35 protein-coding genes and 1 pseudogene (1 of these 36 only partly in view) are annotated in these 57,671 nt (G+C 40.5%); 3 read left to right on the forward strand and 33 right to left on the reverse strand.

Annotation, left to right across the window (positions count from 1 at the left end):
• Positions 1 to 264 precede the first annotated feature (264 nt).
• Positions 265 to 1,269 (forward strand): hypothetical protein, encoded by a 1,005-nt coding sequence (locus M3193_RS08015; protein ID WP_251625928.1) that lies wholly within the window; start codon positions 265 to 267, stop codon positions 1,267 to 1,269.
• 195 nt (positions 1,270 to 1,464) lie between these two features.
• On the opposite strand, the gene M3193_RS08020 is transcribed toward M3193_RS08015, so the two are convergent.
• Positions 1,465 to 2,130 (reverse strand): restriction endonuclease, encoded by a 666-nt coding sequence (locus M3193_RS08020; RefSeq protein WP_251625930.1) that lies wholly within the window; start codon positions 2,128 to 2,130, stop codon positions 1,465 to 1,467.
• Between the two features lie 276 nt (positions 2,131 to 2,406).
• On the opposite strand from M3193_RS08020, the gene M3193_RS08025 reads away from it, so the two are divergent.
• Positions 2,407 to 3,093 carry a nuclease-related domain-containing protein gene (locus tag M3193_RS08025; protein ID WP_435372035.1) on the forward strand — a complete coding sequence of 229 codons (687 nt, stop codon included), beginning with the start codon at positions 2,407 to 2,409 and terminating at the stop codon, positions 3,091 to 3,093.
• A gap of 322 nt (positions 3,094 to 3,415) precedes the next feature.
• Here M3193_RS08025 and M3193_RS08030 read toward each other — a convergent pair whose 3' ends face one another.
• From M3193_RS08030 to M3193_RS08195, 32 genes and pseudogenes are all read right to left on the reverse strand, one after another.
• Positions 3,416 to 3,775, reverse strand: a complete 360-nt coding sequence (locus M3193_RS08030; RefSeq protein WP_251625982.1) for a hypothetical protein — start codon at positions 3,773 to 3,775, stop codon at positions 3,416 to 3,418.
• Between the two features lie 843 nt (positions 3,776 to 4,618).
• Positions 4,619 to 8,101: a right-handed parallel beta-helix repeat-containing protein gene (locus M3193_RS08035; protein WP_251625985.1), complete on the reverse strand. Its 3,483-nt coding sequence runs from the start codon at positions 8,099 to 8,101 to the stop codon at positions 4,619 to 4,621.
• A 1,431-nt stretch (positions 8,102 to 9,532) separates the two neighbouring features.
• Positions 9,533 to 10,123, reverse strand: coding sequence for a transposase (locus tag M3193_RS08040; protein ID WP_251625988.1), 591 nt, complete (start codon positions 10,121 to 10,123; stop codon positions 9,533 to 9,535).
• Positions 10,116 to 10,346, reverse strand: a complete 231-nt coding sequence (locus M3193_RS08045; RefSeq protein ID WP_251625991.1) for a hypothetical protein — start codon at positions 10,344 to 10,346, stop codon at positions 10,116 to 10,118. Before M3193_RS08045 ends, M3193_RS08040 begins: the two co-directional genes overlap by 8 nt.
• Positions 10,321 to 11,034, reverse strand: a pseudogene (locus M3193_RS08050) (ATP-binding protein). Before M3193_RS08050 ends, M3193_RS08045 begins: the two are co-directional and overlap by 26 nt.
• Before the next feature lie 691 nt (positions 11,035 to 11,725).
• The gene (gene galE, locus M3193_RS08055; RefSeq protein WP_251625994.1) at positions 11,726 to 12,721 is read right to left on the reverse strand and encodes a UDP-glucose 4-epimerase GalE; all 996 of its coding nucleotides are present in this window, start codon (positions 12,719 to 12,721) and stop codon (positions 11,726 to 11,728) included.
• Between the two features lie 156 nt (positions 12,722 to 12,877).
• Entirely contained in the window at positions 12,878 to 14,164 is a 1,287-nt protein-coding gene (locus M3193_RS08060; protein ID WP_251625996.1) for a hypothetical protein, read from the reverse strand.
• A gap of 23 nt (positions 14,165 to 14,187) precedes the next feature.
• Positions 14,188 to 15,453 carry a lipopolysaccharide biosynthesis protein gene (locus M3193_RS08065; protein WP_251625999.1) on the reverse strand — a complete coding sequence of 422 codons (1,266 nt, stop codon included), beginning with the start codon at positions 15,451 to 15,453 and terminating at the stop codon, positions 14,188 to 14,190.
• A gap of 180 nt (positions 15,454 to 15,633) precedes the next feature.
• A complete protein-coding gene (locus M3193_RS08070) occupies positions 15,634 to 16,932 on the reverse strand; it encodes a polysaccharide pyruvyl transferase family protein (protein ID WP_251626014.1) in 1,299 nt (432 codons plus the stop codon).
• Between the two features lie 85 nt (positions 16,933 to 17,017).
• The gene (locus M3193_RS08075; protein ID WP_251626017.1) at positions 17,018 to 18,118 is read right to left on the reverse strand and encodes a glycosyltransferase family 4 protein; all 1,101 of its coding nucleotides are present in this window, start codon (positions 18,116 to 18,118) and stop codon (positions 17,018 to 17,020) included.
• 26 nt (positions 18,119 to 18,144) lie between these two features.
• The gene (locus M3193_RS08080; protein WP_251626020.1) at positions 18,145 to 19,473 is read right to left on the reverse strand and encodes a hypothetical protein; all 1,329 of its coding nucleotides are present in this window, start codon (positions 19,471 to 19,473) and stop codon (positions 18,145 to 18,147) included.
• Positions 19,474 to 19,506: 33 nt separating this feature from the next.
• Positions 19,507 to 20,481, reverse strand: a complete 975-nt coding sequence (locus M3193_RS08085; protein WP_251626023.1) for an ATP-grasp domain-containing protein — start codon at positions 20,479 to 20,481, stop codon at positions 19,507 to 19,509.
• Positions 20,482 to 20,546: 65 nt separating this feature from the next.
• The gene (locus tag M3193_RS08090; RefSeq protein WP_251626026.1) at positions 20,547 to 21,059 is read right to left on the reverse strand and encodes a GNAT family N-acetyltransferase; all 513 of its coding nucleotides are present in this window, start codon (positions 21,057 to 21,059) and stop codon (positions 20,547 to 20,549) included.
• Positions 21,060 to 21,093: 34 nt separating this feature from the next.
• On the reverse strand, positions 21,094 to 21,711 hold the full coding sequence (locus M3193_RS08095; RefSeq protein ID WP_251626029.1) for a sugar transferase: 618 nt from the start codon (positions 21,709 to 21,711) through the stop codon (positions 21,094 to 21,096).
• Positions 21,712 to 21,714: 3 nt separating this feature from the next.
• The gene (locus M3193_RS08100; protein WP_251626033.1) at positions 21,715 to 22,842 is read right to left on the reverse strand and encodes a DegT/DnrJ/EryC1/StrS family aminotransferase; all 1,128 of its coding nucleotides are present in this window, start codon (positions 22,840 to 22,842) and stop codon (positions 21,715 to 21,717) included.
• A gap of 120 nt (positions 22,843 to 22,962) precedes the next feature.
• Entirely contained in the window at positions 22,963 to 24,795 is a 1,833-nt protein-coding gene (locus M3193_RS08105) for a polysaccharide biosynthesis protein (protein ID WP_251627251.1), read from the reverse strand.
• A 200-nt stretch (positions 24,796 to 24,995) separates the two neighbouring features.
• Complete coding sequence (locus tag M3193_RS08110) at positions 24,996 to 25,766, reverse strand: tyrosine-protein phosphatase (RefSeq protein ID WP_251626036.1); 771 nt, start codon at positions 25,764 to 25,766, stop codon at positions 24,996 to 24,998.
• Positions 25,767 to 25,812: 46 nt separating this feature from the next.
• Positions 25,813 to 26,517 carry a CpsD/CapB family tyrosine-protein kinase gene (locus M3193_RS08115; RefSeq protein ID WP_251626039.1) on the reverse strand — a complete coding sequence of 235 codons (705 nt, stop codon included), beginning with the start codon at positions 26,515 to 26,517 and terminating at the stop codon, positions 25,813 to 25,815.
• 6 nt (positions 26,518 to 26,523) lie between these two features.
• On the reverse strand, positions 26,524 to 27,252 hold the full coding sequence (locus M3193_RS08120) for a YveK family protein (RefSeq protein ID WP_251626042.1): 729 nt from the start codon (positions 27,250 to 27,252) through the stop codon (positions 26,524 to 26,526).
• A 143-nt stretch (positions 27,253 to 27,395) separates the two neighbouring features.
• The gene (locus M3193_RS08125; RefSeq protein ID WP_251626045.1) at positions 27,396 to 28,211 is read right to left on the reverse strand and encodes a hypothetical protein; all 816 of its coding nucleotides are present in this window, start codon (positions 28,209 to 28,211) and stop codon (positions 27,396 to 27,398) included.
• A gap of 267 nt (positions 28,212 to 28,478) precedes the next feature.
• Positions 28,479 to 31,229 carry a phosphodiester glycosidase family protein gene (locus M3193_RS08130; protein ID WP_251626060.1) on the reverse strand — a complete coding sequence of 917 codons (2,751 nt, stop codon included), beginning with the start codon at positions 31,227 to 31,229 and terminating at the stop codon, positions 28,479 to 28,481.
• A gap of 362 nt (positions 31,230 to 31,591) precedes the next feature.
• Positions 31,592 to 33,043 (reverse strand): O-antigen ligase family protein, encoded by a 1,452-nt coding sequence (locus tag M3193_RS08135; RefSeq protein ID WP_251626063.1) that lies wholly within the window; start codon positions 33,041 to 33,043, stop codon positions 31,592 to 31,594.
• Between the two features lie 391 nt (positions 33,044 to 33,434).
• Positions 33,435 to 35,138, reverse strand: a complete 1,704-nt coding sequence (locus tag M3193_RS08140) for a DUF4855 domain-containing protein (protein WP_251626065.1) — start codon at positions 35,136 to 35,138, stop codon at positions 33,435 to 33,437.
• 281 nt (positions 35,139 to 35,419) lie between these two features.
• The gene (locus tag M3193_RS08145) at positions 35,420 to 37,819 is read right to left on the reverse strand and encodes an S-layer homology domain-containing protein (protein ID WP_251626068.1); all 2,400 of its coding nucleotides are present in this window, start codon (positions 37,817 to 37,819) and stop codon (positions 35,420 to 35,422) included.
• 337 nt (positions 37,820 to 38,156) lie between these two features.
• Positions 38,157 to 39,602: an S-layer homology domain-containing protein gene (locus tag M3193_RS08150; protein ID WP_251626072.1), complete on the reverse strand. Its 1,446-nt coding sequence runs from the start codon at positions 39,600 to 39,602 to the stop codon at positions 38,157 to 38,159.
• Between the two features lie 139 nt (positions 39,603 to 39,741).
• Positions 39,742 to 41,586: an S-layer homology domain-containing protein gene (locus tag M3193_RS08155; protein ID WP_251626075.1), complete on the reverse strand. Its 1,845-nt coding sequence runs from the start codon at positions 41,584 to 41,586 to the stop codon at positions 39,742 to 39,744.
• Between the two features lie 486 nt (positions 41,587 to 42,072).
• Positions 42,073 to 45,228: a S8 family serine peptidase gene (locus M3193_RS08160; protein WP_251627252.1), complete on the reverse strand. Its 3,156-nt coding sequence runs from the start codon at positions 45,226 to 45,228 to the stop codon at positions 42,073 to 42,075.
• Positions 45,229 to 45,284: 56 nt separating this feature from the next.
• Positions 45,285 to 45,875 (reverse strand): protease inhibitor I9 family protein, encoded by a 591-nt coding sequence (locus tag M3193_RS08165; RefSeq protein ID WP_251626077.1) that lies wholly within the window; start codon positions 45,873 to 45,875, stop codon positions 45,285 to 45,287.
• Between the two features lie 226 nt (positions 45,876 to 46,101).
• On the reverse strand, positions 46,102 to 50,424 hold the full coding sequence (locus tag M3193_RS16705; protein WP_353056373.1) for a S8 family serine peptidase: 4,323 nt from the start codon (positions 50,422 to 50,424) through the stop codon (positions 46,102 to 46,104).
• A 618-nt stretch (positions 50,425 to 51,042) separates the two neighbouring features.
• Positions 51,043 to 53,967, reverse strand: coding sequence for an S-layer homology domain-containing protein (locus M3193_RS08185; RefSeq protein WP_251626079.1), 2,925 nt, complete (start codon positions 53,965 to 53,967; stop codon positions 51,043 to 51,045).
• A 424-nt stretch (positions 53,968 to 54,391) separates the two neighbouring features.
• Positions 54,392 to 55,681 (reverse strand): nucleotide sugar dehydrogenase, encoded by a 1,290-nt coding sequence (locus tag M3193_RS08190; protein ID WP_251626085.1) that lies wholly within the window; start codon positions 55,679 to 55,681, stop codon positions 54,392 to 54,394.
• Between the two features lie 22 nt (positions 55,682 to 55,703).
• Positions 55,704 to 56,423, reverse strand: a complete 720-nt coding sequence (locus tag M3193_RS08195; RefSeq protein ID WP_251626087.1) for a WecB/TagA/CpsF family glycosyltransferase — start codon at positions 56,421 to 56,423, stop codon at positions 55,704 to 55,706.
• Between the two features lie 250 nt (positions 56,424 to 56,673).
• Here M3193_RS08195 and csaB point away from each other — a divergent pair, with 250 nt between their 5' ends.
• Positions 56,674 to 57,671, forward strand: partial view of a polysaccharide pyruvyl transferase CsaB gene (csaB, locus tag M3193_RS08200; protein WP_251626090.1) — the 5' portion only. 124 nt of this gene lie beyond the right edge of the window; the window shows 998 of its 1,122 coding nt (coding positions 1-998); the start codon lies at positions 56,674 to 56,676; its stop codon lies off the right edge, out of view.

Genomic DNA, 57,671 nt, shown 5'->3' on the forward strand with positions numbered 1-57,671 from the left:
CACCCCTTTTCTTTTATCTAGGTATATTATACCGCATAAAAAGTATTTTTTAAATTTTTATACTAATCTTAAATATATTTGCGAACTCGTGATTAACATTTCTAAGGGTGCCTGGCATCCAAATTTATGTTAACTAAACAGTTCCCCCCCAAGCATCCTACGGTATATAATTACTACCTCCAATTTTTATAGCAAAATACCCAGATATAGATTACTATTTAATTGGTAGAGTTTATCATTACTGGAAGGCAGGGAAAATCGCAAATGGCATTAGCATTATTTTTCATCTTTTTTCTATTGTGGTGTGCATCACTTGTGATGATTATATTAGGACTGATTAAACCACAATACGTAATTTATTGGGGAGGACTAGAAAAGAAAACTCGTTTAAGGGTCTTCTTTTACTATGGAACATTTTCTTTTGTGTTCTTCATTGTATTCATAGTGTCCTTAGCAACGTTTGGGTCGTCATTACCTGATCCAACGCCGGAAGAGGTAGCAGCAGCACAAGCTGTACAGGATAAGATAGAAGCTAAAAAAGAAGCGGAAGAGAAGGAAAAAGCGGAAGCAAAAGACCAGATGGAATCTGATAAAAAGACTGAGAAAGAGGCTAAAGCGGAAACTAAAGCCAAGAAGGAAGCTGAAGAAAATACTGAAATAGATGCTAAAGCCGAAGCAAAAGCTAAAATAGAAGCCGAAAAAAAGGCTAAGAAAGAGGCTAGAGCCGAAGCAAAAGCTAAGAAAGAAGCCGAAAAAATGGCTAAGATAGAGGCGAAAGCGGAAGCTAAAGCTAAGAAAGAAGCTCAAAAGAAAGCTCAGATAGAAGCAGAGGAAGCCAAAGCTAAGAAGGAAGAGGAAGAGCTTGTTAAGAAAAAGGCTCAGGCCAAAAAAGAAGCTGTGGAAAAGGCAGCGAAAGCCGAGGCATCATTTAAAAACTCAGCAGTAGAATTAAATTATAAGCAGTTGGCAAGGGATCCGGAATCATTTAAAGGAGAGAAGGTGCTCTTCAAAGGTCAGGTAATGCAAAATATGGAGGATGGCAAAGAAGTCACACTACTTTTAAATGTTACACGAGATGAGTTCGGCTTTTGGGATGACAGCATATTAGTAAACTACACGATGTCAAAGGGTGAAAAGAGGATTCTTGAGGATGATATAATATATTTATGGGCAACAGTTAAAGGTTTAAAAACATATGGGTCAATCTTCGGTCAACAGATAACTGTTCCAGAGGTAGATGGTGCTTATTTAGAGATTATAGGTGAATAATTTTCTAATTGGGTGGGTTAACCACCTGTGTTGCACGACAAGTTAGGATAGGATACCAGGTTCTGTAGCAATTCCGAATTCAATAAAAAAGAAGCCCGCTCAGATACCCATTTCAGGTTTGAGCGGCTTCCCCTTATATGTATAAATATGAGTATTAATATAGGAACTCAAAAAACGAAAAATACCAAATCACTACTATTCTACAAATTTCTTCTGTTCCTGTTCCTGCCATTTACCTATTTTATTTTTCACCCAATTCAAGTCATGGCAGATCATTTTGTAATTATCTGCTTCATTAAGAGCGTCCTTTGTGTATCTTGAAGTTGTAATAAATCTTGATAAGACACAATTGTGATTACGTTTAGCTGAGTTTAGTTCTCTTATTCGCTCTACTGTAATAGTATTACCAGAATTTATGTAGTGTTTAATTTGAATGGCTTCTTCAGCTCTATGATGTCGATTGTAAATAATTAGATCTACACCACCGTCTGCCCCTTCTCCAGTTTCACGCGGCTTATACCCTTTGGCTTTATAATAAAGGAAACACAATCGCTCAAACTCACGCCAGGATAAGTCTTCTAATCTGGATGCTATTATATCTTTATCTTCCCTTAACAGATTATGTGGGATATTTGCATATCCCTTCTTCATATGCCGCCTTTTATTCATGCCTCCCTTCTTAGATTTCGTTTTAGGAAGAATTGAATATATAATTCTTTCAACAACTGGTGTAGATAGTATAAGTCCAATAAACAAGTAAGTATTTGTACTTTTAAAAACCATCCAATATAAAAATAGTCCAACTAATAGATATAACCCCGCAACTGCATTAGAGACTTCCCTTCTAGTCTTTTTTGTCATTCGGTGCTCACCCTCTTTTACCGTCTTTAATACTATTAATGTTAGCTAACATTACAATGATTGTAGTTAATTTTCCTACTACTAGTTACAATTAAAGTATATCAAACCGACAAGGAGAAGTTTATCCTATTATTCCTGAATTTTTTTAAAAAGAGAGAGAACAAACCCAAAATAGATAATGCAATTCCATCAAAGCCAAAAATTGCGAGTGAACGGGTTACTGCTGCAAGAAAAGGTGAATTAGGAGAATACAAAATTAATATTCAACTTGATCAGCTGCCAAAGGAATGTCGCTACCTAAGCGATCTGCTCGTTAAAAATCCTAAAGCCAAGTCAGGTTACTCACAAATTGACCATTTGGTTTTATCTCCATACGGTATCTTTGTCATTGAAACTAAAAACTATCAGGGCACCATCTATGGCGGTAAGGATCGAAAAACATGGTCGGTTAATGGTAAGTTCAAAATGATGAACCCTTTTGTACAAAACTATGGGCATATAAAAGCCTTAACATCATTTATTGACGAGAAATACCATGATTTATTTATCTCCGTGGTATCTTTTACAAAACGCTGTACATTTAAAGTTGATTTAGATTATCGTAAAATAGCATCTAATGAACTTATTGTGTATGACATCGAGTTATCAGAGTTCATTCATCGGAAAATCTCGGTATTGAAAATTCATCATAAAGAACCTTTGCTCACTCAAAGTGATATCTTAACAATTTTCAACGCCTTTTCAAAAGCTAATATTACTGACCCAAAAGCGAGAGAAGAACATAATCGTCTATTAAAAACACACGTTTCAGAACAAAAGACTAGTACAAGTTCTACTTGTTCAGTTTGCAATAAACCTGTTTCAGATAAAGTTAAAACGTATTGTTTATCAAACAATATCTTCAATGGTAAAGTCTATTGTTATGAACATCAGAAGGTAGTACAAAATAAATTCAAACCATAAATTCAAGTTCCCGATTTCTGGGACGGTCCGGAATTCGGGGAGAACTTGGCACCAGTCAACCTATGCTCTTTCCCGATTTCATTCCGATCATATATTGTTATTTCCTTAGATAATATACTTGATAAATTTCTTATAACGTTAATACTAATTCCTTGTCCGTAAAGATTGTCCGAGTCAAGGTCTATCTCCCCAGGCAGCTTTCTGTCTCATGCACATAATCAACAAACACCAGTTTAAAGATCTCTGGGTCTTTAAGCTTTTCTAATACACCTTTCATATTCAACAGTTTCTTGGAATTATTAGCAGGGCGCCCGCATTTCTATTATCTATTTATTACTTGCATACTCTCTAAAATAGTTTTTGCATCTTCATTAAGATAGGGCATAGTTTTTTCTCTTAAAACCAAATCAATATTGTTTTTTACCATAATTTTTAAACCCCTTATGTTAAAGTTAGATGCATAGTTGTTTATCGAATAAATAATATTCATTTCCTGCCGAGTAATAGGATCTGCGGTATTGTTGACCAGAAAGTTAAATAACTCTCTTGCATTCCTTCTCAGATGATGTTTATTCTCTTTCAGTAACTCCATGTTCTCTTCCATATACCTTCTGGCAGAAACAAAATCAAAATCATCGATACATTTATTAATTGACCTAAACAGTTCTTGTTGGTTCAACATATAATAGACACTCCTTTTAACCTATTAAGCACAATACAATCATCGGTTAATAAGGATTTTTATTTAGACGTTTCACAGAAGTTAAGAAGACATAATTAGAAAGGAACGCTAAAGCAGATTTTACCAGCCAACATTTATCCCATTCTACTCAGCAATCAGGTACCGGGTTCCGGGGCAATCCGGAATATATTGAGAACCAGGTACTCAAAATTACTTAAATAGACAAAACGTAACATTAGGGGACAATGTGAAAATTGAGGATGGAGTTGTATTAATTCCATACTCATAACGGTATCTAACAATTAGATTTGTATTGGAGGCAGATGACTTATGCAAAGCGTTTTGACAACAGACATATTCGGTTGGGAGGAGTGGAACTAGTTGTGAGAAATATGCCGTTAAAAAATATATTTTCTCTTACCCATATAGGGGTTCTCCTGTTTCAATTCATTCCACCGTTCGATTTGAATGTATTTGCTGCTGAAGAAGAATTGACAAAAAACCAGGTTCCCACTGTTAAGGAATCTGGTTTTGTTGTTGGATAATTTTAAAAAGCCATTTAGGAGATATCCTCTCACTAAATGTCCCTACACAGAATCCAAGATAAAAGCTTAACGCCTTCCCTCGGCCACTCTATTTTAATTAAGCTCTATGAATAGCTCCGTCACTCGACATTTTACTCGCTATCAAATGCTTTCTTAATACTCCTAATAAATTGAAGGGCACCAGGTTCTAGAACAACTCTGAATTCAATTAGAGCCTGGTACCCTAAATTATTGTTAATATGCACTTGTAGTGTATTGTCTACATTCAACCATACACAGGCACCTAAAACACACCTTCTCAACTCTCCAACAAAACCAAATCATCCATCGTAATTTCTTTTTCCAACGTAGGTTTCTCCTGCTCATTGCTCGCCACAGCCATTCGATAATCGACTTTACGCGTCATTTCTTTCGCGATCTTTTTCGCAAGACCCGCATTCCCGAAACTACTATCACGACGTGCATAAACCTCTTCATAGTGATTCACTAACGCACGCTTCGCTTCATCTGTCATTCCATACCCTTCGATATAAAGCTCAGTAATCTCCATTAATTCCTCTGGTGTATAATCTTCAAAATGGAGTGTTAGTCCGAAACGTCGGCGAAGACCAGCGTTGCTATCCAGGAAACGATTCATTTCATCTTCGTACCCTGCCGCAATGACTAAAAACTCGCCTTGTCGATCGGACATTTTTTTCAGCAACACTTCTACTGCTTTTTTCCCGAAATCATTCTCGCCACCACTCGCAAGTGTGTAGGCTTCATCAATAAACAACGCACTACCCATCGACCGTTCAATCTGCTGTGCTGTCAGCTTTTCCGTTTCACCAATATGACTGCCGACTAAATCGCTACGATCCACTTCAATCAGATCGCCTCGCGTCAACAATCCTAGCGCTTGATAAATACCCGCAAGTACACGGCCGACTTCCGTTTTACCCGTTCCCGGTTTACCGATCAACAACGTGTGATTCATCAATTTGTCCACAGAATGATTTTCGCGCCTGTAATATCTCATTAACTCAATCATTTCATCAATCTCAGCCTTCACCGTATCCAGACCGATAAACTGATGGAGTTCCGCACGTTTCTCAGCAAGCAAAACCTCATCAATCGGCACTTCAAACGTCTTCTCTTCACACTCTGACACCGCTTGGACAATATCTTCCTCTTCAAACGTCGTCAATACTTCTTCCGTCCATTGCTCACGCGGAAGTTTCGCAATTCTCATCGACTGCGCAAGCGCGATTTGATCGTAAAGCTTACGTACCATTCGGGCGTTACTAAATGTTTCATCACGCAGCCGATAGCGTTCAACGAACTCCTCATACACCGCTTGCTTCGCAGCAGGAGTCAGCGTATAGCTTCCTTCGCATTGCACTAAGAAGATTTCCAACAACTCATCCGGCGTATAGTCTTGGAAGGTGATCTTTTCCGTAAAACGATCTTTCAATCCAGGATTAGATGCAAGGAACCGATCCATATCTTCCGTATAACCCGCCGCGATAACAATAAATTCACCACGGGCATTTTCCATTGCGGGAAGCAACGTTTCAATGACTTTCTTACCGAAATCTTTACTCGAGTTGCCACTAGATACAAGCGTATACGCTTCGTCTATAAAGAGCACGCCGCCCATTGCTTCCTTAATAATCACTTTCGTACGTTCTTCTGATTCACCGACATGTGTGCCAACGAGATCCTCTCGCTCCACTTCAATTACGTGCCCTGTCTTCAAAAGACCTAGTTCCTTAAAAATCTGACCGATAAGGCGAGCGACTGTCGTTTTGCCAGTACCCGGATTCCCTTGAAAGACCATATGGGGAGCTACCATCGGGTTAACTTTCATGCCACGCTCTAATTTGAATTGATTAATCTCCGCCAAGTTTTTAAACTCTTGGATTTTGTTTTTCACATCTTCCAGTCCAATAAAACCGGTCAACGCATTCATCGTAACGTTCACTGCATCTGTAGTATTTGTGTCTACAGTCGAGGCACTTCCAGTACTACCGCCCAACTTACTCGTGATCGGCGGAATCTGTAAGTCCGTATTCGTCAGCACAGGAACGCTGTCATCCCAACGAACTAAATCTCCTGCCCGGTTTTCCTTAAATGAACAACCGTCAAGAACCGGAACCGAACGCTCGAGCCGCAGCCCAGCCTTCTTTCCATTCATCACTTGGACCGAATTGAATACAGCATTCGAACAATCTTGCAAGATGATTTGATCATCAAGATGGCCGTGTACGCGCGTTTCAGTCACTTCCGTACGCTCCACCTGACTGAATTCAATTCCTGACGATTGACCATCATAGATTTCACACTCCGTTATAAACACTTCTGCACATTCCGTTGCGCGTACTTGCGCTCGCTTATGATTGAACACAATCGTCCGTTCCAAAGAAACAACTACTTCAGGACCTGCAAGTATGCCGTTCTTATCGCCACTCGAGATTTTACAATCGGTTATTTCCGCTTTCGCCGCACCATTTACTAACACATTCGATCCTTTATGACCGAAGATAATGCAATTGGCTGCGGTCAACTCGGATTCTTTCGCGGATACCCCTGCACTATCTCCACTCTTCACTTCCGTCGCCGACAAATTGACGTCAGATTGGTCAGAAGCAAAAATCTGTACACCACGATGATGGCTAATCAAAGAATCCGATATGTTCACTTGACTACTCGTCGCGTAAACCCCTTTATTGTTTCCACTCTCAATTTCACAATCCCGAATCGTCAAAACGCTTTGATGAAACGCAGACATTTGCGTCAGCTGATTGTACTTCACTTCACAATCGATGAGTGTACAAGTCGAATTTCCAGACACAATCCCTCTAGACTTGCCCGATAGGATTTCTGTTTTCGTCATCAAAACGGTGCTCTGTTCGTTACACGTAATGTGGTCACCTGTTTGATTTTTAAAGAGGGAGTCTGCTAATTCAACTGCTGAACGACTGACGTTCATTCCTTCAGCTTCACCATTTTCAAACGTACTCGACTCGACTTCAATTTGGGATCCATTCATAACTGCCACATGCTCGAGTCGTTGGTTTTTAAAAGCACAATTTTTCAGAACACCCGTCGATTGATCACAATAAATCCCTTGGGCATGTCCAACGTAAAAATTCGTCGTTTCTACATCCATCGAACTGTCTTGTTCCAAACGGAGCTGAACCCCACGATTTCCGACGAATGAACTTTTGGTAATCGTTGCTCGACTCGTTTCAGACAAACAAAGGCCTTCTTCTTGCCCACTTAAAATTCCGGAACTCGCGATCGCGACTTCTCCCCCCGCGCGCACACGAATTTGCGCAGTCTTGATTGTGTCTTCCACGATGCATTCAAACAAAGACAATCGCCCTAAAACGTCAATTCCCTGTATGTTTTTTTGAAATGTCGAATTGCTTACAGATACTTTTGCAGCCGCCTCCACTCGCATAGCGACTCCTTGAATCTCAGAGAAAAGACAATGATGAAGCGTTGCATCTCCTGATTCGATATGTATACCACAGTCAACTGGACCAGTGCTTCCTCCAAAACTGATCGATTCGATACGCACTTCTTCAGTTGTCGCGATACGAACACTTCCAGTTACACGAACTGAACTAGCAACACTATCTGAACTTCGAAGAACGAGCAGCTTATCGATCGTTACATGTTCATCATAAATGCCCGTACCCACTTCCACGGTATCACCTGGCAGCGCGGCCATTACTGCAGCCTGAATGGTTTTATAGCTGGATGCACCGCGCCGTGATACTTGTATAATCGCCACGTATCTTCCCACCTTCCATTTGAACTTTAGCGTTTTTTCACTTTGTGTTTTTACAACCACTAGTAGTAATCGAACGAATGCTTCTATTCATTAAGTATACTAGCAAGCAGAGGGGCAGAGCAAAGAACTGCTCTTTTATAAAAGTACATAGCAAAAAAAGACAGATCCAGATGACTGTCTTTATAATTTCTCTTTTGTTAATCGCGTCATAGAGACACCGAATCCATGCAATCATCCCGCATAACTCAGTGAAAGATACCAGGTTCTGAAACAACTTTAAATTCAATGAGAACCTGGTACTCGAAATTCACTTTGGAAACATAAGACAACCATTAGCTTGAATAGAATGATAGGAAAGCGATAGTAAAACCGCAATATAATATTTTGTAGTTTTTAATAACCTTTATAGATATGATATCTATATTTACATTACCTAGTCCATTTGAATTCCCTGTAATTTAAACCGCTGTCGCTATATAAGAATGTGCCTGACTTAAAAGTGATCATGAATAAGTATGAACAAATACATTTACTTATCATATACCATTTTTAACCAACAGGCGAGATTGAGAATATGAAAATATCAACTGTCGAGATACGTGACAAATATGAGGTTTACTTTAAGGACAGATACGAAGCTGGATCAATTTCAGAAAGGATTGGAGCTCTATTTGATTATATTAAAGGTGAAGGGGGGCTAATTCAAGAAGTTGGGCGAAAGGATTTCAGGGTACTATTTATTGAGAAGCTCTGTCGCTCTATGTTTGGAAAGTTAGCTTAGAGAGGATATGATAAAAATGGATCTATTGATTTTCATTATTGGTGCTTCTGGTGAATTTATACCACATATTTATACACAGTTTTCTGTTGCGTTTAAGGTATCTTGGCAGAAGGTTCTATGTTCCTGTAGTTCCAGAAAACAAGTAATCCGGTCAAACTTAAATTTGTCGCTTTAATAATAAAAACATTTAAAAAGGTAATAAGAACAATCCCGAATACAATTAATGCCGGGACTTAGAACCATACCAGACTTGCAGGAACCATCCATATCGTACTCTTATACTCCTATTTTTTTGACAGGGTTATTTTTCATTAAGTTAGTTTGTCGACCCACGTTGAAACTTATAGATTAACTACTAATACACAATGTGTTGAATACTTTTTTATATTAGATTCAATTATATTTCCTGATATGGCAAAAGCCTTCTAACCGAAAGCGGTTAGAAGGCTTTTTTTCATATACAGTCATTGGAATAGGATTTTTTAAAGTCGGAACCAGGTTCTGGAACTATAAAAGGTACCTGGTTCTGAATCAATTCAGAATTCAATGAGAACCTGGAACCATAAACTAAAGGTACCAGGTCTAAAACAATTTGTAATTCAATAAGAATCTCGTATCATCGAGGAGGTTCACACCTTTAGGTGCGCCGTTTAAAATTCATTTCCAAGGTATTCTGAACCTTTTACTCCCCTTTCCCGACAATACCTCGCATATCCCCTCCCCGTCTTCTCCCACCCAACCGGCAATAAGGACGGCAATAACTTCAGATGTAAAAATACATGTGGGCTTTTCTGTTCATAAAAATAATATTGATAAGATGAATAGCTATATTGTTCCATCGAATCGACCATCGGCTCTTTCGTTTCAATGGGGTTCCTATGTATATACGATCCAACATTCAATAATCCGATTGGATCGACAATCTCTTTTGAGTAATATCTGTTTTGATAGATTTGACCAACGTAGTTGTATTTTTTGCGGTAATAGTCACTGTACCGACGATTAAGTCGCATCATAATTTTCCCAAGTGGCACGATAGGTGAACGTATCAGCAAGTGGACGTGGTTAGACACGATGCAATATGCATACAAATCGAATGGATATTTGCTATTTACAAAGTTCAGGTTCCTAAAATATTCATACATATCCCGTTCAGTATTGAATATGTTCTGTCGGTTGTTGCCCCGGACAATGATGTGATAGAAGCCGTTCGGATGCCACCCCCTCTTTTTATTAGCCACCTACAACCACCTCGGACTTATATCCATGAATGGCTGATGCTATCCGTAGATAATCTATCGCTTCTGAAATAGAAGCCTCGCTGATGGATTGTTCACCCACCAAGTCAGCAATCGTTCTTGCAATCCTGATCAGTTTGACCATTGTCCGATTGCTCCATCTTTCCTTGAAACAAATGGATTGGATGAAACGTTCCTGCTCATCCGACAGCATGGCTGCTGCCATTAGCTTGGATACCGGTACATTCCCATTTAAGTTGAACGGAGGAATATCGCTTCCTCTGTCTCTCCCATGCAGCAGTGACACGTTTACGGATGACAGAAGAGGACTCCACTTGGTTGTTATTAAATACGCCGACACTTTTTAACGTGAGGATAAAGTTGATCCTGTTCAATAAAGGTCCGGAAGCTTTCAACTGATAAGATGTAATTTGGGCAGGTGTGCAGGTGCAGTAGCGCTCATTGGACCCAAAATAACCGCACGGGCAAGGGTTTGTGGCCGCTACTAAAATGAAAGCAGAAGAGTACGTTACGGACTGCCTCAAACGATTAATGGTCACTTCCCCAATCTCCATCGGTTGACGAAGCATATCAAGCGCCTTCCTCGAAAACTCACCAAGTTCCTCCAAAAACAAAACCCCTTGGTGCGCCAGTGAAATTTCTCCTGGTCTAGGAAACTTCCCTCCACCAATGAGCGAAACGGAAGAAGCGGAATGAAGCGGGCACGGTACGGCGGTCGTTTCGAAAACCCTCTTTCTTCTTGTGCCAAATGATAAATTCCATAAGTTTCAAGCATACTTTCATCCGGATAAATCGGTCAGAATGGTGTGAAAAGAGTCCGCAAGCAATGTTTTCCCCCACCCCGGTGGTCCATTCAACAAAACATGATGACCTCCCGCGGCTGCAATCTCCATTTCGACAAGTAGCTAAATATTTTTACTGCCAATCTATGCATTTCCTGCTTGTCAAATACAATCCTAATTAATGAAGCAGTAATAATAACCTGGCACCGAAATCTAATTTTAAATGTTGCAGGAGTCGAGCCCCTTCCTAGACAAAAAAGACGAAGTTGATGTGCGGGTAATTGACGGCATTTTTTTCCGCGCATAGTGCTGATTTGCCTTCGCTACCCCCGTTTGAACATGACAGCGGTCCCCATTTACTTTTGTTGATAATTTGTTTCGTTCATAGCCATTTGATCCCCTTCCTTTCCCTACCACTAAAACGCTCAAACATGGTACCTTTATTGATAATCAAGGGTAAGAGAAAGAAATCTTCTTAGCTACGGAGTTTGGTCCAAGCGTGTAATTGAGGCAATGTGTGCCCATTCATTATACAGAGATATGAATTGGTAATCGCCTGTCGTTCGCTGGTACAATTGTTGGCATTTGGTGGTAAGAAAGATTTTAGAGATTGTACATTTCATCGGGCGTAATCAACCACTGACACCCAGATTGTTAGTTATTTGAATCCAAAATATACCGATACCTGCCAATACTATTAGATAAAGATTAATTGATCTAAGAGGATTCTTTCAAAAAGTGTATAGACCTATTTAATCATTACAAAAAACCGCCAGACCATTATGGCCCAGCGGTAATTTTTTTATTCCTTATGATTTTTCTCGAATCGCCAGGCATCTCGACACATCGCTATAAGATCACGTTTTGCAGTCCAACCTAGTTCTTGTTTTGCTTTTGAAGCATCTGCATAGCATAAAGCGATATCTCCAGGTCTCCGCTCTACGACCTCATAGGGAATTTTAATACCATTAGCTTCTTCAAAAGCTTTCACTAATTCTAGTACACTGGTTCCTTTTCCGGTTCCCAAGTTATAAACATGAACACCTTCAGTTAGATTTTCCAATGCCGCAACATGACCCTCAGCAAGATCTACTACATGAATATAATCTCGAATCCCCGTGCCATCCACCGTTGGGTAATCGTTTCCATACATACATAATTTCTCAAGTCTTCCTTTTGCTACTTGAGTAACATATGGCATAAGATTATTGGGAATGCCACTAGGTGTTTCACCAATTAAACCACTTTCATGTGCACCTACAGGATTAAAATACCGAAGGATTGATACTGAAAAAGCAGGGTTTGCGTTGGCGATATCAGTCAAAATACGCTCGCTCATAGCCTTAGTTTCACCATAAGGATTAGTTGTGGGTAGGAGAATCATTGTTTCTTCAAATGGCACCTTATTATCCCCGTACACTGTCGCTGATGAGCTAAAGATAAAACGATTTACACCATATTTCTGACAAGCTTTTGTAAGAACCATAGTACTTACTATGTTATTGTAATAATATTCTAGTGGATTTCTAACCGATTCATCAATTGCTTTAAGGCCGGCAAAATGAATTACACCATCTATATCATGATTAGAAAAAATGATGTCTACTGCTTCTTCATCGGTAACGTCTATTTCATAGAATGTTATTTCTTTATTTGTTATTTTCTTTATTCCATCTATGCTTTCTACCTTACTGTTACAAAGATTATCTGCAATTATTACGTTATGACCCGCTTCTTGTAAAGCAACACATGTATGTGAGGCGATATATCCTGCTCCACCAGTAACAAGTATGTTCATTACTGTCCCCCCATATTTTATCTAGGTACTGTAATTATACCTTTGTATCAACATAAATTCCGTAGAGCCTCACTTGAAGACTAGGCACCGACAACTACCAAATAAATTAATAAAAAGTGCTATACATTCGAATTTATATAGATGTTTTTAATACATTTAATTCTTATTTTTATTAAAAAGACTTTTGTTACGATATAAAGTAACAGTAGCAAGAATAAGTAAAATATAAAACATCTTGTATCTATGGCGAAGTGCTGTACCAGCATTAGATACTCCAATTCCAAATATAAATATAGTAGAGACAATCATTACTAATATACTTAATGTTAAGGGGTCTTTTTTAACTATTTTTTTATAGTTTATTATAGGATAAAGAAACATTAGTAAATAAACCAATCCGTCATATGCAAATGAAGTGATGTCTAGTATTCCTCTCCAATCCCATGGCAAAGGTGAACCAATAAAATAAATCATTTTAATTGGACCATAAATTAGAAAATCTACCGGAGAATCAATTGTTATTCCAGTTAAATATGATGACCCGCCTCTGCCACTTCCAGTCGCTATATTATAAACGTCATCGACATCCTCTGCATATTGTGTGAACTTACTAAGAAAAACCACATTTTCTATTGGAGCTAAGCTGATAAAACTCATTAATAAGACTAGTAATATAAATCCTACAAAAGACTTTGAAGAGAAAACAAGTTTCTTATGCCTGCGGCTATAAAAGATCAACATAAAAAAGTATCCTAATACTATTCCAATTACACCGGAATGAATCAATGAAGCTAGTAAGACTAGTATAGTAGAGAGAACAAGATATATGGCTCTACTATTTTTATACCATTTAATGAAAAATAAAAGAGATATAGTTACTAAAAACGCAATTATATTTTCTCTTAATAAGATACTTGAAAAAATGATTGCATGTGGTAAAAATAACATTATTATTAAACTAAAATTTTTAGTTTTCCCCTCAATATCCATTTCCGAAAAAATCTTTAAAACGATTAATATTATTGTAATGCCAAGCAAAACATTTATATACTGTCCTATAAGTCTATCCTCTGGTCCAATAAAAAAAACTATACCTAAAAACTTCGAATATACCCCACCATAAATAGTTTCGAATAATAAAGATAAGTCATTTGCAATTCTTAAGCCTGACATTAAAAAACCTTCAGTATCTCCTCCGCTATGGGGGAGCATGAATATGCCCCTGCCATAAATATCAAAAAACATACAAACCATTCTAATTGAAAAGCCGAGTAATAAAAATAGTGATATTATTTTAACACGAAACCTAGAAAATGCAATCAAGACAAATGGAATATTTATAAATATTAATATTATCGCTGCAAGTTCTTGATCCTCAATAGAATGTTTCAAAAAATGATATACTAATAATTCAATAAGGAATATAATCCATGCAGCCTTCAAAAAATATACACCTACTTTTAAACTTAATAATTCTCAGGATTTTTAGTTCTTTTTATTAATAGATAACTTATAAAAACCCCTCTTAAAATAAGCTGTACTATTTCAGCTATTATTAATGAATAAATAGCCCCGTTCATCCCATATAAAGGTATTAAAATAAACGATAATACACTAATAATACTCAAAGTAATACCGTTAATATATGGTTGAATAACAAACTTTCTTGTTGCTGATATACCTGTATCCAAAAAAACATTTGTATATTTGAAGATACCCATAACAGTAAATAAAAAGAATTCCTTATTAAGATATTTGTATTCCGTAGAATATACTTTTTCTAGTATTTCTCCTCCAAGTGTATAAACTATTAGTAATGCAATAATACCTAATATTAAAACCATAAAAATCATGTTTAATATTATTTTTAAAAACTCTTTTATTTTAGAGTTCTGATATAATGTTGACAGTCTTGGAAGAACGGCACTACTAATTGCCAAAACCACATTACTTCCAGCTACAATAATGTAAATAATAGCTGAATAAAATCCTAACATTTCAATTCCATGGTAATGTTCTATAACATATCTTGGAACATTGGAATTTAAGGAAGCAATTAACTGGGCAATTCCTAGAGGAATTGTTAATTTCAATATAAGTAATTGATGTTTCTTTCTAAAATTAATTGAAACTTCACCAAATATCTCACGAATAACCTTAAAATCATAAATAATTAGAGTTAGTAACCAGATTATCAATAATCCTATCGTTGATAATAATAAATCATTAGTGATCATCATAATAATTGTAAAAGCTATAAAGGATACTAGTCCCTTTATTATTCTTGACTTTGCAATTATATCTAATCTCTCGTGTTTTTGTAACTGACCATACAAAATATCACTAACTGATTCAAATGCTTTTGCAAAACACATAATAAATATTACTACACGCGTATAAGTATCAGTAGGATAAAAAATCGTTATAATAATTAATATTAATAAAGATACTATTGTTGCTATAATTCGGGAAGTATAATATTCATTAAAACCAAATTCATTATTAATATCAGAAGCTACTGCTACTCTCAAGTTTAATCTTGTTAATAAAACAACTGGTGCTGTTAAAGCTAGACTTAAAGTGAAAATACCAACCATTTCGGGGCTGCCATTTTTAGCAATTGCAATAACTAACCCCCACTGAGTAAGGGAATACACTAAACTTCCAAATACATTCCATAAAGAGTTACTTTTTAAGGATAAAGATTTTGTGTTTTTATTATTTACTCTCATCTACTTACCTCTTATTTTTATATCTTCAATTTACTAGTCATATCAACTCAAAAATATCTCCAAAACATACCCACGACTACATAGGTAATAATGTTAGTTGTAGGTATATACAAATAATTAATAAATTTGAAATTCTAAACCCTTAAAAAAAGAAATTTTCCAGGCTTTTAGGTCGATACATCATGTTTGCTTTTCTATCATTTTAGTTAGTTTTATATGGCTTTGGTTAATTAATTCTTTGCTTTTTGCCAGCTTTAAACAAACATGTTCTCTATTTTCATCTAAACTAGTAAAAGCTAGTTGCATCTTATCAAGGTCAAATTCGCTCATAGATATTGCGTATTCCGAGAGGCCTAAATCACGCATAATCCCTTGTCCTTTATTACCTCCATAGGTTATTGCAATAGATGGGATTTCTTCAGCAAGTGAAAATATCACTGAATGGAATCTAGTTCCAACAACGTAATCAAATTCACTATAGATTGCTTTTAAATCTCTACATGTATAATCTCTGTTAGAAATAATAGAAAATTCATTTTCAGGAATCTTTGAAACGATTTCAGATATACTAGTACCATCATTTTCGTGTGTAGTTTCTGAAAGGGTATGTTCAATAAAAACCGGAAAATATCCTTTGCTATATAGCCACTTAGAAAACATCGCCATACCATCAACGTAGTCTTTATATTTTTTAATTGGATTATCACTTCCTGGAAATCTATATGGTCTGGCTGTAATAGCAACAAGTTTCCTTTCTGGATGTTTTTCTCGGAGTATCCTTACCTCATGATTTTCTCTTTCTCTTTTATCTAATCCAAATCCTAAATCAGGATATAAATGTGCTTCTACACCTAGTTTCTCAAGCATCTCCTTTGAGATATCTTCTCTTACTGTAACTAACTTACACCTTCTTAATGCTTTACGTACTAGCCAAGCTACCCCAAGACCGTTAAAAGGACCAAAGGAGTTTGGCATAATATATACTGGCTTTCCTAATGACTGTGCTAGTAAAATATGAAATAACTGAAAGTAGACAGTATAGAAATCCGTAGGTTTACCAGCAGAATGGATGAAACCTCCACCTTTTACAAAACAGACTTCACTTTCTGTCATGATCTTTAATGTCTTCTTTTCATTATCAGACATAAATCGTGATACCATGCTTCTTGTTAACTTTGATAAAAGTAATAGACTGAAAATAAAGTCTAATATTGCGACAGATCCCCATTTAAGAACTAATTTTGTGTTGTATTCATTATTTTCCTTAGACTTAAACTTTCTACTTGGATGTTTGAGAATTGGACTCGTTAAACGTATTCCCTCAGCTTGGGACTGTTTTGTAGTTTCGTTATTGTCTGACAGTATATAGTACTCTCCCAAGCATTCAGCATTTTTGGCAACCTTAATCGTCTCCCAAACAAGAGCCTGGTCTCCCCTATTCAAGTCACCGCTACCTGGAAGAATTAAGTATTTTTTCATCTTTCCGCTCCTTTAATCTTATATCTTATCAAATTGTTGCTTTAACAAATCACACTCGATTTCAGACTATTAGCATACCATACCATTATTTATATATCATTTTAATTTTTTCTAATACGTTCGATAGTGAGTATTTTTGAATTCTTTTCTTGTTAGTCGTACCCATTTTGATTCTTATATTATCATCTTCAATAACTTTACTTATATGAATTGCTAATTGTTCAGCGTCAATTGGATTGAATAAGAAACTTCCTTCTTGATCGCTAATTAAATCCACGTTTCCTCTAATATCTGAGCAAATGACCGGCAGACCAGTAGCCATAGCTTCCATCATAGAAACAGGTAGGCCTTCTCTAAATGAAGGAAAAACAAACAAATCACTACTCTTACAAATCTCGGCAATGTCTGCTCTAAATCCTAACAAGTGAACTCTATCACCAACGTTCAAATCAGAAGCTAATATTTTTAATGCTGGCTCAATTGTACCCTTGCCACATATCACATAGTGTAAATTAGAATTATTGAGTTTTGCAAACGCTCTAATAACAACTTCGTGATTCTTATTTTTATTTAACTCACCCACCGATAGGATTGTGAATGCATCCTTTGGTACACCTATTTCATTTCTTTTTCTTAATTTGTCTACTTTTATATTCATAAATTTTTCAACTTCTAAACCCACGCCAGGAATATATTCAATTCTTTTTGCTTTTAGTTTTTTCTTAGCTCTTTCAAAGTCTTCCTTATTAATCGTTATTAATGTATCTGTATATTTTGAAAGCCACTTTTCAATGAAATAATACACGAACCAATTTTTTATGCTAGCTCCTTTATAAAAGTGAAATCCATGCGCTGTATAAAACACTTTCGTTTCTTTTATATTTTTACACACTAATCTTGTGACAAAAGAAGCTACTGGGGTATGTGTATGCACTATATTATATTTTCCATCGCTGATTATCTTTTTCAATTCCTTGTATGCTATTATATTTTTATTATTTAAAGGCGAACGACTAAAACTTATTTCGTGCACTTTACAACCGTACTTATATATTGTTTGGTCAATTGGGTTAGTTATGCAACATGCTATATCTACAGTATGACCCTGTTCTATAAGCATTCTGATATGAGGGATTAAGAAAGCATTTATTGTTCCTGATACTGTTGCTACATATAAAATTCTCATAATTTAATCACCTCATAATCACATAATTAAGTTTTTTCAATTTCGCTTATTACATATTTTCTTTTTCCAGAGGCTAATTCCGGTATCTCATCGACTAACTCAATTGAAATATTTGCTTTATCACCCAAAAGTCTTTTTAACATTATTCTAACAGTATCAATGTTAAAAGACTTTTCTTCCATATTTATTTTAACTACATAACTATTTGCACTTTTCTGTATGAATTGGTATTGCTTAATTTCTGGAAACGCCCAGAAATTATTAGTAATAATATGAGGTGATAACCGGTTCCCGTATGAATCATAAATAATATCAACTTTTCGACCACCAAAGTTATTAATTGCTTTTTTCATCTTACCTTTATATTTAATCATTGTGATAGAGCCAATATCGCCCGTATCATATCTAATCATAGGCATTCCAGTATTGTAGAGGTCGGTAATAACAATTCGACCAATATCACCTTCCGGGACTATTTCATCTTTTTCTAAGTGGAATATTTCTACAATATAGTGAGCCTCATTTAAAATAAATACGTTATTTTCCTTGTCGTCTTGTCCTATAACGCCATTTTCTTGATTCGAATATCTAGATAGTACTTTACAATTAAATATTTGTTTCATCTTATTTCTTGTATGATCGAACAACATTTCTGAACTGCTCACAATACCAGTAATATTAACTTTAGGAATTATACTTATTCCATTTTTAGAAAAATAATCATTAAATGCATCATAAGTAGAAGCATATGCTAGAATCATTGATCCGTTCTTGGAGCTTTTACTAATACCTTCTAAAATCTTGTTGATTTTTTTATTATCCATGCTACTTATATCAATCAAAGATTCATTCTGAATCCATTGCTGAAATTTTGTTTTTCTACTTTTGTCAGTTAATGCCCTCAAAAAAATCAAGTTATTACCCACGGAATAACCAGCTTTTTCACTATAATAAATAATTTCAGCATTAACTCTTCTCTTTTTATTATAGTCTTGGTAGCAAACAAATGGAGTACCCGTCGATCCACTTGTCGACATTTTATACAACTCGCTAATTTTGTATTTTTCGGAAATGTAATCCTGCTGATTATTTCTTATTAAGTTCTTATTAACTACTGGAAATTCGGCTAATCGTGCTCGATTATTAAAGCTACTATAAATTTTAGTAGTATTAACTGCATGGAATATTAATTTCTCTAATTGTATAGTTTGGTATTCTTCTATAAATCTATCGTTACTATCTAAACTATCAATTTTTTTAATTTCATTATAAGCAGATTTAATTGGGCTTCCTTTAATCCGATCTAGGTTCCAAAATGCAAATCTTCTTAACCTACACAAATACTCATCAAACATATTTAATCACCACCGCAGCTATATTCTTATACATTACTTCTTTATAATCTTCATTTCATTAAATTTCATCATATAAACATTTTCATTATAATGACCAATCAAATTCTGATTTGTTTTACCTTCAAGATTATTAATGATCATCCTTGTTATATTTACTCCACATTCATGAGCATGTGGATACCCTCCACCGAACCGAGGATTTACCTCTGATATGTAATATTGACCGTTAATCTGAAATATATCAATGTCAATAATCCCTTTTAATTCAACTTTTTCAACTAAACTCTTAATTAGCTCAAAGAGTTTTTCATCTTTAACAGATACAGATTTATCGGTTTCTCCAGACCTCATTTTTATCTTTTCTTTTGTAAATATCGTTACTGGTTCACCAGAAATCATGTCGATATACACATCTGCTCCGTATTCAGTTCCGTCCATGAACTCTTGAATCATTAAGTTATCGAATCTACTGAACATTAGTTCGATTTCTTCTTTAGATGTAACCATACTTATATTGATACTTGCACTTCCTTGCACAGGCTTAACGAATACCGGATAGGTAATATTGCCGGCTTCTACGTCCAAATAAAATTTCTCTTTATCTATATAGCTTTTAACAGTTTGGATTCCATTTCCATTCAAAAACTCATACATTTCATATTTATTGAAACACATTTCAACTACTTCTAAATCAGAGATAATAGGAATAGTACCAATATCTTGAAAGTTTTCTTTGTGCTCTGCGATAAGACTGAGTTCAGGATCAATCAATGATAAGATAGCTTTAACATTATTGTCTTTACAAATTGAAAGAATCACATCTAAGTAACCCTCATCTGTCATTCTTGGAACAATAAAATGTTTGTCTGCTTCATATAAAGCTGGTGCTAATTCGCTACAATCGGTAGCAATAACAAGCCCCTTACCGCTTAGTTCCTTTTTAAAGTACTGCACAATCTTATTTCTTGTCCCGCAGCTTAATATTAGTAAATTTATACCATTATCCATACGTCAAATCCTCCAAAATGTGAGACTTTAAAAAACAACTGATTAAATTAGCTAAATTGCAATAATTATATAAATTTTTCCATTAACACTAAATCCTTATATTCACCTTTAATAAATCGTTCATCTCTAAATTTACCTACTTCTTCATAACCTAGGAATTTCCACATACGTGTAGCTGCTTCATTATCAAGGACAACATTTAATTTTATTTTTCTTAGGTTTAAATACTCTTTCGCAAACTGCTCGATTAATCTACATGATTCTTTTCCGTATCCTCTACCCTGAGCACTTTTGTTTCCAATGTAAAGGCCTATTTCACAGGTACGATGAATCCAATTAATATTATATAATCCAACCATTCCAACAGGTATATTTTCATTATCACAAATGATAAATCGCTTATTATTACCTGTAGTATCTATAATAGAGTCCATCCACTTTTCTTGTTGATCTATAGATATCGGCATAAACCCTCCACCTAAATATCGATAAGTGTCTTCATCATTTTTCCATTCATTTAAAAACGTAATATCTTTCCTGAGAATAGGCCTAAGATATACTTTTTCGCCTTTGATCACATTCTCACCACTTTCACTTGTAATAGCCGATATCTTATATAGATTTTTTATCTGTATCCATATAGATGTCTTCAGATTTAAAAATCTTGAACAGTGTATTAAACAAGATTTTAATATCAAGCCAAACATTAAATTTATCAATATATTTGTTATCTACAACAATTCTGTCATCCCAGCTAACTGAATTCCTGACCGTTATTTGCGACAAACCTGTTATTCCAGGCTGAAATGTAAAACGTTTTTTGGCCCACTCAGGATATTTTTCAATTCCATCGTACGGAAAATATGTAACAGGTGGTCGAGGCCCTACAAGACTCATTTGCCCAATCACTACATTAAACAATTGAGGTAATTCATCAAGACTTGTTGCACGGAGTATTTTACCTACCTTAGTTATCCGAATATCATTGTTGCTTTTTACTGTTAATCCATCCCCGATTTTTTCAGCATTAACAACCATTGTTCTGAATTTAATAATTTTGAAAACCCTGCCATTCTTCCCTAAACGCTCTTGTTTAAAAAACACAGGGCCTTTTGAAGTCAACTTTATAGATAAAGCTATAATGAAAAGAATTGGTGAAATAAGAATAATACCAATAAGGCTTCCAAAAAAATCTATTAACCGTTTAATAATTAAGTTCAAAACTCGCATTGCCTATCTCCACAACCCTTTAATTATCTTAATTACTCTTACTAAGTCCTCATCAGTTATCTTTGTATCCGACGGCAAACATACACCATTCTCAAATAACCACTCAGATACGTCCGTTCCAACAAATTTATACTCCTCAAAGAATGGCTGTAAATGCATCGGCTTCCACACCGGTCTTGATTCGATATTTTCTTTTTCAAGAGCCTCCATTATGTCGATTGGCCTTACCTTTCCTGTTAAAGTCATCGAAGTTAACCAATAGTTTGGTTCATTCCATTCATTGCTCGGCATGAACTCCACGCCATTTAACCCACCAAGTTCCCTTTTATATAATTCAAAAATATATCTTTTCTTCTCAACTCTCTGGTCAAGTACTTTTAGCTGTCCTCTACCAATCCCAGCAACAACATTACTCATCCGATAATTGAACCCTAATTCACTATGTTGATAATGCCTTGCTTGATCTCTTGATTGGGTTGCCCAAAATCGAGCTTTAGCAATGCGTTCTTCATTATCTGAAACAAGCATACCGCCACCAGAAGTTGTGATAATCTTATTTCCATTGAAAGAAAAGATGCCATAATCTCCAAAAGTCCCTGTATGCTTACCCTTATAGTAAGTACCTAATGACTCAGCAGCATCTTCTATTACAGCTACATTATGTTTCTTACAAACCTCCATAATTTTATCCATATCTGCAGATAAGCCGTATAAATGGACAACTATGACCGCTTTAACTTGTGGATACTTATCAAATGCTTTTTCTAATGCCTTTGGACACATATTCCATGTTTCATAATCACTATCAATAAAAACAGGAATTGCATTTTGATAAATAATTGGATTTGCAGTAGCTGAGAACGTAAGTGTTGGACAGAATACAATATCCTCTTCTCCAACTCCTGCTGCTTTAAGTGCCAAATGAATAGCGGCTGTCCCTGATGAAAGTGCTGCAGCAGACTTTGACCCAACCTTTTTTGCTAGTTCTTTTTCAAACCCATTTACGTTTTCACCAAGAGGGGCAATCCAGTTTGTATCAAAGGCTTCCTGTATGTATTGCATTTCATATCCTTCGTCGCTCATATGAGGTGAGGATAGAAAGATCCTTTCTTTTGCTTTAGTCGACTCCATCAGCAAGACTTCCTTCCAGTCATATTTTATATGCTTTAGTAGAATTGAACTTAAAGGGTAAAGTTTATATTCCAAAACACACACGTAAGGTGGCGCTTTTTACGCCACCCACAACTTCTGTTATACCATCATCTTTATTTCCGGCTCAACAACCTTCCGATTCGCTATCCCAACGAGCGTATCCTTCAGCTCACTACTCCTCATATCAAGCAGCTTGTCCAATACATATTGCATTTCCAGCTCACTAATTGGCGTTGCTTTTCCAATATAGATCTTCGGAAATACATGTTCACTCTGCCGCTCATTCTCATTCAACAGCTCTTCAAACAGTTTTTCTCCAGGTCTGATACCGCTAAATTCAATCTTAATTTCATTTTCGTTGTAACCTGAAAGGTTGATAAGGTTTTTGGCCAAATCCACAATCTTAACTGGTTCGCCCATATCAAGAACGAACACTTCGCCGCCGCGTGCAAGTGTCCCTGCTTGAATGACGAGTCTGGATGCTTCAGGGATTGTCATGAAGTAGCGTGTCATTTCTGGATCGGTTACGGTAACCGGACCTCCTTCAGCAATTTGTTTCTTGAAGAGCGGAACGACGCTGCCCCTAGAACCGAGGACGTTGCCAAAACGGACAGCTGCAAATTTTGTTTTGCTGTTCTTCGCAAGATTCTGAACTACCATTTCAGCAAAACGCTTCGTTGCACCCATCACATTCGGAGGGTTGACCGCTTTGTCGGTGGAAACGAGAACGAAGTGTTTGATGCCGAATGTATCTGCGGCTTCTGCGACATTTTTCGTACCGAATATATTGTTTTTTACTGCTTCCATCGGATTTGCCTCCATGAGGGGCACGTGCTTATGTGCGGCTGCATGGTAAATGACATCCGGATTTTGTTCTGAGACGATGTCAAAAATACGCTGCCGGTCTTGTACATCGGCAATCACCGGAACAAGTTCCGTTTCAGGTGAAACTTTTTCGCGCAGTTCGCGTTCTATTAGATAGATAGAGTTTTCTCCGTGCCCGAGTAATATGAGCTTTTTCGGTGTAAACCGATTCACTTGCCGGCAAATTTCCGATCCGATTGAACCGCCCGCTCCTGTGATCATGATCGTTTTGCCTGTCAGTTTCGTTGCGATTTTCTGCATATCGAGCTGCACTTCATCTCGCCCGAGCAAGTCCTCAATTTTCACATCTTGAATATCCGTTACAGACACCTTTCCCGTCATGATATCTTCGATGCGCGGGATTTTTTGCGTTCGTGCGCCTGTATCTACGCAGAGCTTCAACAGCTCCGCCATTTGCTGCCTTCCCATTGAAGGGATGGCAATGATGATCTTCTCAATTTGGTTATCTTTCACGAATGACGGGATTTGTTTCGTTCCGCCACATATCTTCACTCCGTAAATTTCAAGGCCCCGTTTTTTCATGTCGTCATCGATGAGCAGAATTGGTTGCATCCCGCAATCCGGATTTTGGAGGATTTGACGGACGATCATGCTGCCGGCTTGTCCAGCTCCGACAATCATCGTTCTCTTCGCCTCTACTGTACCTGTATGGTTCCGGTTAACCGTCTCCCTATAAAGCCTCCATGATAGGCGCGATCCGCCGATTAATAGAATATGTAGCATCCACGTTATCGCCAGTGCCCGAAAGTAGATATCTTGTATAAGGGTCAATTGGACGAGGGCTACTACGAAGATTGTCCACGACACCGCTTTAAAGATCGATTTCAGTTCCCCTATTGAGGCATATGTCCACGTCTTCCGGTACAATCCGTAAAACCACGCAAAAAAGTGATGAGCGAGTTGAATTGTCACTACACTGATCAGCAACATCTTATTCGTAAATAGATTGGTAGTAGGACTCAGAATGAAATAACCGATACAAATAGAAAATAAGACTATTGTCGAGTCAATAAAAAATAACATGGTTACCCTTTTTTTAATGGATATGTGACTCACACCCTTCGAGAATATTCTATCAATCTACCTTCTAGTTATTTTCCATTATAACAGACTCACTTTGAAAAACTACTTCTTTTTACATGCTCCTCATCTCATTTTCACACTTTTTTGGAATTCATCTGTTATTTACTATGTCTTTTCACCCAAAACAATAGATAAACAATTTAGAAAAAGTGAATTTTTACATCTTAAGATATACCGATCTTCCACCAACTTTTCTTTCTCACTTCACCAAGCTCTAGTTGAACGAGTGGTTGATCGGCGATAATCCGTGCGTTATTTTCTATCAGGATATCGATACGGTCGACATGCTTTTTCTTTACAAGAACATCAAGCCCTTTCTTAAATTCTAGGGGGCGAATCTCCATATTGTGGACATCTGAGCCATATGCGTGAATACAGTTCGCCTCTAGTAATCTTAGAGAAAGGTCCTGGACGCCTTTGCCAAAATGGCCGGATACACTCCCGGCAGTGATTTGGGCATAGGCGCCATGTCGTATAAGCCTTTGGAGACGTTCAGGTTTTTCCGCTATGGCACGATTCCGCTCCGGATGGGCAATGATTGGCATTATCCCTTCGCGAATGAGCTGCTCGATGATCCTGACCGTGTACGCGGGTACTGTTTGTGACGGCAGCTCAAGAAGCATATAACGCGATTGCGCCAGCGTAAGCAATTCACCGGACTTATAGTTTTCAATGATATCCTCGTGCAGCCGGACCTCCTGACCCGTATGGAGCGTCAACGGGACCCCCTCTTCACGGATCAGGCCTCTCAGTACCTCAACTTGGCTTATCGTATCTTGTGCAGTGACATGATAATGCGGATTGTGGACGTGCGGTGTTGCGATCATCTGACTGATTCCTTCATCCACTGCACCGCGAATGATCTTCCATGCACCTTCCATATCGGAAGGTCCATCATCCAATCCATATAAAACATGGGAATGCATATCAATCATTGGAAGTTCCCCTTCTAAACGAAAAAGAGTAATAGGAATCTCTCCTTTACTCTTCTCCTCCATAATATTTATAGTAGTAATGTTCTTTTTCCAAAACAAAATTATTTAAGATCGTCCCTAGGATTCGGGCTTTCGCCGTTTCCAATGCTTCTTTCGCTTTTAGCGCGTTTTCTTTCTCGGTTGACCCCGAACTTAGTACGAGAATCGTCCCATCGCATTTATTTGCCAGGATCTGTGCATCTGATACTAACAGGACCGGGGGGACGTCGAAGATGATTATATCGAACACTTTCTTCAATTCATCGATGAGAGCATCCATCGACTTTGCGCCTAATAGCTCTGCGGGGTTCGGCGGAATCGGACCGCTCGTAATGATCTGCAAGCCTTCGACATGTGTTGTATGCAGTACATCCGACAGAGATGCTTGACGGGTTAAGAGATTGGATAGCCCAGCGCCGTTCATCTTTTGGAATGTATGGTGGATTGTCGGTTTCCTCAGATCCGCGTCTATGAGGACGACCTTTTTCTTCGCTTGGGCAAAAACGACTGCGAGATTGGCAGCGCTTGTCGATTTTCCTTCACTTGGCGCTGAAGAAGTGACCAACAATGTAGTCAGTTCTTCGTCGGGCAGCGAAAAATTGATATTGGTCCTGACAGTACGGAATTGTTCCGATACGACCGCTTTCGGGTTTGCAACGGTGACGAGCTTCCTTGCAACCGACTGAAGCGATTTCTTTTTCTTTTTGAACATAGTTTTTTACCCCTTATTCTGCGCCCCTAGTAAAGCGTCATTGTTCATTTGCATTTCCTTGTCGGAAATGATGCTGACGATTCCGAGTATCGGCAAGCCAAGCAATTCTTCCACGTCCTGCTCGGTCTTTACCGTCGTGTCCAAGTATTCCAATAAAAAGGCAACACCCACTCCGATCATTAGTCCGACGACTGCAGCGATTGCTATATTCAAGAGTTTTTGCGGTTTTACAGGTGTCGGATTTTCAGACAGGACTGCCGGAGATAGAATGTTGACATTGTCGACATTCATCAGAATTTTAACTTCGTCCTGAAACACTTCCGCTGTTGTGTTTGCGATATCGACAGCTCTGAAAGCCTCTGTATCTTGAACTGTGACGTTGACGACTTGGGAATTCTGCGCGCTGTTCACGGTGAATTGTCCTTTGAGCTGCGCAGGTGTCATATCCAGGTCAAGGTTCTCGATGACCTTGGATAGGATGGCCGGGCTTGTAATAATGACATTGTATGTATTGATAAGCTGAAGATTCGTTTGGATATCTTGAGCATTGAATTGGTTCTGGTCAAATTTCTGTTGGTTGACTAGAATCTGTGTGGATGCCTGGTAAATGGGTGTCAGGTAAAAATAGCTGATAACTGCGGCAATCCCCATCGCGACGATGACGGCCGAGATGATTAAGACGATCCTCTTTTTCAACGTTCGGAACAAGTCTTGCAAACTGATTGTTTCTTCCATGAATGGTGCGCTCCTTTGTGTAAACTAAGACAATAGCACTGCTATTTCGAGTATATCATATCTCATAAGACATTTTTCGCTATGTTTCCATTTTTGTAAAAAGAAAATCCCCAAGTCAGAAACCTGCAGGATTTTCCGGTTGTTTATTGACCCATTGCTCTCTTCATGAGGGAGTCTTTCCTACTTTTCTTTTGTGCATTGTATTGTTCTGAGAAGCTTTTTGCATACGATTTGTCAAAACCGTTCTTCTCCAAATCTCTTTCGACTGCCTTCAGCACACCTGCGAAGACATTATCCGTCCGCCCTTCGAGCTCGGCCGCTGCACTCGTGTATTTATTGTAGAAGTATCCATAATCGACCTTCTCGCCATTTTCCTTTTTGGACAAGTACTCGTTTTTAGCCCTGCCAATCAAAGCATTCAGTTTATCGTCCGCTTGTCCTTCCAGTGCTTGGAATGCCGGTGTGTATTTTTCTTTGATGGTTGCTACACTGGGCTTTGCTGCCTCGGTTCCCGGTGTTGATGGAGCAGAGCCGGGTTTGGAAGTATTGGCCGAACCTGTTTGAGGTGTAGTTTTCCCGGTGGACGAAGAAGTTGAAGAGTCCGTCTTTGTCCCGCCAGTGGTTATGGTTTTTTGCTCATCCTTACTAGTACTACCTTCCGATGAGTCCTGGCTATCCTTACTAGTAGCACCTTCTGACGAGCCTTGGTTATCATTGCCGCTTACAGTCGTACCCGCCTTCTTTTCTCCGATTTCTTCTTCAACGACATCACCATCTTCATTCAACGTAATGATCGTGCCATCAGGAAGTTCGATTTCATAAGACTCCTCGATGATTTCGTCGACCGATTCGTCTGCGATGTCATAGTCTTTGAATTTCAGTATGTACAATATGTAACTTGCAGCGCATAGTACGACAACGCCGAATATGATTAGTGCGATTTTTAGCTTTTTGCCCATAATTTTCTCCTTTTCGTCAAATTCATTTACCTGATAGTTTACCATGAAAGTAATTGGAAGTGAATGGTGAATACTAATTTAGTGATAGAAAGGTAGATTGCAAATAGAATTTTTTTCGGAAGACGTAAAAAACCTGCGGAGAATGATCTCCACAGGTTTTTACCGCACCATCAACCAAGGCTCTTAGAATTCTTTATTCTGTAAAAGGAAAAACTCTACACAAACATTGTACCATAATTTTCTGCAATCTCAAACACTAAATTTCTACTATTTTAATGATATTGTACGGTATAAAAAGACCGAGAAATCAGCTCTGCTAATATTTTGCGCAGGGCCGAACTTCCCTCCGCCAATCCCTTGGGTAATATTGTTAAATGCCATGGAATTGATCGCATCTTTTGCGAAGCTGCCATTAATGTCAGTGAAGTGATTTTTGTCACTCAATGGAAGACTAAAGCCACGTTGGAGAATCGCAGCCATTTCAGCGCGGGTCAATTTGCCGTTCGGGTCGAACTTCTTCCCTTTTTCCTTCCCTTGGATGATGCCCATATTCGCGACTGCCGCCACTTCTTTGTAGAACGTCATCGACGGCACCATGTCTTCGAAGCCTGGATCCGTAACATTGTCGAGCGGCAGTTTCAACGCCCTTGACAGAAGGATCGCCGCTTGCTGCCTTGTCAGCTCCTGATATGGGCCGAAGTTGCCGTCAGCGTAGCCTGCAATGACTCCTTCATTGACGAGTGACGCGATTTCATTTTCCGCACGGAATGTCAGCCCAGTGTCTTTGAAAAGGCCTTCTTTGTAGCTAGCATTGAAGACTGCTTTCACATCATCGATCATGATGCTGCCTTTCGTTTTCAGGCTGTCCGTCGGTTGTGCAATATAGATCTGCTTAAGTGTTATATTGCCCGTTGCGCCCGCCGGGATGGCAGCCGTCACATAGTTCCAGCCTAGCCATTTCAGGCCGTTTTCAGGTGTGAAATCGATTGTGTATTCTTTGCCTTGCCCGTCTTGAATCCGGCCGCGCAGCCATGTTTTACTCGCATCGCCATATACGCGGGCTGAAAGCTTCACCGGTGTCCCTGCTAGACTCAAAGGCGTTTTTGCGTCCACATATGCCGCGGACGTGCCTGTCGTGCCCGTGAAATCATAGGTGAGCTTCAATGCACCTTTCCCTTCGAAAGCAGGCTCTTTCGCATTGTTCATGGACAATGAAGCATTGCCGTTCGTTGCTGAAGAAGTCCAATTATCAAGGGACTCCATAGTATCCGCGCGGTAATATGCGCCCGTGATCGACACCGGGATGGTTACCGTTTTGCCGCCCAAAGTTGCGGTTACAGTTCCCTTGCCTTCACTTGACGCTGCTGTCAGTACGCCTGAAGAAGTGATTGTTCCGATATTCGCGGAAGTGCTCCACTTCACTAATGACGGGTCGAAGATGACTTCCCTGTTTTTGCTGTCATACGCCTTTACAGTCAATGTCCTCTTTTCGCCTGTCCGCACTTCGATCGACGGGCTTGAAGGAGTGACGGTTTGGATGGCTTCGACGACTTCAAACGGGATGTTTGCTGTTGCACCCTTCACTGTTGCTGTGATGGAGCCTGTCCCCGCTTTTTGGGCAGTGAATTCCGAGCCGTTAGCTGTTACAAGTCCTTGCGGAGAGCTTAGTTTGACGTCCGCTTTATTGAATGTGACCGGGTTGTAATAGTTGTCCATTACATAATCCACTACAACGGAACCTTTCGTGCCTTTCAAATAGACGCCTGGCTTCGCTAATTTAGCCCCGACAGTTGCCGGCGTGCCTACTGGTGCAGTTGATACTGCGAAAAGCGAAGTCGAGACGGAACGTTCTCTGCCGTCCGATGGTCTATTGAATAAAGACACATTGAAGTCGCCCGGCTTGCGGACTGCCATCGTCGTGGAACCGCCGCCATCCAGGTTAAGTGCCTGGTATGCACCGATCGACACGAGGTATTCAGCGAACTCCTTCAAGCTTTGCCCTTGGCTATAGCCGGATTGACGTCCGTCCACTGTCACCATGAACACTTTAGATCCTGTCCTGTCGATTGCGATCGCCGTTCGCGGCGCGCGTTCTCTTGCGCGGTCGCTGGTCGGATCGATGCCGAGATTCACTTTGCCGTCCTTGACGAGTTCAGGTCCGGACGTCAACATGAATGAAGAACCTTTCCATTTATCATCGATATTAGCAGTGATCGAGATCGTTTCATTGATGCCGATGTGTTTGATAAGATCCATTGCATCACCGTGCGCGGATAAGACGAATCCATTTTTCGGGATTGTCGATGCTTGCTGATCGCCACGCTCACGGATTTTCGTTACTGTCCCCGTTACCGTTTCACCGAAGTTAAGCGCCGTCCCACCTGAAACCCCTTCAATTACCAACTCGATGCCGAGCGCGTTCGTTTCCGTTGTCGGCTTCGGATAGAGAGGTGTATAGAGGATCAGATTGTCAGTCGAGCGATGCTTGTCCGTTGACGTGATCGGATAATCTTGTCCGTTATGGTTGAATGATAGTCTTAAATTGTATGAATCAATCTTTCCTTTTCCGGTGCTGTCGATGCCGAAAGCGATCGGCTGATTGACGTATTGGTCCCAGCCGGACGCAATGATGCCGGCATTCATCAGTCTATCGCGGTAAGCGATCAAGTACATCGGCAAATAGCCTTGGTCGGATCCCCAGAAGAAGGAGCCGTTGATCGCGCCCGCAACTTGTTGGCCGAGCGCTGTATAGGCGTTTGCCTGGGTCGTCGTTGGCGACAGTTTGTTCAGCGGCGTCGGGATGCCGACGTCGACTGTCGTGAATGGATCATTCAGGTCGACGACTAACTGACGGAATGCTTGCGGATTGCTCGCTACTGTTTTGTTCGTATATTCATATTGGACGCCTCCGGAAATCTTCGTGCTTCCTGGTGTTTCTCCAAAGGCTAGAGTAGGTATTGATAAAAAAATCACAAGAAATAGGATACTAATTTTCGACAAGTATGTATTCTTCAGCAATTATTCATTCCCCTTTGTAAGTATTTGGTGTATGTCCATTATAATCTCAAACTCTTGTATTTCCATAGAATAGATAACTTTTCGTACTATTAGACTAGTTCACTGGGAAGGGTTATAGGCATGCGGGGGTTATGCGCGGTTGCGGGCAGTTATGCGTGATTTCTGTGAGTTATGCGTCTTTAAGGGGAGTTATGCGCGATTGCGGCATGTTATGCGCGTATTGAGGGATTTATGGACTTTTGAGCGGATTTATGCGTGTTTGGAAGATTTTATGCGTATTTAGTAGAGAGGATTTCTTGGAAGGCCCGATTATATAGAAAAGCCCCGGTTCTGGTAGTGTCCAGAACCGGGGCTTGCTCCTATTATTGCAATTCTTCTTTTTTCTTTGAAGTGTAAGCGATAAAGACTGCTGTCAAGATGTAGAAGTACAGCGTGAACGTCTTATCCTCCCAGATGTTATAGATGAGACCGCACCAGTAGACGCTGATGAGCATTGCCAACATCGGAATCGCTTTGTCCGATAATTTGCGTCGCTTCCAGAACAGGACGAGCATGCCCAATAGGAAGACGGCGAACAAAAGGACCCCGACAACGCCGTTTTGAGTAATGATTTGGATGTACTGGTTGTCCGAGTAGATATTGAATTGGACATCGTAATGGCTGTAGTACGGCGACGAGTACACTTTTGAAGCAGAGTCGCCGAATGTGCCGAAGCCTGTTCCGATGACCGGATAGTCTTCAAAGATTTCCAATCCTTTATAGACGATGAACAAACGTCCGGTCGTCTTGCTCTTTTCAAACGTGTCTGATTTGAATGTCCCCGTGATGCGCGATGATTCGATTGCGAAGGCCGGATCGGTTTCAGGTGTGCCCGTGCGTACAATTTCACCGACTTCAGTGTTCGCACTGATCCATTGCGCCAATTTTGTTACCGGCGTTGTAATCAGGAAGAACCCTAATGCAATGGCAAGTCCTGCTTTCAGGACAAACTTCCAATTCCTTGTGAACAGGAAATAGATGACGATCCCGATGATGAACGCAATCCACGTGCCCCGGCTATACGTAAGAATCCATGTTCCAGCGAGGACGACGAGGACGAGATTGAGCACCCATTGAAGCTTCGTCTTCGGCAGCAGCGTTTTCAGGTAATAGATGAGAATACCGGAAATCGTTAAATAGACGGCAAGCACATTCGGATTGTTTACAAGTCCATAAATGCGGCTGGCGTTATTTTTCGATAGCTGACGATTCACCCATGGCTCCGGCATGAGGAGGGAGCGGGCGGAAAGCTTTTCGACAAGTCCTTGAATGATCAGGACAACTGTGACGAATAACGTGACCGTCAGGAAGTTCAAGATATCCCTTTTCGTAATGTCTAACCTTTTCACAGTATATAGTAGAAGGAACATGATCACGAATGCCCGGATCTGGAAAATGATCGCGGCTAGGATGACACCGGATAGGAATGCCGAAACGGTCCCTAAGATGATGAAGGCGATAAAGGCCCATTCGAAGATCTCGAAACGGAAGATCGACTTCCAATCCTTCCTTGCGTCCCAAACGACCCGGAGGAAAGCGAAGACGATGATCAAGTCACCAACTAGTTTAAGTCCTGGGCTTACTTCGATCAGGAATGACCGAAGCGGGAAGTAGATGAGTAGAAACAGAATCGCTTGTTTCGGTCTGAACAATGAAGCAATCGCGAGAAGGAGCGAAATGCCGTAAGCGATCATTGTATTTGGAATGACGAGCGCCACTGCGAGCAGCAATACTCCGACGATGGGCACTGTCAGTTCTTTAAAGTTGAGATTCATGGAATGACCCTTTCTATAGTTGTTTCACGTATTCGATTATAACACAGCACTGGGGCGTGTCAGTAGACTAATTTCCAATTAAGTTGACGTTATCAAACAGGAAAGGATTCATAGAAATCTGTATATATCGGATTTCCGCTTCGGGCGGACGCTTTCCGCGGGCGAGCGGTGAGCCAATCGAACAGCGGAGGGTTCGATTTGCCGTATTTTTGCGATCTTTGCAGAAATTAAGGCATCCCGCTCCCTTATGGTCGCAAAAGCCGTTCTTCTCAATGGCTATCACAGGAGTCGCCGCCCTTCGCTTCAATCCTTAGCATGTTCCTTTTAATAAAATCTTGGTTAATATGAAAAAGGAGCGGGAAACTCGCCCGCTCCTCATGTTTGCGATCTGTTATTTAGATTCTTTAGTGAAAAATGTCTCTGTCAGCTGTTCGTACCAACGTTTGTATATAGGGTGGTCAAAAGTTGCCATTCGTTCGACCATATTGGTTCCTTGGTAGAACATCATGCCTTTTTCGTCGAGCCCATAGCGCTTCGCCATATCCATGTAGAGGTCGAATGCTTCGACGCCCTGTTCAGCTTTGTCCATATGGTAGGAGTCGATTTCAATCGTGATCCCCGTGCCGTAGATTTGCGCCTTCACGAATGCCTGATGGAGACGTTCTTCTTTGTTCCGAATGGATGCTCTGAATGCGTTCGGTTGGAGGAATGCGGCGTCAAAGCCGTAATCTTTCCATTTATAGAAGTTCGTCGAAGTGGCGTGCGGCGAGTAGATGAAGAATTTGCCGTTCTTCTTCAAGATGCTTGAAATGGAGGAAATGATGACTTCATCATCGACCGTCCGCACAGTTTCACTTAACCAGTAGAACCCTTTGAAATTCAAATTGTCGTACTTGCCGCTCTCAAAGCGCTGCATCACTTCTTTTACATACCAGCTGGCAAGGTCATAGCGGGCATATACATCACTTCCGACGTCATCACCATTCAAATTGATGATCGATCCATTCCGTTTCGGATACGGAATCGCTACATAGACATCCACTTTCCGATTCACCTGACCTGCAGCAGTGTTCAGGTTTTTGATGGCACCGTCAGAATTGAATGTTCTCTCAATGTACGTCTTCCAATCTTCGTAATTGGCACGGTTCGTCGGTCCGTCTACGAATTGGTCGCTGTTTTCATTGTACCGAAGACCGAGGATGATGAACGTGTCGAACATATCTTGTTGAACACCGTTTATCGGCTTCGTCTTTAAGTAGTGCTTGAAAAACTCCGGTGTGAATTTCTCAATTTCCTTGAATCCGTTATAGATGAGTGCACCGCTATTCAAATTGGTCTTGTCCGCGGCAGCAATCTCTTGCGCATATTCCACGAATTTATTGCTTTGCGGATGGACAGTCCCTTCCGGATAGTAAAGCGCAAGTTCAATTGCGTCATCGACATTCGCGATGACATCGATGAGCTCTCCGCCGTTCCTCACTTCATATGCGACCGGCTTCTGGTACACCCGATAGAGGAATGCGCTGAATTGGGCACGTGTCACTTTTTCTTGCGGGCGGAATGAACCGTCATTATAACCTGTCGTCACTTGTTCGTTTGCAATGGCATCTATGTAGTGATAATACGGATCCTCTATTGGAACATCCGTAAAAGAGCTAGCGCCTTTTCCTTCATATTGATACGCTGTCGACAGCATTTTGGACATTTCATCTCTTGTCAATGGCTTGTCGGGACGGAAGTGTCCTTCATCAAGCGACAGCCAATCGTTTTCAAGCACAATCATGATTTCCTTATAGCCCGGAGATGTCGGAAGCAAATCCTCCACTGGAGTCGGTTCGCCTTCAAGCGTGTAGAGATCAAGCGCCCTCGTCATCATAACGGCAGCGTCTTTCCTCGTAATATCAAGGCCCGGTCTGAATTTGCCGTCACCGAAGCCCCTGATGACTTTATGCTCTGCTGCAAATTCGATATCTTTGTATGCCCAATATTGATAGGATACGTCCTTGAATGTAGCTGCCTGTGCTGTAGGCATCCCTAAGATGAACACGGACAAAATGACGATGATGATGCTCAGATGTTTACTTGATGATTTCATTCCACCTTCTCCTTCTGTTTGCAAGTTAGAGAGGAATAATTTAACTATAAATTTCTCTCTACTATTAAAATGTGTCGTCTATCAGAAGTAAGGTGAAGAAATGAGACTTGTTCTCAAGCTGTCATCTTGCCCTCTATTCTGATGTCTCTATTACTAGAGTACTATATTTCCAAACTGTTTGGAAGGCCAGAAGGAATAATTTGGTGATTTGATTTTTCACGCAAAAAAATACCTTCCGAATGAATGGATCACTCGGAAGGTATTCATTACTTATCTTATGTTTACTTAACGTTCACTGTTAAGTCTGCAATAGAAGGTAATTTAATCGTTTTGGTATTCTGGCCATCTGTAATCTCTACAGAAGTCACGTAAATTTTTGTAGATCCGGCAGCAGCTTTTTCTAGCGTGCCTTCACCATTGAATGAAACAACTGCTTTGTTAGCAGAAGCGCCTTTGACGCTTGCTATTGAGTAGCCGCTTGCATCTTTCAACTGTGTGATCTTAGCGATAGCATCCGCAAGGTCTTCACCTGCAGCCACATTGACTGTAGAAGAAGTGAAGAGGATGGATGGTTCAACTGCTGTTGCAGTCGTATCGACGACAGTGAATGTATGAGTTTTAACGGTTACTCCACCCACTTTGACGTCGACAGTATAGACATCCCCAGCTTTTGCGCCCGCTCCAAGTGTGATCTTATCGCCATCAACCGTTACAGTTGTTGCCGTTTCACCTTTAGCATTTTTCACAGTTACTGTCGGTGTCTCTGCTTGGATCATCAAGCCAGTCGCATCTACCGATAAGACGTCAAGTTCCATGGAGTTTGCTTTTGCAGCAGCGTTCAAGTCCAATGTAGACTCGAGTCCACGTACATCGTATTTCGCAAATACACCTGGTTTTTTAATTTCAACAGCAAGTGTTGTTGTTACAGCTGATTGTCCTGTACCTACAGTCACTTCTACAGTGCGGCTGCCGACTTTCGCATCTGTTGCTGAAGCAACATTGAATTTCAGGACGCCTTCATCATTCGTTTTGGACCCTGATCCTGTAATTTTAAGTGCAGCTGTTTCGTTTTGTGCCAGCTTTTCTTTTACAGTGATCGCTTGATCTTTAATCGGGTTACCGAATTGGTCAAGAACTGTCGCTTGGACTTCCATTCCTGCCGTATCGTTTGTGGACAAAGCAAGTGCAGACTGGCTAAGTGATAATTTATTGACAGCTGGCACTTCACGCACTTCCAAGCTGACAACTTCTTCAAATGCAACCTTATCGCCGTCTTTGACAGTGATCTTTACTTGTGCATTTCCTGCACCTAAGACTTGTACATCTCCGTTCATCTGATCAACTACAGCAACTTTCGGAGTTAGAGATTCGAATGAAACTGTCGGAGTCGCTAAAACTGCGCCGAACTGATCAACCACTTCCGTATAGAGCTTCGCTTTTTGGTCAGCATATACAATCGTGTTGCGCTTGAACGTATTGTCTTTGAAATTAGGAGTAGATGTAGAAACTGTCCAGTTCGCCAGTTTTGCAGGCGTATTTGCTTCTGCCTTGATTGTTACAGTGTTGCTTTCAGCTACGACCTTGCCGTCTTTTTCATAAACAGCTTTGACAGTAGTTGAAGTTCCTTTTGCTAGCGTAATCTTGCCGATTGAGATTGTTGCATTAGAAACGAATTTCACTTGGCTCTTAAATTGTTCAGTGACATCTGTTCCTTTATTGTCAACCAACTTGAAAGCAAGTTCTGTCTCTACGTTTGCAGGGATTGTTTGATCTTCCATCACAATTTTTTCAACGCTCAATGAGCCGACTGCGAGTTCTCCGCTTAGCTTCGTCGTTCCTGAAGTGACTTCAACAGCGTATGTCGTGTTTGCCGTTACAGGCTCATAGAATGTAATTTCCGCTGACTTTTTATCTTCAGAGAGAGTAGCGGATTTTACAACTAGGTTGCTGTTCGTAGAAGCGTTTTTCACTTTAACGTCCGCAGCTTTCAGTGAAGCTAATTTCGTATTGAACGAAACTGTTGCTGTCGTAGGGTTAGTTGCAGAAATAGAAGTAATTTCAGGCGCCGTTACTTTATCTTCAAGATTTTCAGCACGGAACATGAACAAAGCAAACTCACCGCGAGTTAAATTAGCTTCCGGTGCGAAAGTTGTTTCCGTTTTCCCTAATGTGATGCCATTGTCTTTAAGGGCAGAAACAAAACCGATCCAATTGGAGTTGACGTCTTTGAAATTCGCTGTCGTTTTAGCAGTCAAATTATAGGCGTTCACAAGCATCTTCGCCATCTCTTGACGAGTGATGTTTTGATCCGGAGCGAAAGATTCTTTCGTTTTACCGGATGCGATACCTTCCGCTACGATTGCATTAACCGCGCCTTTGACACGATTATTCAAATCTTTGAATCCTTGATCCTTAGCCGTGTCTGTATTCAATCCAAGAGCTCTTGCAATGAAAACAGCTGCGTCTCCACGTTTAATGTTTTGAGTCGTGCCGAATTCAGTTGAAGAAATACCGTTTGTAATATTATGAGCTAGTAGATAATCTACCGCTTCTTTATAGTTTGAATTCACATCTGTAAAGTTAGTTGGTGCAGCGGCCATAGCGGCTGGAACAATAGCGGATGCAACAAATGCTGAAGTAGCTGTAGTTGCGAGAATCTTTTTGTACATGTTTGATTTCATAGTGTAGGTTTCCTCCTAATTAGACCTCTCTCGATTATAGTAAACTTGGAGAGGAATATAGTTTCATCCTACCAAGATTTACCCGATAAATCCAATATAAAACATTGGATTCAACACCACATTATGACAATTTTATTTAGTTATTATATTATACGATCTTTTTCTAATCCGTGTTATGACAACGCTTGCCAACTAACTATAGTACAATATACCCCAGTTCTACCTTTCTATTTAAATTGTTTTGTATTAGTAGATTCCGTTTATCTATTTAACTAATTAATTAATAATTACGCAAAAAATAAAGAAGCCCGTCCATTTTGGTGGGCTTTCTTATTTTTTATTTAATATAAGGTGATGCGATAAAGCCTGTTTTTACTTTTCCAATATTAGTGGTCTTTACAGGGTACCAAATGTATTGATTGGGAGACTTGGAATCGGTATCGTAGACTGGACCTCCTATGATTGTGATTCTATCCTCCGTTGTCACAGCAAGGACTAAATCCCCTCCGGAACTTGGTCTGGATCGCAATCCTTTTCCACTGTACTTAACGACGGAGTCCTCCTTCAACAGTTCGGCCGACATTGTGTTGGAGCCGGTCATTGTGAATGACTTCTTATTGAATTGGATATTATCGGTCGTCGAGCCGTCGTATTTGAAATCGGCAATTGTCATGTCGATAGTCGTGATGTTCGGAGTGACGAAGCCGTTGCTGATGTTGCGATAGACTTTTTCTTGGTAAGCTTTTAAGTTTCTATCGCCTGTCGCCTGGTAAAATGGACTGTTCATTGGCTTTGTACCGTTATACGCCATTACCGCAAAGTACCAATGCTCAAGGACATGCCGGTTATTCGTACCAACGCTCGGAAGGTCCGACCGCTTGAAATTATCCGCCAGCACTTTCACGCCGGCTTCGATATTGTATGCAATATCGTATTTGAGGCGTTCTGTGTCAAACTCAGTTCTGTTCGTCAGTTGCATAAGACCAATGCCGTTGTCCGTACTGATAAGTGGTTCACCGTTGCTAAGATAATGTTTCCAGCCGCTCTCTTCTGTAATGATTGCTTTTACGATTTCAGGTGGCACATCCGCTTTTCTTGCCGCTTTCGTCGCAAGGCAATTAAGCGTCTGCTGATCCGGATTCACTCGGCTTGCCGCATCGTAGCCGCAGGATTTAACGGGCAAGCGCAGTTGTTCGTTCGTCGCACGTGCCAGAAATCCAGCGAATTGTGCACGAGTGACCGGCTTGTCCGGTTCAAATTTCGTTGCCGAAATGCCATTTGTAATTCCAGCCGCGATGATCTTTGGTATGGATGAGTAGCTCTGTGAGCCTAGTGGTACATCTGTAAAGGTCATCTGCTCTTCATCGGTCAATTTAAAAGCACGTGCAAGGAAGATTGCCATTTCTCCTCTAGATACTTTTTTATTCGGCTCGAATTTATCGGCTGAATAGCCTTTGATAATCCCCGCCTCAGTAGCCGCTTGTATTTCCGCAGCTGCAAAGTTTCCACTGCCTACATCAGAAAAATCCGATACTTTATTTTCGGTTGGTAATTTTAGCACCCTTACGATCATTGCAGCCGCCTGTGCGCGTGTGACTGCTTCACCAGGTGCAAATGAATCTGGTGTTTTCCCGTTGATAAAACCATGTCCCGCTAAATAATTGATATGTTCATAGAATTGGTCTTTAGGGTTCACATCCGTAAAACCTTGAGCGCTTGCACTTCCTACACCGCCCGTGATGAAAAGTAATATAGCTGCTAAAAATGTTACGATTTTTTTCAATCCGCTTCCCCTCCTTACTATTAGACTACTATAATACGGCCTGATTTGAAAGGATAATTCAGGAAAATTCAAATTGCGGCAAATAAAGGAAAAACCCTCCGACGGCTTTGGCGCATCGAAGGGTTTACTGGTTGCATAATTAGTTGATGAATTTGATTTCAGCAAGGAAGTTATAGATGATTTTCGCCATTTGCCCACGGTTTGCATCCGCGTTCGGACGGAATGTGTCATCAAGGTAGCCGTCAAGTAGGCCAGCTTGGTAGACGCGTTCAACGTGTTTACGTGAAGCTGCACCGATTTCCTTGCTATCTTTGAATGCAGTCAAAGCTTTCTTCTTATCGAAAGTCACTTTGTCTGTACCGACATAGTCGATTGCACGGCTGATCATGATTGCCGCTTGGTCACGAGTGATTTCTTCGTATGGACGGAATGAGCCGTCTGTGTAACCTGCAACGATTCCAGCTTCAACAACTGCAGCGATTTCGCCGTTTTGGTTGAACGCTTGGCTTGCAGATACGTCCTTGAAGGAATTCGCTGTTTTGTCCATAGCAACGATACCTAGCCCGCGGGAAAGGATTGCTGCGAACTCACCACGAGTGATCTTCAACGTCGGAGCAAATGTCGTCTGAGTTTTACCGTTTACAACCATGCGGGAAGCCAATTTGTCAACGTACTCCTCCGCCCAGCTTGTACCTTTAGTAATATCAGTGAACGACTTCGAATGCTCGATCAACGTGTACACAGAGTTCGTTGAACGATAAAGATTAGCTGTTGTATCACCAGAAACGTAAGTTGGAACAGCTGTCACTTTACCTTTCGCATCCACAGTTACACCTACAGTCGTAGCTGCATTCAATTTAGCAGCTGCAGGCAATGTACGTTTGATTGGAGTCGGGAATACAGTCAATGCTACTGATTTGCCGCCTGGCGCTACAACGGATACGTTGAAGTCGTAAGCATCAGCAAGCACTTTGTAAGCTGTTTTGCTGGCAAGTGGGTTGTCTACTTTTTTAACAGAGACATTTAGCCTCAATTCGACAGAAGCAACACCCAAGTCCTTTGCAACCGCAGCTAAGTCAAATGCATTAACTGGCAATTCATACGATACATTACCGAATTGAAGAACTACTACAGCATCGCTGTTTTTCTTATCAAGTGCAGCTAGGATTGTTGCAGGAATTTCTACATTCGTTGTACCTGCTTGTACTTTAATCACAAGCTCTTCGACTTTAGCCGCTTTTTCAATTGCATCGATAACTGCTTGTGGATTGCTGTTCACAATTGATCCATCAACTTCAACAGTGACATCGCCCGTTATCGGCGGAGTCACCGGTGGGATTGGCCCTGGTCCCGGTCCCTGATTTAAAGAATTTAAATACGCAGTAAATTCGGATTGAATTCCGTCTAATATACCAATTGACGGAACTTTAACTACTGGCTTCAAACTCTCAGGCACTGGATTTTTTTTGTAAACAGCTTCAAGTTCACTATATAGACCTGAACCTAGTAGATTTCCATATTGATCGGCTTCTAGTCCGCTTACAGCCTTTACAAGCCCATTAATTATGGCAGTGTAATAAGTGACCAGCTCTTCGGAAGTTACATCTTCTTTAACACCTCTAACATCCTCTTTAAAAGCCAGATATCTAGATTCTAGTTTTTCAGAAGTAATCTCCTCACCCCGTGTAGTAGACAACAATTTCGTGTATGAGGTTTTCAGATTTTCTACATAGCCTTTTTCAATTGATTGCTCCGGATTCTTTGCTAATACATTCATTACAATTCGTACCAGTTCTTGCTTTTTGCTATCAAGAGAGTTGAACTCTGTGACAAAGTTCTCAATAGCTACTTTTTCACCAATAGTTAGTGTAGCTGTTGCACTTGCTTTTTCTACACCAAAACCTATTGATAATACAGGAGTCAATGCCATAGTTCCAATCATTACTGATTTCAATACTTTTGTACCGTTATTTTTTCCGGACATTCCTACACCCCTCTATATTTTTTTACTACATAATTAATAGTCTAATATAAAACACAATTCTTAACAAGTAAATATGCATTTTTTGTCGAATTTTAACAATAATTCTTAGTAGAATCTATTCATTCCCTGGAAAAAGAATGATCAATTTTTACCGCAAATGACAAATCACAGTCTTTATCTTTAAAATTCATTCTTACATTTTTCAACTAGTATAAAAGAAGCATGTTGAATTTCCCCTTGTCTAATTACTAATCGAAAACCCATCTTATCCCGCAAATCATGCAGGACAAGATGGGTATTAAAGTTTATGGGACCGAGCAATATGTTTCCGCATACCGCTCTGGAACTCCTCTGGAGTGCCGAATCTTCAGAAAAGACAATAAATATATTTTACCATTCATTTCAAATTCCGTCAATGGGTTTTTATTAATCTTTTATTGTTTATGAAGAAAAAGAGGAGATCTCCCCCCTCTTCCTCACTTTTCATCAATCCAACAATTGCAAAGTATCCAATGCTCGATAAAGCATGACTGCCGCTTCTGCGCGTGTTGCATTGTTCTTCGGCATGAATTGACCGTTGTTGCCTTTGATGATGCCAAGTGCTGTCGCTTTGTAGACAGAGCCGATAGCGAATGTTCCGATTGAACCATGGTCTGCAAAGTTAGTTGGCGTATCAAGGTTTGCTAGTTTCTCTTTGTTTTGGTATTCGATTGCGCGGACGACCATTGCAGCTATTTCTTCGCGTTTAATCGGTGCGTCCGGATTGAATTTGCCGTCCTTTGTTCCGTTGACAATACCGGCACGGGCTGCCGCTTCAACTCCAGCGTATGCCCATTTCTTGCTTGAGTTGATGTCACCGAACTTGCCTTCATAGTTCTTCATAGGAAGATCTAGAGCACGTGCAAGCAATACTGCATATTCTGCACGAGTGATTTGTGCATTTGGCGCAAAGTTTGTTTCCGTTTTTCCTTGGATAATGCCATTCGCCGCAAGAATATTGATTTCATTCTTGGCGAATGTGTTTGCAATATCCTTGAATACTGGTAGTGTTATAGTATTTTCTGCTTTTGGTTTTTCCACTTCAGGCTTCGGAGCCGGCGGGATGAAGATTGGCGGAGCAATTGGACCCGGAACTAACACTGATGCGCCTCTTTCAAAAAGAACCGCTTCAGAAGTATTGCCAGCTGCGTCATGAACGAATACTGTCACTTTTACAGAGTTGGTAATCTTATTGAATTCTACCGCGTCGATGTTGAAGTTGAAAGAACCGTCCTGTTTCAATTGAATAGGTTTTTTCCCAGTTCCGACTCCGTTAATTGAAGTTTCATATGATACTTTCAACTTTTCATTCAAATCATACTCAAGTCCATACTTGGAAAGTACTGCATTATAATCAATATATTTATCTTTGACTTTTCCGATTACACTTCCAACATGAAAAGATCCTTCAATAACCGGAGCAGTTGATTTTACAACAATCGGTCCGACGTAATCACCTATAATGGGCGGGTTACCGGATGCCGTTTGTGCAGTGTAATCGATTGTGTAGAGTCCGTCCGGAATCTCTTCCGCACCCTCACCGTCCCATGGGGTGTATTGTCCATTGACCACTAACTGGTAGGAGCCCGTCTTCAGTGATGTACCCCAATGCAGATAGCCAATCCAGCCGTCTCCGTACAAGCCACCCTCAGGATCCGTCATGTCCCACAACTCAATGTTATTTGTTGTGACGTCGCCCGTAATCGTGAAATAGAGCACTGCTTCATCTTTCACTCCGTCTCCATTAAAGCTTAAGTCTGTGTCCGTGATTTTCATGTCTTTTATTGCAGTTGCCGCTGCCCCGCTGAAATCAGCTGCGAATGGCAATGAGGCGACCGTGCTGCCGCCTTCGATATTGATATATCCGAGGATTTCAGATCCAGCTGGTACATTCGTATTTTTAGAAGCTGTCAATGTAACATTAAGCAACTGCTCTCCAGATAAAGTGAATGTCGGTTTGTCGATTGTGACTGTTGCATCACCGAAGCCTTTTGTCACTTGGACAGTTGCATTGTAATTGCCGCCGTTGCCATTCATATTTTTCACGAGAAGCTGTTTTGTAACTGAGATATTAGCATCTTTAAGGGATTGTGGACCGAATGTTACTGTCCCTTTCCTGTTTTCAACGACTGCTCCGTCATTGTTTGCGGTGTCGAGTGCGTATGCAAGGATTTCAGGGTGTGCTGCTTGGTATGCTTGGACGCGGCCAGCCCCTTGTGCGAATACGTCGTACTTGCTTGTGTCAAGGACCTTCGCTGTGTTGGAAAGAGCGACTTTTACGTCGAAGGCGTCCCACGTTGGATTCGCTTGCTTCATGAGCGCCGCGATTCCCGCAATATGTGGGGTGGCCATGGAAGTTCCCGTTTTACGCGCATACGCTTGCTCATAAGTTGCTCCTGGGATATCCGCTTTGTACATAGGAATCGTCGACATGATGTTCGTTCCTGGTGCTGTGACGTCAGGTTTAATGTCGAAGTTCGGTGTGGACGGTCCGCGTGAGCTGGAGTTGTTCACTTCGTCGCCTGCTGTCATTGTTTTGCCGAAATTGGCGAACGAGATTATGCTTGCTGCTTTTGCAAGTGCTGCACGAATGGCTTGGCCGTCTGTTTGGGACATGTCGAATGTCGGTATGAATTCGAAGTCATTGCCTAGGAATGTGCCGGATGGGCCAGGTGCGCCTGCTCCGCCCGCGCTGTTATGGACGATGATGGCGACTGCGCCCTTCTCTTTCGCAGCTGCGATTTTATCGACGAAAGCGATTCCGCCGCGCGAGACGAGTACGACTTTGCCGGTGACATCAAGTCCTGCATAGTTTTCTGCTGAACCGAATCCAGGGACTGTAACGAGGCTGTACTCGCCGTCAAGTTGAGTCGCGAGGTTCGCACCGTATGTCGTGCCCATCAGATTGAGCTTTTTTGAGAGGTTATAGCTACCGGCGTTGATGTTGATGTCGCCGAAATAGTGTGCTTCAGGGTTCGTCGTGTTTCCGACTGCGATGCCGAGGCGGGCTGTGGCTGGTGTGCCCATAGTTCCACGGTTCGGTCCGGAATTTCCTGTAGCGACGACTGAGATTGTGCCTGCCAGCATTGCATTGTTAATGGCGAATGATCCAGCGTCTGTTTCAGTGTTGGCACCGCCGCCTAGTGATAGGTTGATGACGTCCATACCTTCTTGGACCGCTGTGTCGATTGCGGCGATGATGCCTGATGTGGATCCACTGCCGTATGCGCCGAGTACGCGGTATGCGTAAAGGTCGACTTTCGGTGCGATCCCTTTAATGCCGTATTCGTTGTTGCCGATTGCGGCTATTGTTCCCGCAACGTGTGTGCCGTGGGATGTGTAGAAAGCGCTGCCGTTCTCGTTGAATTCTGGAGTGCCTGCGGGACGTTCCACTGGCGACGTTTCGGATGCATCGTCATCCGCACGTGGCTTTGTGTAGGTGCTGCTGTGCGGAATAAAGTTTTTGCCACCCTTGTAAATTCCTTGGAAGTCTGGATGGTCGGCGTCGATGCCTGTGTCAAGGACGGCGATTTTGATGCCCTGTCCTTCAAGTCCTTCATTCCATAGTGTTTCGATTCCGAGGAAGCCTATGCTTGTATCCATGTTTGCAGTGATTCTTTCATTTACCGTAGACAGCAGCTCTGTGGATTCAACGTCTGTCAATTCTTTTTTTTTTCTTTATACTCTTCCGCGGTTGCCCCATCTATCTCATCTTCAAAAGCGTGAACAATTGCATCTGGTTCAACTAGTGTAACGCCTTTTACTTTATGCAGCTTTTTTAGATCATCCGCTTTAACTTTTGCTGCAAAACCATTTAATACATTATTGAACGAATAGCCTTCTTCATAGGAAACTCGAATTGCTCTCATTTCCTTTTTAACAGTTGTTTGTTGAGCATTAACTTTTTGCCTAACCTTTTTTTCTTGCGCGACAGTGAAGCTTTTACCTGTCATTTTACTAATACCTTTTTGCAGACCGACTGGTGTTTCTGAAAGATGAACGATCACATCAACTTTCTCGTCACCCGAAAGCCTTCTTAAGTCCTCGTGCAATATTGGACCGCCATTTGCCAATTTCATTTGTTCAGCAATGGCGGCTTTTATTTGTAAAATATCTTCGCTCTGAGTTTTTGTTCCAAACGTCTTTACTTCCTCTGCATAGGTGTTTAATGAGAATGGTATTAACATGGACAGAACCAAAACGGAAGCCAGGATACTTCTTAATACTTTTAGAACCTCTTTCTTTCTCAAACCTTTTAACCCCTTTATCTTTTTATGCGCTACCAAAGTTGCGAGATCTAAAATCAAAAACTATGCAACTATAATACTATAACACGGGTTGATAGATTTTGGTATATTCAGGTGACAAAAAATAGAAAAAAGTTTTGTTTTTTTAATTCAATCGGTTACTATATGTATTTAATTGATGAAACAATAAAAAAGAGGAACCCGAAGGCTCCTCTTCTATCTCCTATTCTCACTGTAGCAATTGCAATACATCCAATGCACGGTAGAGCATAACAGCTGCTTCAGCCCGTGTTGCATTGTTTTTCGGCATGAATTTGCCATCATTCCCTTTAATGACACCGAGTGCTGATGCTTTGTAGACAGAGTCAATCGCGAAAGTGCCGATTGATCCATGGTCACCAAAGTTAGTTGGTGTAACTAGGTCCGCGAGTTTTTCTTTGTTTTGGTATTCGATTGCACGAATGACCATCGCAGCGATTTCCTCACGTTTGATTGGTGCATCCGGGTTGAATTTCCCGTCTGTTGTTCCGTTAATAATTCCGACGCGAGCCGCTGCTTCCACGCTTGCAAACGCCCATTTTTTGCTTGAGGCGACGTCCTTGAATTTACCTTCGTATTCTTTTAATGGAAGGTCAAGAGCACGCGCAAGCAATACGGCAAATTCAGCACGGGTAATTTGAGCATTCGGTGCAAAGCCAGTTTCTGTTTTACCTTGGACTATGCCTTTTGCTGCTAATACGTTGATTTCTTTAGCCGCAAATGTGTTTGTAATATCTGTGAAAACAGGCGGTGTGATTGGTTTTGGATTTTCAGGTTTTGGTTCTTGTGGATTTGTTACCGGAGGAACATACCCACCTCCACCGTTTCCTGGATTTACAACCACTTCATCCGTTTTTTCAATTTCTACGACTTTAGTAGTTTTATTTCCTGCTAAATCTTCTACTTCAAAAGTGAATTTGTTTTTACCGTCTTTCAACGTTAACTCGAATTCCACGTCTTTATTGAAATCTTTCAGGCCATATGGCGATGTAAGATCGTGACGGTATTTCTCGTTTCCATTAACAGTTAGACGGATATCATCAAAGTTGTCTTTGATGTTAACAGTTACTTGCACTTTATTTTCCTTCGTCTTAGCTGGAGGATTTCCTTTTACAGTAACAACCGCTGCTTTCGTATCGACAAATACTCTGCGCGCAATCTGCATTTCATTGCCGAACTTATCGACTGCCGACACTTTAATAGTTTGGTATCCATCTTTAAAAGTCAGTGTGTGGGAGAATTTAACTCCATCAAATACGTCTGCTTTATTTCCATTAATTGTAACAAGCGCTACTTTCGAATCGTCTTCTACTGTTCCTTTCACCGTAACCTTTTCCGAAGCGAATACGGAGTTGTTGCCTGGCGACTGGATTTTGATGACTGGATGGCCATCTTCTTCTTCACTTTGAATGTTTAATTCATAATCTGTAAAGTTGGATGCACTGTCCCATACTCTGACAATCAATAGATCTTTGCCATTCAACGCGTTATCAATCACAAAATTATCTACAGAGGCTGTGAGTTCTGAAAGTGATTTGCCATTTAAGATTACTTCCCATTTTTCCGTACCTGTTCCGTCTTCATTGTCTTTGAAATCTAGAACAGAGATTGTTTTCTTCTCCTCATCAAATGCGACTTTAGCAGTCGGACCAACAGTATCCACTTTTACTGGGAATATAATCGATTGCCATTTCGCTCCTTCAAAGTCGATAACTCCACTTAACTCGATAAAGTATTCGCCATCCTGAACAATTTCACCATCCACTTTACCATCCCAACCATAATTCGGATTATACGTGTATGGATTCGCCGTTGCACTCTTTATATAATGCTTTCTTAGACCTTCGTCAGTTCTTATTCTACGAAGCTCTTTTCCGTCTTTATCTAAAACGGATACTTTAAATTCCTTGGCGTTTCGGAATAGAGAGAATACCGGTATGGCTTGGTCTCGAATTCCATCATCATTTGGTGAGAAACCAATACGATCTATATCAAATTCCTCTTCTGCCATGATGAAGTTGCCTTGCTCATCCGCGAGAGCTGTATATCCCCAATAAGTCATATCTTCCCATGCAAAGGAATCAAAAATTGGTGCAGTATCCCAATTACCGTTAAATCCGAAGAATGGAACCGTTAGTGGAACATTTCCCGACACTTCTTCATTTGCATCGGTTAGAGTAACGAAACCGTCTAAGAAGAAACCGTATTTATAAATCTTCGCTACCTCTTCTGCAATATTTGTAAGATCCACTGTAACCGTTATTACAGCAGACTCATTAGCTGGAATTATTACGGTCGAAGGTGCATCTATTTCAGCATCCTCACTAGTCAATACATATTGCCCATAGCTTGGATTGTTAGGAATGGTTATATAAATTCCCGCATCAACAGGACTGTCAATTTGAAGTTGTGTTTTAACGTCATATGTTTTCTCTACATCAGAGAAGTTTTTAGCTTCCAATGTAAAGGAAACTTGGTTGTTTTTAATCTCCTTCAACGCTACTTTTGCCTCTCCAGTAGCACTGTCGGTAACTACAACGTCTGTTTCGACTGCATTTGCCAGTTGCATAAGACCCGCACCTTGACGTCTTGGTGAAACATATTGTCCAGCTTTTAATTCTACCGGCTTCGCTGTGTTCATTAATAGGTTCTTCGCAAATTGAACACGCTTTGCTTGTGTAACTTCTGGGAAGTCTTTCATGATCCTTTCAAAAATTAAAGCTGATCCACCCGCAACGTGAGGGGCAGCCATCGATGTCCCGCTCATGACACCATAGTTATTATCGTTCAACGTTGAGAAGATGTTGCCTCCAGGAGCTGTAATTTCAGGTTTGAAATCCAGGTTTGGAGTTGGTCCCCATGAAGTGAAACTTGACATCTTTCCAGCTGAAGGATTAGTGATGCCCCAGAAGTTCCCGTCAAAACTGACCGTTACAATTTTCCCTTCATCTAAAAGCTTTTTCATCGCTAGTCCATCACTTTGCAATGAGGACATGTAAGGAATGCGAATGGTTGAATCAGAGACCATATTAATTGTTCCGGCAGCATTATTGTATATAATAACTCCTGCTGCCCCAGCCGCTTGTGCATTCAACCCTTTTTCCGTAAATGCAATCGCCCCGCGGGATATTAACGCGAATTTACCTGTCAGGTCTTTGCCAGCGAATTCGGATGGATTACCCAATCCTACGTCAACAACTTCAAATGTTGATTTTTCACCTTTTAGGGGATCGACATCATTTGCCAATAGATAAATCGCCCGACCTAATTCTTCTTCGCCTACATTATACGTATAACTGTAAGCCGTTATCTTGCTATTTTCAATGGATGCTACGCCGAATGATTCGTGTGTAACACTTGGAGAGCCTGTTAGACCATAGTCTTGGTTTTCCGCGTATGGATAAAAGAATCCAGAACCATACATATCTGAGTTTCCAGCAGAAATGGCGACAAGCACACCATTTTCCGTTGCTCTTTTAACTGCTTGTTGTTCTGGACTATTTGCATCCACATAACCTGCAGTCGATCCCAAAGACATGTTAATGACATCTGATTCTAACTTAATAGCATCATCAATTGCCTTAATATAGATATCTCCAAATGTTGAAGGATATAGTGGATCGTTTCCAAATACTTTTAATGCTAATAATTGAGCTTCCGGTGCTACTCCCTTCACTCCACCGTCATCTTCATCTCCATTTGCTCCGACTGTTCCAGCAACGTGCATTCCATGCATGGATGCATCCGGGCCTATATCCAGAATTTCGTAATTCCTGTCCATATAGTTATAACCAAATGGAACTTTATTCGTATAGTACTTTCCATCTTCAATTGAACCGTTAGCCAAATGGTCTTCAACTAGCTTTTGAGTAATTGAACCATTCACTCCTGGTGACAAAACCATATCCTTATGATTTGGATCAATACCTGTGTCAATGATTCCGACAACCATTCCTTTACCATTGAAATTATAATCATTCCAAACGCGTTGTGCTAGTACTAATTCTTTGGAATGAATCATTTCAGGTTTTACTTCTGGTCGTTGGTATTCAGTAGACTCATAGACAGCTTTAACACCTTTTATGTCTGCAATTTCTTTAACAAATTCTGCATCTACTTCAGCCGAAAATCCGTTGAACACGGTAGTGAACCTCTCCAAATATTCGATTGTAGGTGCCACTTTTGTAACATTGGCTTGTACGCTCATTTGATCTGACTCAACTGCTGCTTCTAGTGTATTACGTTCAGCTGTTGAGATTTCTTTATAAAGAAGTCCCTTTTTCGTTGCCGTTTCAATTGCTGGTGCCTTCTCAAGTTCCACAATGATTCGGACTTTTTCTTGCGGTTCTACCGGGTTAAGCAACCTATCCGGCAGAGTCCGTTCCGGTTTTTGGATCTCTAGCGCTGGAATTGTCTTTTGGCCTATTGAAGAACCTGACATTCCAAACGCGACTGAACTCATTGACATGAGAAATACTAGTGTCAATGCAAGAGTTCTTTTTAATCTCACCACACCTTGTCCCCCTTATAATTATTCTCACGCATGCTAAAATTGTGATACAACTCCAATCTATTCAATTAAATATATTTATAGTACTGTAGTTCATATTTTTCGAAACTATTTTTTTTAGAAGGTTTAGTGCTGTCGATTATTATTTAAGATAAGAGTTATATGAATAAGTCTCTAGAAATTTATTTACTCCACACTTTCTCTATATAACCTATTTACAAAGTAAACATAAATTCAACAATTTCGCTTTTACTCACTTTGACTGTAAATCTTCCAAATTTTATAGATTAAAAGCAAAAGTTTATTAATAGTTGACGTGTTGTGGTAGCTCTGTCATGAGGTTTCTAAGATGGGATAAATGAAGATTAATACCAACATCATTTTTATTATTTTGGAGTTCGATGAATTTACGATGGATTATTTCTATGCAGTATGAATAAAAAATATAATCATGGGTAAATTAATCTTAATTAATATGGAATATAGTTGCACTGCTTCGTAATATTTAGCATATTCAGACTTTTTTCTGCCTATTTCTTTAGAAAACAAAAAAACTACCAACTATCTTCAAGATAGTTGGTAGTTTACTAAATACTTTTTATTAAAGAACACTACTTGAAATTACTTTACAGTAACTTGAATTTCTTTCGTAGCATTTTCAATTTTGACTCTTACAGTAACCTTAGCTTCAGTAACTCCAGTGTTTAACGTTACTTTTGCATTTGGAGTTCCATTCTCTTCAATTTTAACTTCAGAAGCTTTTTGTGGAACTACTGTAATAGTTGGAGTTGCCGTAGCTGTGTCAACTACACGTTTATTGCCATACTGATCAGTAGTAGCAAAGTTAACTGTTGCATTATTATTCTTCAAGTTAGAAGCTACTGTTGAACCTGAAGCTAATGTCGCTGTTGTGATAGCAGCTGCACCAGTATGATTTGCAGCTACAGTTGCTGTTGTAAAGAAGAAGTCTTCTACTTCACGCTCATCAGTTGAAACGACAAACTTTTGTTCAAGAACTTCACCTGTTGCATTGATTGTAACTCTTAAAGTGAATTCAGTATCAACTTGTGTTCCAGCAGAATTTGTATTCATGTCGGCTTTTGCCACTCTAATTTCGTTATTAGTTACAGTTGCAGTACCTTTTCCACCAGAGATTGTTGCAGTAAAGTCTTCATTAGCTCCTTGAACCAACGCAACCTTACCGCCATTTAATACACCGTTAACTGTGAACGCTTTATTTCCAGCAGTTTCTACATCAGCCGCTTGAACTTTACCAATTGTTGCAATCTCATAGCTGTTGTATTCAGTTCCATCAGTTACACGTACTGTGGATTCAGCTGTACTTGCAGCAATTGTATTAGTTCCATTAGCATCAGCAAGAACGAACTGAAGTGTTTCTGAACCGTTCGCTAATCCTGCAGTGACAGTTACGCCAGCGTTATGTTTAATTGTGTTAGTTGCTGTTGTACCAGGCAATGTTACAACAGTTGAATTTGTATCTTCGCTAACTAAAATACCTTTACTGTTAGCTAGCAAGTAACTTGTGACAGCAGCTGCTTTCATATCACGACCATATTGGTCTTCGATAACAAGTTCAGATACTGTAATGTTTTTTGATTTACCAGCTGCTAGAACTAGAGGATCTTTAAGGCCGCGAACTGTAGTTGGTACAGCTGCTTTTTCAACTTTAACTGTTGTAGTTGCAACTTTAAATGTTGATGATTGTGCTACTAATGGGAAAATACCATCTGCTTGATTCGCGCTTGCAGGCACTTTAATAAACAAATTGCCATCTGCATCTTTTGCAAACGCATTAGCCACTGACGAACCGTTAAATGTAACTTTAACGCCTTTATAATCAGTAGAACTTGTGTTGTTTAAAACATTAAGGTCTGTTACAGCTTTTCCGCCCTTATCAAGTACAGATACCGGTACTAAAATATCTTCTTTAGCTACAGTAAGCGCTGGAGCTGAAAGAGTGACGACATCAGTACGAGTAGTTTCAGCTACTTGGATTTTGTAAGATACATTTTTCCCAGTAGTAGTGGAAATAAATGTAACTTGGTTTTCTCCAGCTTTAATTCCCGTTGTAGGAGCTTGAATTTCTATTGCTAAATGTGTTTTCCCGTCAACTGTTACAGTTTCCACGTCAGCAACTGAACCTGCGCCTTTAGTAGTAACTACAGTTGGATTTGTTTCAGACTTAATTAGCCCAGCTTTAGCAACATCTTTATCAGTAATTGTATTGCCGTATTGGTCTTTTACATCTAGTAATAGATAAAATTTATCTGAAGTAAGGTTTGTACCTTCGTTCAATTCTTTTTTATCTTTATTATAAACACCTGTTACAGCTACTTCAGATGCTGCTGCTGCTGCTGATAACGTTACTGTCTTTGTTGCAGATTTAGCACTGTCTGCATGAATAAGTGCAACCGCGACTTTATCTCCAACTTTAGAATTACCAGCGCCGTAAATTCCAGTTAGATCGATTTCCACAACACCTAATGCAGGTTTTGGAACAATATTAGCGAGGTTGTTAGTTGTTAAAGTTGTAGTTCTTGTTACGTCCTCACCGTATTGGTTTTTAACTTGATAACCTACTGTAGCCTTAGTTGGGTTTCCAGTAGCATTTACTACAGCAACATCAGACAAAATTTCGATAGTTTCTACTCTTTCATCTTGAGCTTTAACTGTAGTAGATAGTTTAGTGTCTGTTAAACCGGAAATATTTATTGTGTAATCACCTTGAGTAAGCTTTGTAGAAAGTTCAAGTTTTACAGACTTTCCATCTGCCGCCCAAGTTGTTTTAGAAACATTTTGCTTAATAGTTGATTTAACAACTTCCAATTGAGCTTTTGTAGTATCAACAGCTTTATTGAAAGTAACTTCTAAAGTTTTTGCATCAACTGCTGCAGACTTTACCGAAAGTACGGTAGTGTCTTCAACTCCAACCTCAGCACGGTGTACAAACAGAGCGAACTCTCCACGTGTTAGATTGTCAGTTGGAGCGAATGTTGTTTCTGTCTTACCAAGCGTAATTCCAGCTTCTTTAAGAGCAGAAACATATCCGATCCAGTTGTTGTTTACGTCTTTGAAGTTAGCATTTTCTTTTGCAGTTAGCTTATAAGCGTTTGCAAGCATTTTTGCCATTTCTTGACGAGTGATGTAGTCAGCTGGAGCGAATGCAGTAGCAGTTTTACCACTAGCAATTTTCGCTTCAACGATTGCGTTGACAGCACCTGCTACACGAGTGTTAACGTCTTGGAAACCTGCATCTGGTGCAGAAGTAGTATCCAATTTAAGAGCGTTAGCGATCATGACCGCAGCGTCACCGCGTGAGATGTTGCTGTTCGTACCGAAAGTAGTTTCAGTAGTTCCTTTTGCGATACCGTTTTCTACTAAGTAGTTTACTGCCGCTTCGTAAGACTTGCTTACGTCCTTGAAATCAGTTGCCGCTGAAGCGACTGGTACGATTGCTGTTGCAACTAGTGTTGCTGTTGCAGCCGAAGCTACAAACTTTTTGTAGGCTTTTGGTTGATGAGCCATGTGTAGAATTCCTCCCTATTGTATGATTACATTTTATGAAGCTATCATATGAATCTACTAGTGTACAAGATTCAATATGAATTATACCAACAATGCGTATAATAATCTACTTTTAATTTCAAGTGGGGCCAAATTTACTATTTTTAGATAGTAGATTTGATTCACCTGATATTATTAGTATATTAACATACGTATACGGCACGTCAGCTCTTTTACAAGTATAGCAAACTTTTAAAAAAACTCAAGCTATATTAATCTATCTTCTGAAAATTCGTCTTATGTGCATTGTGTAGGCATTTTCTATTGATTAATATGAACCGCTTTTCGTGTCACTGAAACTAATACTCCGTATTTTAGAAACTATACATGTAAAAGGCCGGCAATAATGCCGGCCTTTCTAGCTAATTTTATTAGTAGTCTTTTATCACATCGGGCTGTTTTTCGAATCTCCCAGCACATACACTTCAAATCCAGCCGCTTGCCATTTTTCCCGGTCGATGCATTGTTTTGTGTCTATGACGATTTTGCTTTCCATCAGATCGGCAATTTGTGCTGGATCGAGATCTTTGAATTCATCATGGCTTGTTAAGATGATGGCTGCTTGAGCCCCTTTCAAAGCCTCATCCATGTTTTGCGTCTGGATTTCCAGATTGTTCTGTTTGATATGCGGGTCGAATGCCACGGCATCCAGTGCCCTCTTTTGCAATTCTTCTACAACGTCGACGGACGGACTTTCCCTCATGTCGTCGATATTTCCTTTGAAGGCAAGACCAAGCACTGCCACCTTTGCATTCGTCGTTTCAATGCCTTTTGCCTGCAAGATTGTTGTCAGGAAATCGGCCGTGTAGGCAGGCATTCCGTCATTTGTCTTACGGGACAGGTTGATGATCTTGGCGATTTCCGGATTCAATTCAACGAGGAACCATGGATCGACGGCGATGCAATGCCCGCCGACGCCTGGTCCTGGCTGATGAATATTGACGCGGGGGTGGAAGTTCGCGAGGCGAATCGCTTCCCAGACGTTTACGCCGATTGTGGCGGATAGCTTCGCGAGTTCGTTCGCTAAGGCAATATTGACATCGCGGTATGTGTTTTCCATCACTTTGACGAGTTCGGCAGTCGTATCGTCCGTTTCGTGCATCTGTCCTTTGACGAATGAACGGTATAGATCCGACGTCATTTTCGCGGATTCTTCATTGACTCCCCCGATGATGCGGTCATTTGAAATAAGCTCTTCAAATACACGGCCAGGGATGACCCGTTCAGGTGAATGGGAGACGAATAGTTCCGTCCCGATTTCGAGTCCTGTTGGGATGAGCTCCGGAATGACGACGTCTTGTACGGTTCTTGGCGGCACTGTCGACTCAAGAATGACGAGGTTCCCTTTTTCAACGAATGGGGCGATTGCTTTTGCCGCACTTCGGATGTATTCGAGATTAGCTGTTTTGTCTTCTTTGATCGGCGATGGTACTGCAAGGATGAAGACATCGGCCTTTATCGGTGTAGTGGAAACTGTGAACATATTCGAGTCGATCGCTTCATCCAGACGCTCTTGCAAACCGTTCTCTTCTATATGAAGCTTTTTGTTGCGGATGCTTTCCACTACGCTTTCATTGATATCGACACCGTGCACTTTATGTCCGTGGTTGGCAAACATGACCGCTGTCGGCAATCCGATATATCCTAGTCCGATTATGCAAATTGACTTTTTCATATTGAAAGACTCCTTACTATTTTTAGTTTCTTCTATTAAATAAGATGTTCATCAGGAAGAGCGGAAGGTTCATCTGGCGTTTGATGCGTCTTGGATCGCTTGCCAGCCGGTACAGCCATTCGGTGCCTGTATTCCTGAAGAGTGCGGGTGCCCGCTTGACGGTTCCCGAGAAGACGTCGAAGCTGCCACCGACCCCTTGGAATACTAAGACGTTTTTCAGCTTGTCCATGTTTCGTCTGATCCAAAGTTCTTGCTTCGGGCTGCCGAGAGCGACGAAGATGATTTCAGCGCCGCTATCGTTAATGCGCTGTAGTAGGGCTTCTTCATCCTGTTCATACCCGTCAGTCATGCCCGCTATTCCGATTTCCGGGTATTGCTGTTTTATATTATGGGCGGCTTTTTCGACGACTTCCTTTTTCGCGCCGTATAAATAGATGGGATGGTTTTCATCTGCGGCGAATTTCAGCAGCCTCGCCATCATGTCGACGCCTGTGACGCGGGAATGGATCTTCCCTTTTTTTATTTTGGATGCCAAAAGTATGCCTACGCCGTCCGGTATTTGAAACGTCGATCCGTTGATAAGATCCTTCACTTCCGGATTTTTTTGCGCGGTCATCACTTTTTCCGGGTTGACGGCGATGATTGTAGATTGTTCACCGGCTGCCATCCGGGTTTTTATTTCCGTAATGATTCCTTCATATGTAAGAGGCGACACATGGACGCCAAGGTACGTTTCTTTCATTGTCTGACCCTCGATTCGTTGCTTTCAATTGTATAAGTATAGCAGAAACCCAAAGCGGTTGCATAGCCATTGGGAACGATGATAGAATGAGTAGGAAATGACGATATATGTAATATGTTGTGAGATGACTTTTCGAAGACGGCAACATCTTCATTCAATAGTTCGTTCTATATAAAAAGTCGACTTTAATTTATCCATAACTATGCTTTCACGGGATGCGTGGAAGCTTTTGTTTTGAGGAGGATATCCATTGAAAATAGTGATTTCAGGTTTTTACGGACTTGGCAATACGGGTGACGAGGCCATTTTAAAGGCCATTGTCGATAACTTGCGTGCCGAGCTGGACAATCCGGAGATAACGGTGTTTTCGTTGTCGCCTGATAAGACAGCGAAGGAGCATGACGTGAAATCGGTCTACAGGGGTTGGCGGCATGAGAATATGGAAAAGGTGAAGGCGCTCCGCAATGCGGATCTCCTTATCTCCGGAGGCGGCGGGCTGCTTCAGGATACATACCCGACGAAGTTTTTATTCGGTCCCCTTCCCTATTATTTGCTTATTGTTTTGCTGGCGAAGCTTTGCGGAACGAAGGTCATGTTCTTTTCACAGGGAATCGGTCCTGTTACAAGTAAATGGGGCAAGTTCCTGATGCGGGCGCTCGCCAACAAGGCTGACTTCATCACCGTCAGGGATACGTATTCAAAAGAGTATCTTGAGAATTTGAAAGTGACGAAGCCCGAGACGGTCGTCACTGCTGATATTGTGTTCGCATTCAAGCCTACTGAAGACAATGTCGCTTATGCTTCGCTCGGTTTGAAGGGCGATAAACGGCTTGTAGCGGTCGCCCCACGTCCTTGGTTTGACCATGAGGACGAATATATCGGGAAGCTTGCATGGGTGTTGGATGAGCTCATTGAACAGAGGGATGTCATGCCTGTGTTCGTCCCTATGGAACCGCCATACGATACGAATGTATCGAAAAAGGTGATGGCAAAGATGAAGAATGCCAGCAAGACCCGGCTGTTGGGCGATTCATTCACACCGAATGAGTTTTATAATTTCATTTCCAAGACTGAATTGACGATCGCCTTGCGTTTGCATGCGTTGATATTCGCTGCACTCTCGAATGTGCCGCATATCGGGTTGAGCTATGATCAGAAGGTGGAAAGCTTTTTGAAGCGCTCAGGCATGTGGGACCGTTCTTTCCCTCTAGGGGATTTCACGAAGGAAGCATTGCTTGAAAATGCGCT

The organism is Sporosarcina luteola, from assembly GCF_023715585.1.
GTDB classification, from domain to species: Bacteria; Bacillota; Bacilli; order Bacillales_A; family Planococcaceae; genus Sporosarcina; species Sporosarcina luteola_D.

What these genes read in the sequence shown, in the direction of transcription:
- M3193_RS08045 (WP_251625991.1), bottom strand. Translation starts at nt 10,346, where the DNA reads ATGGCAGCAGCCATGCTGTCGGATGAGCAGGAACGTTTCATCCAATCC.
- M3193_RS08185 (WP_251626079.1), bottom strand. Translation starts at nt 53,967, where the DNA reads ATGGCTCATCAACCAAAAGCCTACAAAAAGTTTGTAGCTTCGGCTGCA.
- M3193_RS08095 (WP_251626029.1), bottom strand. Translation starts at nt 21,711, where the DNA reads ATGCGAGTTTTGAACTTAATTATTAAACGGTTAATAGATTTTTTTGGA.
- M3193_RS08115 (WP_251626039.1), bottom strand. Translation starts at nt 26,517, where the DNA reads ATGTTCAAAAAGAAAAAGAAATCGCTTCAGTCGGTTGCAAGGAAGCTC.
- M3193_RS08030 (WP_251625982.1), bottom strand. Translation starts at nt 3,775, where the DNA reads ATGTTGAACCAACAAGAACTGTTTAGGTCAATTAATAAATGTATCGAT.
- M3193_RS08015 (WP_251625928.1), top strand. Translation starts at nt 265, where the DNA reads ATGGCATTAGCATTATTTTTCATCTTTTTTCTATTGTGGTGTGCATCA.
- M3193_RS08160 (WP_251627252.1), bottom strand. Translation starts at nt 45,228, where the DNA reads ATGGATACAAGCATAGGCTTCCTCGGAATCGAAACACTATGGAATGAA.
- M3193_RS08145 (WP_251626068.1), bottom strand. Translation starts at nt 37,819, where the DNA reads ATGAAATCAAACATGTACAAAAAGATTCTCGCAACTACAGCTACTTCA.
- M3193_RS08075 (WP_251626017.1), bottom strand. Translation starts at nt 18,118, where the DNA reads ATGAGAATTTTATATGTAGCAACAGTATCAGGAACAATAAATGCTTTC.
- M3193_RS08140 (WP_251626065.1), bottom strand. Translation starts at nt 35,138, where the DNA reads ATGAAATCATCAAGTAAACATCTGAGCATCATCATCGTCATTTTGTCC.
- M3193_RS08080 (WP_251626020.1), bottom strand. Translation starts at nt 19,473, where the DNA reads ATGTTTGATGAGTATTTGTGTAGGTTAAGAAGATTTGCATTTTGGAAC.
- M3193_RS08155 (WP_251626075.1), bottom strand. Translation starts at nt 41,586, where the DNA reads ATGTCCGGAAAAAATAACGGTACAAAAGTATTGAAATCAGTAATGATT.
- M3193_RS08110 (WP_251626036.1), bottom strand. Translation starts at nt 25,766, where the DNA reads ATGATTGATATGCATTCCCATGTTTTATATGGATTGGATGATGGACCT.
- M3193_RS08125 (WP_251626045.1), bottom strand. Translation starts at nt 28,211, where the DNA reads ATGGGCAAAAAGCTAAAAATCGCACTAATCATATTCGGCGTTGTCGTA.
- M3193_RS08070 (WP_251626014.1), bottom strand. Translation starts at nt 16,932, where the DNA reads ATGAAAAAATACTTAATTCTTCCAGGTAGCGGTGACTTGAATAGGGGA.
- M3193_RS08135 (WP_251626063.1), bottom strand. Translation starts at nt 33,043, where the DNA reads ATGAATCTCAACTTTAAAGAACTGACAGTGCCCATCGTCGGAGTATTG.
- M3193_RS08100 (WP_251626033.1), bottom strand. Translation starts at nt 22,842, where the DNA reads ATGGAGTCGACTAAAGCAAAAGAAAGGATCTTTCTATCCTCACCTCAT.
- M3193_RS08195 (WP_251626087.1), bottom strand. Translation starts at nt 56,423, where the DNA reads ATGAAAGAAACGTACCTTGGCGTCCATGTGTCGCCTCTTACATATGAA.
- galE (WP_251625994.1), bottom strand. Translation starts at nt 12,721, where the DNA reads ATGAACATACTTGTTACTGGTGGAGCAGGATATATCGCCTCACATACA.
- M3193_RS08190 (WP_251626085.1), bottom strand. Translation starts at nt 55,681, where the DNA reads ATGAAAAAGTCAATTTGCATAATCGGACTAGGATATATCGGATTGCCG.
- M3193_RS08020 (WP_251625930.1), bottom strand. Translation starts at nt 2,130, where the DNA reads ATGACAAAAAAGACTAGAAGGGAAGTCTCTAATGCAGTTGCGGGGTTA.
- M3193_RS08085 (WP_251626023.1), bottom strand. Translation starts at nt 20,481, where the DNA reads ATGGATAATGGTATAAATTTACTAATATTAAGCTGCGGGACAAGAAAT.
- M3193_RS08065 (WP_251625999.1), bottom strand. Translation starts at nt 15,453, where the DNA reads ATGAGAGTAAATAATAAAAACACAAAATCTTTATCCTTAAAAAGTAAC.
- M3193_RS08120 (WP_251626042.1), bottom strand. Translation starts at nt 27,252, where the DNA reads ATGGAAGAAACAATCAGTTTGCAAGACTTGTTCCGAACGTTGAAAAAG.